At 63.9% G+C, this 56,151-nt stretch carries 51 protein-coding genes and 5 tRNA genes (1 of these 56 only partly in view); 26 read left to right on the top strand and 30 right to left on the bottom strand.

Annotation, left to right across the window (positions count from 1 at the left end; translation table 11 throughout):
• The 4 genes from LDZ23_RS03465 to LDZ23_RS03450 form a co-directional block, all read right to left on the bottom strand.
• Positions 1-711, bottom strand: the 5' portion of a protein-coding gene (locus LDZ23_RS03465; RefSeq protein WP_244807803.1) for a flippase-like domain-containing protein. 306 nt of this gene lie to the left of the window's left edge; 711 of the gene's 1,017 nt are visible here — the first part of the coding sequence; it begins with the start codon at positions 709-711; its stop codon lies off the left edge, out of view.
• Complete coding sequence (locus LDZ23_RS03460) at positions 708-1,520, bottom strand: HalD/BesD family halogenase (RefSeq protein ID WP_244807802.1); 813 nt, start codon at positions 1,518-1,520, stop codon at positions 708-710. The genes LDZ23_RS03465 and LDZ23_RS03460 overlap by 4 nt, the downstream gene beginning before the upstream one ends.
• The gene (locus LDZ23_RS03455; protein ID WP_175981768.1) at positions 1,517-2,215 is read right to left on the bottom strand and encodes a CDP-alcohol phosphatidyltransferase family protein; all 699 of its coding nucleotides are present in this window, start codon (positions 2,213-2,215) and stop codon (positions 1,517-1,519) included. The genes LDZ23_RS03460 and LDZ23_RS03455 overlap by 4 nt, the downstream gene beginning before the upstream one ends.
• A gap of 187 nt (positions 2,216-2,402) precedes the next feature.
• On the bottom strand, positions 2,403-3,122 hold the full coding sequence (locus tag LDZ23_RS03450) for a DUF4136 domain-containing protein (protein ID WP_244807801.1): 720 nt from the start codon (positions 3,120-3,122) through the stop codon (positions 2,403-2,405).
• 223 nt (positions 3,123-3,345) lie between these two features.
• Between LDZ23_RS03450 and pepN the strand changes: the two genes are divergently transcribed.
• The 3 genes from pepN to LDZ23_RS03435 all read left to right on the top strand — a co-directional run bounded on the left by pepN (position 3,346) and on the right by LDZ23_RS03435 (position 7,420).
• Complete coding sequence (gene pepN, locus LDZ23_RS03445; protein WP_244807800.1) at positions 3,346-6,063, top strand: aminopeptidase N; 2,718 nt, start codon at positions 3,346-3,348, stop codon at positions 6,061-6,063.
• 165 nt (positions 6,064-6,228) lie between these two features.
• The gene (locus tag LDZ23_RS03440) at positions 6,229-7,248 is read left to right on the top strand and encodes a class 1 fructose-bisphosphatase (protein ID WP_008350914.1); all 1,020 of its coding nucleotides are present in this window, start codon (positions 6,229-6,231) and stop codon (positions 7,246-7,248) included.
• Between the two features lie 96 nt (positions 7,249-7,344).
• Positions 7,345-7,420 (top strand) — tRNA-Thr (locus tag LDZ23_RS03435).
• A gap of 304 nt (positions 7,421-7,724) precedes the next feature.
• On the opposite strand, the gene LDZ23_RS03430 is transcribed toward LDZ23_RS03435, so the two are convergent.
• Positions 7,725-8,045 carry a hypothetical protein gene (locus LDZ23_RS03430; RefSeq protein WP_244807799.1) on the bottom strand — a complete coding sequence of 107 codons (321 nt, stop codon included), beginning with the start codon at positions 8,043-8,045 and terminating at the stop codon, positions 7,725-7,727.
• On the opposite strand from LDZ23_RS03430, the gene LDZ23_RS03425 reads away from it, so the two are divergent.
• The gene (locus tag LDZ23_RS03425; protein WP_008350916.1) at positions 8,044-8,193 is read left to right on the top strand and encodes a hypothetical protein; all 150 of its coding nucleotides are present in this window, start codon (positions 8,044-8,046) and stop codon (positions 8,191-8,193) included. The two genes, LDZ23_RS03430 and LDZ23_RS03425, sit on opposite strands and share 2 nt — an antisense overlap.
• A gap of 234 nt (positions 8,194-8,427) precedes the next feature.
• Positions 8,428-9,030, top strand: coding sequence for a chorismate mutase (locus tag LDZ23_RS03420; protein WP_008350918.1), 603 nt, complete (start codon positions 8,428-8,430; stop codon positions 9,028-9,030).
• A gap of 7 nt (positions 9,031-9,037) precedes the next feature.
• On the opposite strand, the gene LDZ23_RS03415 is transcribed toward LDZ23_RS03420, so the two are convergent.
• Positions 9,038-10,183 carry an exonuclease domain-containing protein gene (locus tag LDZ23_RS03415; RefSeq protein ID WP_244807798.1) on the bottom strand — a complete coding sequence of 382 codons (1,146 nt, stop codon included), beginning with the start codon at positions 10,181-10,183 and terminating at the stop codon, positions 9,038-9,040.
• A 1,241-nt stretch (positions 10,184-11,424) separates the two neighbouring features.
• Between LDZ23_RS03415 and LDZ23_RS03410 the strand changes: the two genes are divergently transcribed.
• Positions 11,425-12,567, top strand: coding sequence for a porin (locus LDZ23_RS03410; RefSeq protein ID WP_008350922.1), 1,143 nt, complete (start codon positions 11,425-11,427; stop codon positions 12,565-12,567).
• 71 nt (positions 12,568-12,638) lie between these two features.
• Here the strand turns inward: LDZ23_RS03410 and greB are convergent, their stop codons facing one another.
• A complete protein-coding gene (gene greB, locus LDZ23_RS03405; RefSeq protein ID WP_008350924.1) occupies positions 12,639-13,190 on the bottom strand; it encodes a transcription elongation factor GreB in 552 nt (183 codons plus the stop codon).
• A gap of 172 nt (positions 13,191-13,362) precedes the next feature.
• Here greB and LDZ23_RS03400 point away from each other — a divergent pair.
• Positions 13,363-13,439 (top strand) — tRNA-Arg (locus LDZ23_RS03400).
• Between the two features lie 87 nt (positions 13,440-13,526).
• A tRNA-Arg gene (locus LDZ23_RS03395) sits at positions 13,527-13,603 on the top strand.
• A gap of 61 nt (positions 13,604-13,664) precedes the next feature.
• Here the strand turns inward: LDZ23_RS03395 and LDZ23_RS03390 are convergent.
• From LDZ23_RS03390 to LDZ23_RS03370, 5 genes are all read right to left on the bottom strand, one after another.
• Complete coding sequence (locus LDZ23_RS03390; RefSeq protein WP_008350926.1) at positions 13,665-14,156, bottom strand: phage protein NinX family protein; 492 nt, start codon at positions 14,154-14,156, stop codon at positions 13,665-13,667.
• Between the two features lie 62 nt (positions 14,157-14,218).
• Positions 14,219-16,615: a RelA/SpoT family protein gene (locus LDZ23_RS03385; protein ID WP_008350928.1), complete on the bottom strand. Its 2,397-nt coding sequence runs from the start codon at positions 16,613-16,615 to the stop codon at positions 14,219-14,221.
• Between the two features lie 72 nt (positions 16,616-16,687).
• Positions 16,688-16,891 (bottom strand): DNA-directed RNA polymerase subunit omega, encoded by a 204-nt coding sequence (gene rpoZ / locus LDZ23_RS03380; RefSeq protein ID WP_006999799.1) that lies wholly within the window; start codon positions 16,889-16,891, stop codon positions 16,688-16,690.
• Between the two features lie 69 nt (positions 16,892-16,960).
• A complete protein-coding gene (gene gmk, locus LDZ23_RS03375) occupies positions 16,961-17,635 on the bottom strand; it encodes a guanylate kinase (RefSeq protein ID WP_008350937.1) in 675 nt (224 codons plus the stop codon).
• Positions 17,636-17,644: 9 nt separating this feature from the next.
• On the bottom strand, positions 17,645-18,592 hold the full coding sequence (locus tag LDZ23_RS03370; RefSeq protein ID WP_244807797.1) for a YicC/YloC family endoribonuclease: 948 nt from the start codon (positions 18,590-18,592) through the stop codon (positions 17,645-17,647).
• A gap of 244 nt (positions 18,593-18,836) precedes the next feature.
• On the opposite strand from LDZ23_RS03370, the gene rph reads away from it, so the two are divergent.
• From rph to LDZ23_RS03340, 6 genes are all read left to right on the top strand, one after another.
• Positions 18,837-19,595, top strand: coding sequence for a ribonuclease PH (gene rph, locus LDZ23_RS03365; RefSeq protein ID WP_008350941.1), 759 nt, complete (start codon positions 18,837-18,839; stop codon positions 19,593-19,595).
• Complete coding sequence (gene rdgB / locus LDZ23_RS03360; protein WP_008350944.1) at positions 19,588-20,205, top strand: RdgB/HAM1 family non-canonical purine NTP pyrophosphatase; 618 nt, start codon at positions 19,588-19,590, stop codon at positions 20,203-20,205. Before rph ends, rdgB begins: the two co-directional genes overlap by 8 nt.
• Positions 20,202-21,425 carry a radical SAM family heme chaperone HemW gene (gene hemW / locus LDZ23_RS03355; protein ID WP_244807796.1) on the top strand — a complete coding sequence of 408 codons (1,224 nt, stop codon included), beginning with the start codon at positions 20,202-20,204 and terminating at the stop codon, positions 21,423-21,425. The genes rdgB and hemW overlap by 4 nt, the downstream gene beginning before the upstream one ends.
• 11 nt (positions 21,426-21,436) lie before the next feature.
• Positions 21,437-22,645, top strand: a complete 1,209-nt coding sequence (locus LDZ23_RS03350) for an MFS transporter (protein WP_175981895.1) — start codon at positions 21,437-21,439, stop codon at positions 22,643-22,645.
• Positions 22,646-22,690: 45 nt separating this feature from the next.
• A tRNA-Ser gene (locus tag LDZ23_RS03345) sits at positions 22,691-22,780 on the top strand.
• A 357-nt stretch (positions 22,781-23,137) separates the two neighbouring features.
• Complete coding sequence (locus tag LDZ23_RS03340; RefSeq protein WP_244807795.1) at positions 23,138-23,455, top strand: hypothetical protein; 318 nt, start codon at positions 23,138-23,140, stop codon at positions 23,453-23,455.
• Between the two features lie 14 nt (positions 23,456-23,469).
• On the opposite strand, the gene LDZ23_RS03335 is transcribed toward LDZ23_RS03340, so the two are convergent.
• Together LDZ23_RS03335 and LDZ23_RS03330 are read right to left on the bottom strand one after the other, a co-directional pair.
• Positions 23,470-23,640, bottom strand: coding sequence for a hypothetical protein (locus LDZ23_RS03335; protein ID WP_160172884.1), 171 nt, complete (start codon positions 23,638-23,640; stop codon positions 23,470-23,472).
• Between the two features lie 78 nt (positions 23,641-23,718).
• Positions 23,719-23,877, bottom strand: a complete 159-nt coding sequence (locus LDZ23_RS03330; RefSeq protein ID WP_008350949.1) for a hypothetical protein — start codon at positions 23,875-23,877, stop codon at positions 23,719-23,721.
• Between the two features lie 140 nt (positions 23,878-24,017).
• On the opposite strand from LDZ23_RS03330, the gene LDZ23_RS03325 reads away from it, so the two are divergent.
• Together LDZ23_RS03325 and LDZ23_RS03320 are read left to right on the top strand one after the other, a co-directional pair.
• Positions 24,018-24,497: a TonB family protein gene (locus LDZ23_RS03325; RefSeq protein ID WP_008350950.1), complete on the top strand. Its 480-nt coding sequence runs from the start codon at positions 24,018-24,020 to the stop codon at positions 24,495-24,497.
• 302 nt (positions 24,498-24,799) lie between these two features.
• On the top strand, positions 24,800-26,104 hold the full coding sequence (locus LDZ23_RS03320) for an MFS transporter (RefSeq protein WP_034471371.1): 1,305 nt from the start codon (positions 24,800-24,802) through the stop codon (positions 26,102-26,104).
• A gap of 21 nt (positions 26,105-26,125) precedes the next feature.
• Here the strand turns inward: LDZ23_RS03320 and LDZ23_RS03315 are convergent, their stop codons facing one another.
• Positions 26,126-27,310: an OpgC domain-containing protein gene (locus LDZ23_RS03315; RefSeq protein ID WP_244807794.1), complete on the bottom strand. Its 1,185-nt coding sequence runs from the start codon at positions 27,308-27,310 to the stop codon at positions 26,126-26,128.
• A gap of 260 nt (positions 27,311-27,570) precedes the next feature.
• On the opposite strand from LDZ23_RS03315, the gene LDZ23_RS03310 reads away from it, so the two are divergent.
• On the top strand, positions 27,571-27,750 hold the full coding sequence (locus tag LDZ23_RS03310; protein ID WP_034471375.1) for a hypothetical protein: 180 nt from the start codon (positions 27,571-27,573) through the stop codon (positions 27,748-27,750).
• Positions 27,751-28,102: 352 nt separating this feature from the next.
• On the opposite strand, the gene minE is transcribed toward LDZ23_RS03310, so the two are convergent.
• The 5 genes from minE to map form a co-directional block, all read right to left on the bottom strand.
• Entirely contained in the window at positions 28,103-28,357 is a 255-nt protein-coding gene (minE, locus tag LDZ23_RS03305) for a cell division topological specificity factor MinE (protein ID WP_008350955.1), read from the bottom strand.
• Positions 28,358-28,366: 9 nt separating this feature from the next.
• Positions 28,367-29,182 carry a septum site-determining protein MinD gene (minD, locus tag LDZ23_RS03300; RefSeq protein ID WP_008350957.1) on the bottom strand — a complete coding sequence of 272 codons (816 nt, stop codon included), beginning with the start codon at positions 29,180-29,182 and terminating at the stop codon, positions 28,367-28,369.
• Between the two features lie 88 nt (positions 29,183-29,270).
• On the bottom strand, positions 29,271-30,038 hold the full coding sequence (gene minC / locus LDZ23_RS03295) for a septum site-determining protein MinC (RefSeq protein ID WP_244807793.1): 768 nt from the start codon (positions 30,036-30,038) through the stop codon (positions 29,271-29,273).
• Between the two features lie 154 nt (positions 30,039-30,192).
• Positions 30,193-30,717, bottom strand: coding sequence for a GNAT family N-acetyltransferase (locus LDZ23_RS03290; RefSeq protein WP_008350962.1), 525 nt, complete (start codon positions 30,715-30,717; stop codon positions 30,193-30,195).
• A gap of 173 nt (positions 30,718-30,890) precedes the next feature.
• Positions 30,891-31,673, bottom strand: coding sequence for a type I methionyl aminopeptidase (map, locus tag LDZ23_RS03285; RefSeq protein WP_244807792.1), 783 nt, complete (start codon positions 31,671-31,673; stop codon positions 30,891-30,893).
• A gap of 249 nt (positions 31,674-31,922) precedes the next feature.
• On the opposite strand from map, the gene LDZ23_RS03280 reads away from it, so the two are divergent.
• On the top strand, positions 31,923-32,273 hold the full coding sequence (locus LDZ23_RS03280; RefSeq protein ID WP_034471379.1) for a hypothetical protein: 351 nt from the start codon (positions 31,923-31,925) through the stop codon (positions 32,271-32,273).
• Between the two features lie 79 nt (positions 32,274-32,352).
• Here LDZ23_RS03280 and LDZ23_RS03275 read toward each other — a convergent pair.
• The 3 genes from LDZ23_RS03275 to LDZ23_RS03265 form a co-directional block, all read right to left on the bottom strand.
• A tRNA-Ser gene (locus LDZ23_RS03275) sits at positions 32,353-32,443 on the bottom strand.
• Between the two features lie 101 nt (positions 32,444-32,544).
• Complete coding sequence (gene serS, locus LDZ23_RS03270; protein ID WP_244807791.1) at positions 32,545-33,843, bottom strand: serine--tRNA ligase; 1,299 nt, start codon at positions 33,841-33,843, stop codon at positions 32,545-32,547.
• 115 nt (positions 33,844-33,958) lie between these two features.
• A complete protein-coding gene (locus LDZ23_RS03265; RefSeq protein ID WP_034471382.1) occupies positions 33,959-35,275 on the bottom strand; it encodes a replication-associated recombination protein A in 1,317 nt (438 codons plus the stop codon).
• A gap of 160 nt (positions 35,276-35,435) precedes the next feature.
• On the opposite strand from LDZ23_RS03265, the gene cytX reads away from it, so the two are divergent.
• A complete protein-coding gene (gene cytX, locus LDZ23_RS03260) occupies positions 35,436-36,764 on the top strand; it encodes a putative hydroxymethylpyrimidine transporter CytX (RefSeq protein WP_244807790.1) in 1,329 nt (442 codons plus the stop codon).
• Between the two features lie 3 nt (positions 36,765-36,767).
• Here the strand turns inward: cytX and speB are convergent, their stop codons facing one another.
• Complete coding sequence (speB, locus tag LDZ23_RS03255) at positions 36,768-37,793, bottom strand: agmatinase (protein ID WP_175981751.1); 1,026 nt, start codon at positions 37,791-37,793, stop codon at positions 36,768-36,770.
• Between the two features lie 115 nt (positions 37,794-37,908).
• Between speB and LDZ23_RS03250 the strand changes: the two genes are divergently transcribed.
• The gene (locus LDZ23_RS03250; RefSeq protein ID WP_244807789.1) at positions 37,909-38,811 is read left to right on the top strand and encodes a LysR family transcriptional regulator; all 903 of its coding nucleotides are present in this window, start codon (positions 37,909-37,911) and stop codon (positions 38,809-38,811) included.
• Between the two features lie 23 nt (positions 38,812-38,834).
• Here LDZ23_RS03250 and lolA read toward each other — a convergent pair whose 3' ends face one another.
• Both lolA and LDZ23_RS03240 read right to left on the bottom strand, forming a co-directional pair.
• Positions 38,835-39,515, bottom strand: a complete 681-nt coding sequence (lolA, locus tag LDZ23_RS03245) for an outer membrane lipoprotein chaperone LolA (RefSeq protein WP_081851844.1) — start codon at positions 39,513-39,515, stop codon at positions 38,835-38,837.
• A 26-nt stretch (positions 39,516-39,541) separates the two neighbouring features.
• Entirely contained in the window at positions 39,542-41,857 is a 2,316-nt protein-coding gene (locus LDZ23_RS03240; protein ID WP_008350980.1) for a DNA translocase FtsK, read from the bottom strand.
• A gap of 354 nt (positions 41,858-42,211) precedes the next feature.
• Here LDZ23_RS03240 and trxB point away from each other — a divergent pair, with 354 nt between their 5' ends.
• The 5 genes from trxB to LDZ23_RS03215 all read left to right on the top strand — a co-directional run bounded on the left by trxB (position 42,212) and on the right by LDZ23_RS03215 (position 45,984).
• Entirely contained in the window at positions 42,212-43,207 is a 996-nt protein-coding gene (gene trxB, locus LDZ23_RS03235; RefSeq protein ID WP_008350982.1) for a thioredoxin-disulfide reductase, read from the top strand.
• Positions 43,208-43,362: 155 nt separating this feature from the next.
• Positions 43,363-44,199 (top strand): Smr/MutS family protein, encoded by an 837-nt coding sequence (locus LDZ23_RS03230; RefSeq protein ID WP_008350985.1) that lies wholly within the window; start codon positions 43,363-43,365, stop codon positions 44,197-44,199.
• Positions 44,189-44,809: a trimeric intracellular cation channel family protein gene (locus LDZ23_RS03225; protein WP_008350988.1), complete on the top strand. Its 621-nt coding sequence runs from the start codon at positions 44,189-44,191 to the stop codon at positions 44,807-44,809. Before LDZ23_RS03230 ends, LDZ23_RS03225 begins: the two co-directional genes overlap by 11 nt.
• 143 nt (positions 44,810-44,952) lie before the next feature.
• Complete coding sequence (locus tag LDZ23_RS03220; protein ID WP_008350990.1) at positions 44,953-45,606, top strand: protein-L-isoaspartate O-methyltransferase family protein; 654 nt, start codon at positions 44,953-44,955, stop codon at positions 45,604-45,606.
• Between the two features lie 54 nt (positions 45,607-45,660).
• A complete protein-coding gene (locus LDZ23_RS03215) occupies positions 45,661-45,984 on the top strand; it encodes a rhodanese-like domain-containing protein (protein ID WP_008350991.1) in 324 nt (107 codons plus the stop codon).
• A gap of 19 nt (positions 45,985-46,003) precedes the next feature.
• Here LDZ23_RS03215 and LDZ23_RS03210 read toward each other — a convergent pair whose 3' ends face one another.
• The 4 genes from LDZ23_RS03210 to hemC all read right to left on the bottom strand — a co-directional run bounded on the left by LDZ23_RS03210 (position 46,004) and on the right by hemC (position 52,041).
• Positions 46,004-47,581 carry a GDSL-type esterase/lipase family protein gene (locus LDZ23_RS03210; RefSeq protein ID WP_244807788.1) on the bottom strand — a complete coding sequence of 526 codons (1,578 nt, stop codon included), beginning with the start codon at positions 47,579-47,581 and terminating at the stop codon, positions 46,004-46,006.
• Positions 47,582-47,771: 190 nt separating this feature from the next.
• The gene (locus LDZ23_RS03205; protein ID WP_008350996.1) at positions 47,772-48,965 is read right to left on the bottom strand and encodes a heme biosynthesis protein HemY; all 1,194 of its coding nucleotides are present in this window, start codon (positions 48,963-48,965) and stop codon (positions 47,772-47,774) included.
• Positions 48,965-51,034 carry a fused uroporphyrinogen-III synthase HemD/membrane protein HemX gene (hemDX, locus tag LDZ23_RS03200; protein ID WP_244807787.1) on the bottom strand — a complete coding sequence of 690 codons (2,070 nt, stop codon included), beginning with the start codon at positions 51,032-51,034 and terminating at the stop codon, positions 48,965-48,967. The genes LDZ23_RS03205 and hemDX overlap by 1 nt, the downstream gene beginning before the upstream one ends.
• Entirely contained in the window at positions 51,034-52,041 is a 1,008-nt protein-coding gene (gene hemC, locus LDZ23_RS03195) for a hydroxymethylbilane synthase (RefSeq protein WP_008351000.1), read from the bottom strand. Before hemC ends, hemDX begins: the two co-directional genes overlap by 1 nt.
• A gap of 335 nt (positions 52,042-52,376) precedes the next feature.
• Here hemC and ppc point away from each other — a divergent pair, with 335 nt between their 5' ends.
• The gene (gene ppc, locus LDZ23_RS03190) at positions 52,377-55,454 is read left to right on the top strand and encodes a phosphoenolpyruvate carboxylase (protein ID WP_244807786.1); all 3,078 of its coding nucleotides are present in this window, start codon (positions 52,377-52,379) and stop codon (positions 55,452-55,454) included.
• Positions 55,455-56,151 lie beyond the last annotated feature (697 nt).

Here is a 56,151-nt window from a genome sequence, read left to right as displayed (position 1 = left end):
GCCGGTGCCGACGATCCAGCCGACGAGACTCAGCCCGAAGCTCGCCGCGACCTTGCCGCGCTCGCGATACATCTCGTGGACGGCGGCGTCGACGGCTTCGGCGCGCGTGACGAGCGACGACCAGTCGCGCTTCGCCGAGAACTTCGCGGCGATGCCGGACGCAAAGCGCATCGCGCGGCCGAAGAGACCGCGCCGCTGCGCGAGATAGAAACCGAAGATCATCAGACCGATCACGCCGATCACCGCGAGCACGGCGATCGCGACCGTCGATGACGAGCCGCCCGCCGCGTAGCCTGTCAGCAGCACAACGCCGATCAGCGCGAAGATCAGTTGCGCGACGGTCTGCATCGTCGTGCTGACGGTGATGACGGCGGCCGCGTCGCGCGCGCGCATGCCGCGCTGCGCGAGATAGCGGACCATCAGCATCGGCCCGCCGATCTGGCCCGCGGGCATCAGGCTATTGACCGATTCGCCGGCCCAGCGCGCGAGCAAGGCGTCGCGCAGGGACACGTCGCGTTCCTTGCTGGAGAAGAGCACGCTGATCGCGCCGGCATCGACGACGAGCGGCACGAAGTGAAACGCCGCGACCGCGATCAATCCCCAGCCCGCCGCGGCCAGCGTCGATGCAACCGAACCGAAGCCTTGCCAGCCGAGCAGCGCGATGAACAGCACCACGCCGACCGACAGCAGGAATGTGCCCGCGCGGCTCATGCCTGTCCGTTCTTGCCGCCCTTGCGGCGAAAGACCTGCCTGAATCCGAAATACGCGATCGAGTCTTTCATGTTCGAGATGAAGCGCTGAAACGGACGCATATTCGGGTTCGTCACGTACTCGAACGTGAGCGACACGCGCATCTCGTTTTCGCCGAGCGGCGTGACGCGATGGCGCAGCTTGTCGCCGTCGAAAAACACGAACGCGCCGGGCGGATATTGCACGGAGCCCGGCTGATCGGGAACCGCCGGATTCTTCGTGTGCAGTTCGTAATCGAGCTTGCAGGACGAATCGTCGATCACGCCGAGCAGGAGCGTGTAGCGGCGGCCATCGTAATACGACGTGTCGTAATGCCAGCCGATGTGGTCGCCGGGCTTCGTGTAAAAGTAAAGCGCGTAGGCGTGAGGATCGTCCTCCGGCGAGAGTTGCAGCTTGTCGCCGGTGATCGATTCCAGCCACTTGATGAGCGCTTCCGATCGATACAGGTCGGCGATGAACGGCGCGAGCTTGTCGAGCGTGTGACGGCTCACGCTGCCGCCCGCCTTGTGCCCCGGCAGATAGTTGCGGTTCACGGACGGCATCAAGTCGTGCACGGCGGCGATCAGCCGCTCGGTGTAGTCGCGCGGCAGGAAGTCTTCGATATAGAGAAACGAGCCTTGCTGACCGTACTCGTCGCGCAGCTTCGGCGTCTGCAGCGCGGCGAGGCGCGCGTTCATCGTCGAATCGATATCGCGCTTCGACGGGCGCGCGGTCGTCGCCGTCTGCGCCGGTTGTGTCAGCGTGCTCTCCGGAGTTGCCGTATCGCTCATCTCACCGCCTGGAAATCTTTGTCGTCTTTTGCACGTGTGGCCTGCGCGCGGCGTTTCGTCTGCGCGACGACGCGCTGATAGTCCACCGCCACATAAATGGCGAAGAGCGGCGCGCCGATCGCTGCGGCGATCAGAAACGGCGTCATGCCGTTCAGAATGGTCACGAGCGGAAGCAGATACAGCACGTCTTCCGTTTCGAATCCGGCCAACGACGCCTGTTTCGTGCCCGACTTGCCGATCATCGATTCGATACGCATGCGCAGGAAAAAGATCAGCGCAACCGCCACGCCCGCCATGCCGCCGAGCCATTGCGCGGGCACGATCATCGACGGATGATGAACGGCCACGTAAAACCCGATGCCGAGGAACAGCAGCACGGTCACGAGCGCATCGCACGCGAGATCGTAGAAATGGCCGATCTTGCTCGACTGGCCGCTGATGCGCGCGAGTTCGCCGTCGGTGTGATCGACGAAATTCGACAGGGCGATGAGAAGCGCGCCGAGCGTGCACATCCAGAACTGGCCGAGCGACAGATACCACGCTCCGGCCAAGCCGATGGCGAGGCGCAGCGTGGTCAGATGGTTGGGCGTTACCGGCGTGCCGACGAGCGGCGTGACGAGACGGCGTGCGAGCCGCGCATCCCATGTGGTGGGCTCGGGAACGGCTTCAGGATTGGGCGGACACGATTTTGTCATCCCGGGAATATATCGCTAATTGACCGAAGCTGCATATATTGCGGCCCGGCGCCGCCGCGATATTTCCCTGTTTAGTCAAGGGCGGCGGGCGTGTTTGAAACATTTCCCGAAGCCGTAAAAGGCAATGCTCACTGCGCATGACGGCAAAAAATTCCGATGCCGTTTTCGCGTCGATGCGACGGCCCGATCAATCGACGGTTTTCGCTGAGGGCGCGGGTGCGACGCTGCGCTCGTTCGGTCCGGCCGACGCGGCCGTTTCGTTCGACATGCCGCCGCTCTTGTCCACCGGCAGCGTCACCGTTCTGACCGTGCCGTTACCGAGCGGAAAGTCCGCCAGCGCGCTGCGCACGAGATACGGCATCGCCTGATACAGCGACGGATCGCCCGTCGCGTTCACCGCCGTCACCTTGTACGTCTCGCGGCCGGTCTTGCGGTCGTTCATGCGGATCTGCAGCGCGTGCGTATAGACCGGATAGCTCTGATCGACGTAACCCGTCGCGCCCCACGAACCGTACGGCCCCCACCCGCCCCACGGTCCGCCCCAGTATGGGCCGGCGCCCCACGGACCGTACATCGGCCACGGATCGTAGTAGACCGGTTGACGCACGGTCACCATGTCGCCGCGAACCGAATAGGCGATCGCGATCTGATAGTTCGCGCTCGCCTCGGGCGCCTGACGGAAGTTGTACTTCGCGAGTTCGTTGGCGACGAGCGTCTCGTAGGTCGTCTGCTCGATGCTGTTCTGCTGCTCGCTCTTGCGCGTGAACGCGTAGGTGCGGGTCGCGTCGCTGCCGCTCCAGTCGGAGAATGCAGTGACCTGCGTCTGCACGTACGTCGTGCAGCCGGCGAGCCACATCGCCGCCAGCATCAGCGGCCATGTGACGAGCGTCCTGATCGGGAATTTCATGGTCGTCCTCACTTCGTTCAGCACCCTTCTCCGTTATAGACAGCACCGCCTTGCGTCGCATGGCGGCGTCCTTGTTTTGTGGGGTCCACGACGCGTGGCGCCGCCCGATTCACGATCGCCGGGCGGCTTGTACAATGATTCGACCAGGCGCGCACGCGTTGGTGCGCTAAAAGCGCACGCGCGAGACGCCGGCGCCGTTCAATCCAAACATGAAGATCTTGCCATGTCTACCACGACCGCATCCGCTGTGATTCGCCGCCAGGACTACACGCCGCCCGCGTTCCTGATCGATTCCGTCGCGCTCGAATTCGACCTCGTGCCATCGCGCACGGTCGTGAAGAACACGATGAAGCTGCGGCGCAACCCCGACGCCCAAGGCGACGCATCGCGCCTCGAACTGATGGGCGAGCAGCTCGAATTCGTGAGCGCGGCGATCGACGGCGTCGCGCACGAGGATGTCCGCGTCAATGAAAACGGACTGTCCATCGGCAGCATTCCCGCGGATGCTTTCGAGCTTAGCATCGAGAGCATCTGCAATCCGGCCGAGAACACGACGCTCTCCGGACTTTACGTCTCCAGTGGCAACTTCTTCACGCAGTGCGAAGCCGAGGGCTTTCGGCGCATCACCTACTTCCTCGATCGCCCGGATGTGATGGCTACCTACACCGTCACGCTGCGCGCCGACAAGACTGCGTGTCCGGTGCTGCTGTCGAACGGCAATCTGATCGAGGAAGGCGATCTGCCCGATGGCCGCCACTTCGCCAAATGGGAAGATCCGTTCAAGAAGCCGAGTTATCTGTTCGCGCTCGTCGCGGGCAAGCTCGTGTGCATCGAGGAACGCATCGAATCGGGCTCGGGCAAGGAAAAGCTGCTGCAAGTCTGGGTCGAGCCGCACGATCTCGACAAGACCCGTCACGCGATGGATTCGCTCATCAACTCGATCCGCTGGGACGAGAAGCGCTTCGGCCTCGAACTCGATCTGGACCGCTTCATGATCGTCGCGGTGAGCGACTTCAACATGGGCGCGATGGAGAACAAGGGCCTCAACATCTTCAATACGAAGTATGTGCTCGCAAACCCGGAGACCGCGACGGACACCGACTTCTCCAACATCGAGGCCGTGGTCGGCCACGAGTACTTCCATAACTGGACCGGCAATCGCGTAACCTGCCGCGACTGGTTCCAGTTGAGCCTGAAGGAAGGCCTGACCGTGTTTCGCGATCAGGAATTTTCCGCCGATATGGCCGCCGGCGATGTCGAGGGCGCGGCGAGCGCCGCCGCGCGCGCGACCAAGCGCATCGAGGACGTGCGCGTGCTGCGTCAAATGCAGTTCGCCGAGGACGCCGGCCCGATGGCGCATCCGGTGCGCCCGGAAAGCTACGTCGAGATCAACAACTTCTACACGATGACCGTCTACGAAAAAGGCTCGGAAGTCGTGCGGATGTATCAGACGCTTTTCGGTCGCGACGGCTTCCGCCGCGGCATGGACCTGTATTTCAAGCGGTTCGACGGCCAGGCCGTGACCTGCGACGACTTCCGCCAGGCGCTCGCCGACGCGAATCATCGCGATCTCGCGCAATTCGAGCGCTGGTACAGCCAGGCGGGCACGCCGCGCGTGTCGGTGCGCGCAAATTACGACGCCGCGACGAAGCGCTACACGCTGACGCTCACGCAGGGTTACGGCGACGGGTCGGAAGCTGCGCGCGAAACGCAGAAGGGGCCGCTGCTGATTCCGTTCTCGGTCGGCCTGATCGGCCAGAACGGCGCCGACTTGCCGCTGCGCCTCGAAGGCGAGAAGGAACCGAACGGCACGACGCGCGTGCTCGAATTCACGGAGCGCGAGCAGTCGTTCACTTTCGTCGACGTGAACGAGGCGCCGCTGCCGTCGCTGCTGCGCAATTTCTCCGCGCCGGTGATCGTCGAATACGACTATACGAACGATGAACTCGCGTTCCTGCTCGCGCACGACAGCGATCCGTTCAACCGCTGGGAAGCCGGCCAGCGGCTCGCCACGCGCGAGTTGCTGGCGCTCGCCGAGCGCGCGGCCAAGGGCGAGGCGCTCGCCATCGACGATCAGGTGATCGCCGCGTTCGCCCGCGTGCTCGACGACACCACGCTCACGCCCGCCTTCCGCGAGCTCGCGCTGATGCTGCCGTCGGAGAGCTATCTGGCCGAGCAGATGACCGTGTCCGATCCCGCCGCCGTCCACGCTGCGCGCGTGTTCATGAGCCGCCGTCTCGCGTCGCAAATGCGCGACAAATGGCTCGCGACGTACGAAGCGAACCGCACGCCGGGCGAATATCGTCCGACGCCGGAAGACGCGGGCAAGCGCGGCCTGAAGAACCTCGCGCTCGCCTATCTCAGCCAGCTCGACGATCCGCGCGGCGCCGTCAAGCTCGCGCGGGCGCAGTACGACGCCGCCAACAACATGACCGACCGCTCGGCGGCGCTTTCCGCGCTGCTGCTTGCGAGCGCGACCAAGGGCGCGGATGCGACCGTCGCGGACGCGGCGCTCGCGGACTTCTATCGCCGCTTCGAGAACGAGGCGCTCGTCATCGACAAGTGGTTCGCGCTTCAGGCGACGCAGCGCGGCGGTCCGGATCGCAAGGTAATCGAGATCGTGCGCAAGCTGATGCAGCATCCGGCGTTCAACATCAAGAATCCGAATCGCGCGCGCTCGCTGATCTTCAGCTTCTGCAGCGGCAATCCCGCGCAATTCCACGCCGCCGACGGCTCCGGCTACGCGTTCTGGGCCGAACAGGTGATCGCGCTCGACGCGCTCAATCCGCAGGTCGCGGCGCGGCTCGCACGCGGGCTCGAACTGTGGCGCCGCTTCACGCCGCAGTTGCGCGAGAAGATGCACGCGGCGTTGAGCGACGTCGCCGCGAAGGCGAAATCGCGCGACGTTCGCGAGGTCGTCGAAAAGGCGCTCGCTGCTTAAGCGCTGTTTCGTCGGGAGTTTCTGGTGTTTAGCGGCCGCCGCGCGAGAACCTCGCGCGGCGGCCGTTCTCGCTTATGGCGGATGCAGGCGGTCGCTGTCACATGGAGCGGCCGGGTCGAGCGGTTAGAATCGTGAATATTCGTCTAACGCTCACGGAGCCTAAGCATGTCCTCCATTTCCAGCCGCACCACGCTCTCGAAGTATCTGATCGAGCAGCAGCGTGAACATCAGAACCTGCCTGCCGACTTGCGTCTGTTGATCGAAGTCGTCGCGCGTGCCTGCAAGCAGATCAGCTATCACGTCAGCAAGGGCGCCCTAGGCGAGGCGCTCGGCTCGGCAGGCAGCGAGAACGTCCAGGGCGAAGTGCAGAAGAAGCTCGACGTGCTTTCGAACGAAATCCTGCTCGAAGCCAACGAATGGGGCGGCAATCTGGCCGCGATGGCATCGGAAGAAATGGAAAAGATCTTCCCGATTCCGAATCGCTACCCGAAGGGCAACTATCTGCTGACGTTCGATCCGCTCGACGGCTCGTCGAACATCGACGTGAACGTGTCGATCGGCACGATCTTTTCGGTGCTGCGTTGCCCGGACGGCGCCGATCCGAGCGAAGCGGCGTTCATGCAGCCGGGTTCGCAGCAGGTCGCGGCGGGCTATGCGGTGTACGGTCCGCAAACCGTCCTCGTGTTGACGACCGGCCACGGCGTGAACTGCTTCACGCTCGATCGCGAGCTCGGCTCTTGGGTGCTCACGCAGCGCGACATGAAAATCCCCGTCGAGACCCGCGAATACGCGATCAACGCGTCGAACAGCCGTCACTGGTATGAGCCGGTGCAGCGCTACATCGGCGAGCTGAACGACGGCAAGGACGGCCCGCGCAAGGAAGACTTCAACATGCGCTGGATCGCATCGATGGTCGCGGACGTGCATCGCATTCTGAATCGCGGCGGCATCTTCATGTATCCGGCCGACAAGCGCGATCCGTCGAAGCCCGGCAAGCTGCGTCTGATGTACGAGGCTAACCCGATGTCGTTCATCGTCGAGCAGGCGGGCGGCGCCGCGACCAACGGCGAACAGCGCATCCTCGATATCGTTCCGACGAGCCTGCATCAGCGCGTCGCCGTGTTCCTCGGCTCGAAGAGCGAGGTCGATCGCGTGACGCGCTACCACGTCGAAAAGAAAAATTGATCTAAGGTATTGCCAAAGCCAGAAAGGCTCTGCATAATCTCACTTCTTCGTTGCTGACGAACTAAACGAACGCAAAAAACGAAGAAAAAATTCGGAGCCGGAATAGCTCAGACGGTAGAGCAGCGCATTCGTAATGCGAAGGTCGGGGGTTCGATTCCTCTTTCCGGCACCACAAGAATTCAGGCAGTTCTAAAAACCCGCGATCACGCATGTGTCGCGGGTTTTTGCTTTTTGCGCCGCGTTTCTCGAAACGCCCGCAATCTTTAGCACTTTCGCAACGATCGCCATCGCGACACACAGGTTTGCGATTCGAACCGAAAATCGGCTTCAGCGATTTCACATTCGGCAGCACCCGCGCGCCTGATTCGTCTTATATGTGCGCTTTCGTACAACAACGAGCCATTTTCCGCTGCGCACCATGAAGCGTCAACGCTGGTTTCCCGGTATCGTTATATCCATAGAGGAAAAGCTACAGTTTAAGTACGCGCTGATGCCTTTCGGGGTAGAGCCCAAGCTGGATGCGGCTCGCGGGGCGGCAGTCGCGACGCGATAAAACGTAGTTTTTGCAGCAACGAATACAGCGGCCGGCAATCAATTACCGAAGCGATTCCGGTCCCGACACGAACGATCATGCGTTGTTGATGAAACGCGCCGATTCGGCTCAAGCAGAAGCGGTGGCGATCCGATAACGCATCTATGGAAGGAACCGTAATCGGCAATTCGGCTGCATGCGGCGGCGCAATAGCCGCATCGACCGTGTTAGCGCAATTGTTGTAGTCATTCAGGAGAGAAATCATGGACGCAAAACCGACGAAAATCCCGACGCCCGACAAGGTGCTTTGTCCGGATCCGGAACCGGTTGGCGTCGAGTTTCTCGCGACGGAGCTGCCCGAGCATGTGCGCGCGTTCTTCGACGAACAGCGCGACTCGGCGCAGTCGAAGTAGGCGGACCCGCTGGATCACGCCGTCGTCGTGAGAACGACGCCCGCCGCGCGCGGCGCACTCGGACCATCCGGTCCGCACATGGCTCACGCCAGGACGCGTCGCGCCTCTCGTTCATGACCGCATCGGGGCGGGTCGTGCGCTACGGCTCGCCTCGTGAAATCCCCTCCGCCAGTTGGCTGCCGTCGTTCCCGTTTGACCGCGGTGCGCTATTCTGGCGCTTTTGCCCGGATACCGATGCGCCGCCGATCGCCCCCTTCTCTCCTCGCCTCCGCCGCGTTCGCCTGTGCGCTTGCGTTCGCCGCGCCCTCTTCCGTGCATGCAGACGGCGACGACACTCCGTTCACCAACCTCATCGCCCTCGTCTCCCAACGGCTCGCACTCGCGGAGCCGGTCGCGCGCTGGAAGTGGGCGCATCACGAGCCGATCACCGATGCGCCGCGCGAAGAAGCGTTGCTCAAGCACGTCGAGGAAAAGGCCGGCGCCGCGCAGGTCGATCCCGAATTCGCGCGTCAGTTCTTTCGCGATCAGATCGAAGCCAGCAAGGATGTGCAGAACGCGCTCTTCGCGAACTGGCGCGCGCTGAAAGCTGCGCCGGAAGAAGCGCCGCCCGATCTCGCCAAGGACACGCGTCCGAAGCTCGATCGGCTGACGCAGTCGCTCGTCTCGGCGCTCGCGCATGTCGAGCCGATCCGCCATGCCGAAGACTGCCCCGTGCGGCTCGCGGAAAGCGTCGCGCGATGGAAGCATCTGACGCGCTACAACTCGTCGATGAACGCGCCGCTCATGCGCGCGCTGTCGCACGTCTGCGCGTCGGGCGGCGTGGGCGCGGTCGGGTGACGGCGCGTCAGATGGCGGACGCGAGCGTTGCGGCGACAAGCGGTGTCGCGACGAGACCGCGCGCGAGACGCTCGCTCAGAATTCGATAAGTGGACAGCTCGAACGCGGGAGAATCCGCGCTTGCGCGCAGCGCGCCGGCTTCCTCGAGCGTGCCGGCCGTGCCGAGATAGCGCCAGTTGTCGATGACATGCCACGCGCGTTGCCCCGATGCCGCATCGCACTCTTCGATCGCGATAGCACCCGCATACGGCCAAGGCGCGCCGCGAACGTCGCCGGAACGCGACTTCGGCGCGCGGTTGTGCGCTGGACGCGCGCTCGCGATCCATTGCGCCTCGGCCAGCAATGCCCCGATTTCGCCGCCCGTCGCCTTCCATTCGAGACGACGCACCAGCGCGGCGAGACGCAGATCCTTCGCCGAGCGCCGCGGGCCGACGAGATGCGAACGCACACGCTGACGCAAGCGCACGCTGCGGCCAGCGTAGAGCGGCGCGTCGTCGTCGCCATAAAACATGTAGACGCCGCAGCCCGAAACGATCTGCTCGATCGTGTCCTCGTCGATGTGCGCGGCGAGCTGGAACCGGCGCGTCACGCGTTCGAGATGCGTGCGCATCACATCCGGCGCATGCGCGCGATGCAGGTGCTGCCAGAATTGCCACAGCAAATCGGCATCGGCGAGCGCACGATGCCGCGCCGCCGGCACGAGCGCGTGGCGCGCGACGAGCGCATCGAGACCGTGACGGCTTTCCGCCGGATAAACGGCGCGGGAAAGCTGTACCGTGCACAGCACGTCGGGCGCGAAGCGAAGGTCCACGCGCCGGAATTCGTCCTTCAGAAAGCTGTGGTCGAAGTGTGCGTTGTGCGCGATGAAAAGGCGGCCCTTCATGCGTTCGAGCAAGCCGGACGCCAGTTGCTCGAACGTCGGAGCCTCGCGCACCATTGCATCGGTGATGCCCGTCAACTGTTGCACGAACGAAGGAATCGGCCGCTGCGGATTGACGAGCGATGTCCACTGCGACACGCCCGCCGGCCCGACTTCGACAACGCCGATCTCGGTGATTCGGTCCACGCCGAATGTGCCGCCGGTCGTTTCGAGATCGACGAAGACGATGGGTTCGGAGGGATAAGCGTAGCTTGCGGACGGATCGGGATGCATCGTGAACGGCGAGAGACGGCGGGATGCGCCTTGGATGGAGCGAATGCTGGATTGCCCATTCTAACGCAGCCGGAAGCGGCGGACTTTTACCGGAACAGTCGGTGGGCGGGACGAGTCGGCTTTTTTGGCTAGTTTTTGCTTCAGTTAAAACCACACCATTTTGATAGTTTCCCATTAAGCCGATGCTGAATTTAACGCATCGCAATGGCGGATAACCCTTAAAAGCATTTCCGGATTATCAAGGATACGAGTTTGCGGCCGTCGCGGCTCGCTGAGCCGCAGGAAGGCGAACCTTGCGAGGCTTGGGCGAGGGCCGTTGCGCCGCGCTCGCCCGTGGCTGCCGCCCGCCAGCGTCCATTTAGCGCGCTGACCGTTTTCTCGCTTAGTTAATCGGTCCGCATCAAATGAAAATAGCGCAAGCACGGTTTATCGGCGAAAAAGAACAGCGACGCAACGCGGCTTCTCCTATGCCGAACGATATTAAGACTTTAGTGCCTCCGGGCTGCGCAGAGCATTATATTAATCGTCAGCGCCTTTCGTCTTGCCCGATTCTCCGACATTAACCGACGTGCAAACTAAGTCGCAACTTAAATGTAATGAAAAAGATCGGCGATTATTCCACTCGACCGATTCGAGCAATGATGCGAAACGCTCGCCGCGGCTTCCTTACTGCGCGCAGCCGCCGCTCAAAAGCTTTCGCGACGCGGACGCGAACCCAAGTCCCACAAGGCTCCGGGCAAAAAAAAGCGCGACCGGGAAGTCGCGCTGACAAAGTTTGGAGATCTTTTTCCGTCAACGAAAAAGTCTGCTTCGGAAAGCAGAGACGACAGTATAACGATGCGGCCCGCATTCATTACCCGCAAAAGCAGCAAACTTCTGTTTCAAATATCTCAACAATCGAATTTCCAGAAGTTTCCCGTTGTTTTCTTGCGGCAATCGTGTCGCGCATGCGCAACGTCATTTGGTTGACACCGCATCTCTTACGACTTTATTCGCGGATAAACCCTTGTATATAAAGAAAAATACGCGTTCGGTCGATCATTGCCGCATCCACAATGATTTATTGTGGAAATTGGAACGCCTTGCGCTGTAACACCGTCTTTACACTTCGTCTGGTCCGGAAACAAATGTGTCGGTGACGCCGATCCATTGCTCCTCCGCCCGCGCCTCTCGCAGCGCGCCGGAGCGAGGTTTCCTCAAAGCCTGGGTCCCCGGCCCTATCTGCTCTCGGAGTTACAAAGATGAAAAAGACTCTCATGGTCGCCGCCCTGTCGGGCGTTTTTGCTACCGCCGCCCATGCGCAAAGCAGCGTCACGCTGTACGGCCTAATCGATGCGGGCATCACCTACACGAACAACCAGCAAGGCCACAGCAACTGGAAGGCGACGAGCGGTTCGGTCAACGGCAGCCGTTGGGGCCTGCGTGGTTCGGAAGACCTCGGTGGCGGCTTGAAGGCGATCTTCACGTTGGAAAACGGCTTCAACATCATGAACGGCACGAACGGCCAGGGCGGTCGTGAGTTCGGCCGTCAGGCGTTCGTCGGTCTGTCGAGCAACCAGTTCGGCTCGATCACGCTCGGCCGTCAATATGACTCCGTGGTCGACTTCCTCGGGCCTCTGGCTCTGACGGGCACGCAATACGGCGGCACGCAGTTCGCTCACCCGTTCGACAACGACAACCTCGACAACACGTTCCGCGTCAACAACTCGGTCAAGTACACGAGCGCGAACTACGCTGGCTTCAAGATGGGCGCGATGTACGGCTTCTCGAACGAAGCCGGCGGTTTCGCGGATAACCGTGCGTACAGCGTCGGCGCGTCGTACAACTACGGCCCGTTGAACGTTGCTGCAGCGTACATGCAACTGAACAACGTCGGCTCGCCGACGAACAACACGGCCGGTGCGGTCACGACCGACAACACGCCTTTCGTCGCTTCGCGTCAGCGCATCTTCGGCGGCGGCATCAACTACGCGTTCGGCCCGGCAACCGTCGGCTTCGTGTTCACGCAGACGATGCTCGACAACGCGACGCAGCTGACGAACGTCGGCTCGCAAGGCGCTGGCAACATCGCGCTGAACGGCGACAGCATGCGCTTCACGAACTACGAAGTGAACGGCCGCTACAACCTGACGCCGGCTCTGTCGATCGCAGGTGCGTACACGTACACGGATAGCCGTATCGAAGGCGAAAAGCCGAAGTTCCACCAGTTCAGCCTGCAAACGGCGTATGCGCTGTCGAAGCGCACCGACGTCTACCTGCAAGGCGAATACCAGCACATGACCGACCAGGACGGCCTGCCGGTCGGCGCGGTGATCAACGGCGTTGGTATGTCGTCGAACGGCAACCAGGTTTCGGCGACGGTCGGCATGCGTCACCGCTTCTAAGCTTCACAAGCAGTCCCGCTGTAGAAAAGCCGCTCTTCGGAGCGGCTTTTTTTTCGTCGTTGCGCGTCGCTTCAGCGTGGATATCGGACGTCCAGGATGTCGATCTGCTGAATGCCTGCAGGCGTGTGCAACGGCACCGTATCGCCGATCTTCGCCTTTAGCAGCGCGCGCGCGACCGGCGAGATCCAGCTCACGTAGCCGCGATCCAGATCGACTTCGTCGACGCCGACGATCGTCACCGTCTTCACGTCGCCGTCGTCGCCCGCGTAGTCCACCGTCGCGCCGAAGAACACCTGATCGACATTCTCCTGCTTGCTGCTGTCCACCACTTCCGCGAGATCCAGGCGCTTGCCCAGGAAGCGGATGCGCCGGTCGATCTCGCGCAGCCGCCGCTTGCCGTAGATGTAGTCGCCGTTTTCCGAGCGATCGCCGTTCGAAGCGGCCCACGAAACGAGCCTGACGACTTCCGGGCGCTCCGTATCGAGAAGCTGCAGCAACTCGTCACGCAGCCGCTGATGGCCTTGAGGCGTGATGTAGTTCTTCGTGCCCGCCGGGACGTCGGGCTGGCCGAGTTCGAGGTCGTCGTCGGTGTCGTCCGACTCTTTGACAAATGCCTTGTTCATGATGCCGCTCGTTGCCGATTGATGTCGAATTCCGGAATGTACTTGCTTTCGAAACATCAACTTACCACGTCGAGGCCATCTTTCGTCGGAGGCGCATCGACCGAAAATTCGAAATTCTGGCCAAAACCCCTTCCTTTTCAGAATAGGCTTGGCTATAATTCCGCTTCTGCGTGCGGCTGTAGCTCAGTTGGATAGAGTACTTGGCTACGAACCAAGGGGTCGTGGGTTCGAATCCTGCCAGCCGCGCCACCTTTTCGGATGTTCTCGCTCTAACGAGGTCATCAAGCGCTTAACCATTAGCGCGTTGAAGTAACATAGTGTTGTACCGTTTTGCGTGCGGCTGTAGCTCAGTTGGATAGAGTACTTGGCTACGAACCAAGGGGTCGTGGGTTCGAATCCTGCCAGCCGCGCCATCTTTCGAAGGGCCTTCCAGACGGAAGGCCCTTTTTGTTTGTCCCGACCGTAGCGCGCAATCTACTGTCGCGGCACCGAGCCGATATCGCCGATACCCAGGTCCGGCCTCGGCACATCCTCCACCGAAGCCACCGCGCTCGACTCCCCGATCGCCTCAGCCCGCGCGCCGAGCAGCGTCTGAGAACGGCGCGGGAATTCGTCGTCGACGGCATCGCCGAAAGCATGCCGCACGAACGCCCGCAGCAAGGCGATGCGTAGCGACGCGCCGCGCCCTTCCACGGGTTTGCCGTCCTTGCCGAACGTGACGGTGCAGACCACTTCCCCGCGCCCGTGATCGTGCATCTCGAGCTTGCAGGCGCGCTCCAGAACCACGGCCGCTGCATCCCATGACGTCGACGGCAGGAAACGCCCGTCCCAGGGTTTGCCGCGATCGTTGCCGCGAATGGACAGCGTCTCGCCGCTATCGGTGAAGTGAATTTCCCGGATGAATTCGTGCAGCCCGCGCGCGACCCAATAGTCGAGCGTGGCGCCTTCGAGATCGGATGTGTTCATTACGGCGCTCTCTCCTGTTCGTCGAACGACGACAGGCATGCACGCCGCATACCCGCGCCGCGTCAGTAGTCGGCGCGCTCGCGGTCGATGCGCATGCCGCCGTCCTGATTGCGGTGATGCGGTTCGTCGCTCGGACGCTCGCGCGCGATGCGCATCACGTCCGGATTGGTGCGCACGCGGCGCATGACGTTCGCCAGATGCACGCGGTCGCTCACCTGGATCACGAAGCGCAGCAGCTTCGCTTCCTGCGACACGTCTTCGTCCATCGCGATATGCACGATGTTCGCGTCCGCCGACGTGATGTCCGCCGCGACGCGCGCGAACACGCCCTTCGTGTTCTTCACGAGCACCTTGACGGCGACGTCGAACAGACGGCCCGGCTGCGGCGCCCACGCGACGTCGATCCAGCGGCCCGGATCGCGCCGATGGATGCGCTGCGCCACGCGGCATTCGGTCGTATGGATGGCCATGCCGAGTCCGATGCCGATATAGCCCATGATGTCGTCGCCCGGAATCGGCCGGCAGCACGGTGACAGTTGCACCGACATGCCTTCCGTACCCGTGATGACGACCGGCGGCGCGGTATTCGTGTTGTGATGCTCGCGATGCGGGTGATCTTCGTCATCGGCGATGCCGTTCATCAGCACCTCGATGCGCTTGGCCATGACCGCCGCCACGCGCCGGCCGAGACCGATATCGGCGAAGATTTCCTGACGCGTCTTGTTGCCGGTCCAAAGCACGAGCTTTTCCCATACTTCCGGCGTGACGTCGGATAGCGCGAGACCGTAACCCTTGAGACTTTGATCGACGAGCCGCTCGCCCAACTGGACCGACTCGTTCAGTCGCATCGTCTTCAGATAGTGACGGATGGCCGAGCGCGCCTTGCCGGTGCGCACGAAGCCGAGCCACGCGGGATTCGGCTTCGAGTACGGTGCGGTGATCACCTCGACGATGTCACCGCTCTTCAACTCCGTGCGCAGCGGCAGAAGTTCGTTGTTGATCTTCACCGCGACGCACTGGTTGCCCAGGTCGCTGTGGATCGAATACGCGAAGTCGAGCGCCGTCGCGCCGCGCGGCAGCGGCATGATCTTCGACTTCGGCGTGAACACGTAGACGGCGTCCGGGAACAGGTCGATCTTGACGTGTTCGAGGAACTCGCTCGAGTCGCCCGCCTCGCTCTGAATGTCCAGCAGCGACTTGAGCCATTGATGCGCGCGCTTCTGCACGTCGTTCAGATCGGCGCCGCCGTTCTTGTAGAGCCAATGCGCCGCGACGCCCGCCTCGGCGATCTCGTGCATCTTGCGCGTGCGGATCTGGAACTCGATCGGCGCGCCGAACGGGCCGACCAGCGTCGTGTGCAAGGATTGATAGCCGTTCACCTTCGGAATGGCGATGTAGTCCTTGAATTTGCCCGGCACGGGCTTGTAGAGCGCATGCAGCGCGCCGATGCACGTATAGCATTCGAGCGCGCCCTCGACGACGACCCGAAAGCCGTACACATCGAGCACCTGCGAGAACGACAACTGCTTGTCGCGCATCTTCTTGTAGATGCTGTAGATCGTTTTTTCGCGGCCGGTGACTTCCGCGTTGATCTTCGCATCCGCGATGGTGCGCTGCACCGCTTCGAGAATCTTGCCGACCACTTCGCGCCGGTTGCCGCGCGCCGCTTTCACCGCTTTTTCGAGCGTCGCGTAACGATTCGGATTGAAGTTCGCGAACGACAAATCCTGCAACTCGCGATACGTATTGTTCAGACCGAGCCGATGCGCGATCGGCGCATAGATATCCAGCGTCTCGCGCGCGACGCGCCTGCGCTTTTCCGGCGGCACCGCGCCGAGCGTGCGCATGTTGTGCAGCCGGTCCGCGAGCTTGACGAGAATGACGCGCACGTCGCGCGCCATCGCGAGCAGCATCTTGCGGAAGTTTTCCGCCTGCGCTTCCTCGCGATTGCGGAATTCCATCTTGTCCAGCTTGGACAAGCCGTCGACCAGTTCCGCGACCTTGGCGCCGAAGCGCTCCGCGATTTCGGTCTTGGTCACGCCCTGGTCTTCGATCACGTCATGCAGCAGCGCCGCCATGATCGATTGCGCATCGAGCTTCCAGCCCGCGCAAATTTCCGCGACCGCGACCGGATGCGTGATGTACGGCTCGCCGCTCTGCCGATACTGGCCGAGGTGCGCTTCGTCGCTGAAGTGGAAAGCCGCCTTGACTTCCTTGATCTCTTCCGGAGTGATGTAGCTCGCGAGCGCGTTCGTGAGTTTCGCGATGGAAACGACGTCGTGCTTGCGCGGCTGCTCCGGCGTGGCGGTCGGCCCGAACAGATGGCGGAAGGATTGTTCGAGAACCGCGTCGATGTACTTGCGCGCCGCGTGCGGCTTTTCGGCATCGAGCATCGAGTCGGCGTCGACTTCGATATCGGGATCCACGGCGGTGGAGATGGGCAACGGTGTCTGACTCATCTTCCCCTCCGTGGTGATGTGACGCGCTGGGTTGTCGGTTGCAAGAAATGAAACCGTGTGGAACTGCGGCCCTTAGACGGGCACCTTCTTCAACATTTCGATGCCAACCTGGCCCGCGGCGATCTCGCGCAGCGCGACGACGGTCGGCTTGTCGCGGCTTTCGATCTTCGGCGTGTGGCCTTGTGCGAGCTGGCGCGCGCGATACGTTGCCGCAAGCGCGAGCTCGAAGCGATTCGGGATTTGTTTCAGGCAGTCTTCGACAGTGATGCGGGCCATGTTTGTTTCCTTCGGAATATGGGTTTTATTCTACCTTATGTGACCGATCGACCCGGCCACTGCAATGCGTCACGCTTGCGGCGTGGAGTGGATGCCGAGGTCCACGAAAAGCTGCGTGTTGCGTGCGTATTGCGACGTGAAGCGCAGGCGCGTCGCGGCGACGAGACAGCGCAGTTCGTTAAGCGCGCGATCGAAGTTCTCGTTGATGACGACATACTCCGCTTCCGATGCATGCGCCATCTCGCTGCCGGCCGCGAGCAGACGCCGCACGATCACTTTTTCGGAATCCTGGCCACGTTTCTTGAGGCGGTCTTCGAGCGCATCGAGCGACGGCGGCAGAATGAAAATCTCCACCGCATTGCGGAACTGCTTCTTAACCTGCTGCGCGCCCTGCCAGTCGATTTCCAGCAGCACGTCATGGCCCTGCTTCATCTGCTCCGCGATCCACAGCTTCGATGTCGCGTAGTAGTTGCCGTGCACTTCGGCGCTTTCGAGAAACTCGCCCTTGTCGCGCCGCTCCATGAATTCATCGACGGACACGAAGTGATACTGCACGCCATTGGTTTCCTTCGAGCGCGCCTCGCGCGTCGTATACGAAACCGACAGCAGAATGTCCTTGTCCTCGGCGAGCAGCGCGTTCACGAGCGTGGACTTGCCCGCGCCCGAGGGCGCTACGACCATGAACAGGTTGCCCGGATAGATGCCCGTGTAATGGCTGTGCGAGCGATGCGTGGTATTCGGCATGATGTTGCGTTACTCCAGATTCTGTACTTGCTCGCGCATCTGCTCGATGAGCAGTTTCAGCGTCATCGATGCGTCGGCGAGTTCTTTCGCGGCGGCCTTCGAGCCGAGCGTGTTCGCTTCGCGGTTGAGCTCCTGCATCATGAAGTCGAGACGCTTGCCGACCTTGCCGCCCTTTTGCAGCACATGGCGCGTTTCGTTCAGATGCGCGGTGAGACGCTGCAATTCTTCCGCGATGTCGATGCGAATGCCGTACATCGTCACTTCCTGGCGGATACGCTCGGCGATTTCCTCGCGCGGCACGCTCGTCGTGACCGCGCCGCCTTCGGTCGTCGCGATGCCGAGCGCGTCCTGCAGCCGCTCGACAATTTTCTGCTGATGCTTCGCGATGAGTTCCGGCACGAGCGGCGTGATGCGCGCGACGATCGTTTCCATCTCCGTCACGTTGTCGATCAGCACTTTGCCGAGCGCCGCGCCTTCGCGCGCCCGCACTTCGATGAGATCGGCGATCGCCTGCTTGCCGCACGCGAGCACGGCCTCACGCAACGTTTCCTGCGACACCGAGCTTTCCGCGAGCACGCCGGGCCAGCGCAGGATTTCGCCGGTACGCATGCGCTCGGCGTCGGGGAAGATATCGAGCACGGCGCGTTCGAGCGCGGCGAGCTGCGTGAGCGCGTCGCGATTGAGCGCGCCCGCGTTTGCCGTCTGCTCGACGCGATTCAGGTTGATGCGGATATCGACCTTGCCGCGCGAGAGCTTGGTCATCAGCATTTCGCGCAATTGCGGCTCGGTCGCGCGCACGTCTTCGGGCATGCGGAAGTTCAGGTCGAGAAAGCGCGAATTCACCGTGCGCAATTCCACCGATACACCGACGCCCGAACCCCCCGCGCCATTGGGTCCCGCGCCATCCGCGACGACTTCGCGCGTCGCGCTGGCATAGCCTGTCATGCTGTAGATCATGGTACGTCTCGCGATAGAGAGCCTTCGTTGCGAAGACCCATTCGATACGAAACGCCCGGCGCTGTCGAAAGTGCCTGTGAGTGGCCTGCGTTGGGCCGCCGGGCGAGGAACCCGCATTATCCCATTTTTACCGCGAAAGCCGCCCGGACGGCGGACCGGCGCGCATGGCGCACGCGCAACGCCTGAAAGTGAATGACGATAAAATCGCTGGGTTTGCTGGTTCCACACTCTTCTTCCGACATCCATGACCGACTCTCCCCTGCTCAAGCCTTCTCCCCCGCGTCCGAGCGGCCGCCGCGCGAATCAGCTGCGCGACGTACGCATCACGCGGCATTACACGAAGCACGCGGAAGGCTCGGTGCTCGTCGAATTCGGCGATACCAAGGTGATCTGCACGGCGAGCATCGCCGAGCGCGTGCCCGAGTTTCTGCGCGGCCGGGAGCAAGGCTGGCTCACCGCGGAATACGGCATGCTGCCGCGCGCGACGCACACGCGCAGCGACCGCGAAGCCGCGCGCGGCAAGCAGACGGGCCGCACGCAGGAGATTCAGCGGCTGATCGGCCGCGCATTGCGCTCGGTGTTCGATCTCGACGCGCTCGGCGCGCGCACGCTGCATATCGATTGCGACGTCATTCAGGCCGATGGCGGCACGCGCACGGCGAGCATCACGGGCGCGTTCGTCGCCGCGCACGATGCGGTCGGCAAACTGCTCGCGTCGGGCAGGATCGCGAAGTCGCCGGTGAAGGATTTCGTCGCGGCGATTTCGGTCGGCATCTTCGCAGGCTCGCCCGTGCTCGATCTCGACTACGACGAAGACTCGCAATGCGATACCGACATGAACGTCGTGATGACGGGCGCGGGCGGCTTCGTCGAAGTGCAGGGCACGGCGGAAGGCGCGCCCTTCACGCGCGACGAGATGAACGAGCTGATCGCGCTCGCCGACAGCGGCATCAAGGCGCTGATCCTGAAGCAGAAGGAAGCACTGGGGATTCGCGGTGTCTGACGTCAATGGTCTTGGGCGCGTCGTGCTCGCATCGAACAATGCGGGCAAGCTGCGCGAATTCGCATCGCTGCTGGATGCGGCGGGCATCGAACTGATCGCGCAGGGCGAACTCGGCGTGCCCGAAGCGCCCGAACCGCACCCGACCTTCGTCGAGAACGCGCTGGCGAAGGCGCGGCACGCCGCGACGTTCACCGGCCTGCCCGCGCTCGCCGACGATTCCGGCCTTTGCGTGCGCGCGCTCAACGGCGCGCCGGGCGTGTATTCGGCGCGCTATGCGTCGATGAGCGGCGGCGCCAAAAGCGATGCCGCGAACAACGCGAAGCTCGTCGCCGACCTCGCTCAGCACACGGATCGCCGCGCTTACTACTTCTGCGTGCTCGTGCTCGTGCGTCACGCGGACGATCCCGAGCCGCTCATCGCGGAAGGCCGCTGGCATGGCGAAGTGATCGATGCGCCGCGCGGCGCAAATGGCTTCGGCTACGATCCGCACTTCTTCCTGCCGACGCTCGATGCGACCGCCGCCGAACTCGATCCCGCGCGCAAGAACGCGCTCAGCCATCGCGCGCTCGCGTTGCGCGAATTACTGCAACGACTGAAGGAACTTGCGTGAGCGCCGGACCGAAGACGATCAACATCGTGCAGGCGTTCACGTCGCCGGGAAGCATCCGGCTGACGTCGCTGCCGCCGCTTTCGCTGTACGTGCATTTCCCGTGGTGCGTGCGCAAGTGTCCGTACTGCGACTTCAACTCGCACGAGTGGAAGGACGACACGTTTCCCGAAGAACGTTATCTCGATGCCCTGCGCGCCGATCTCGAAAGCGCGCTGCCGCTCGTGTGGGGACGGCAGGTGCATACGATTTTCATCGGCGGCGGCACGCCATCGCTGTTATCGGCGAAAGGGCTGGACCGCCTTCTCTCCGATGCGCGCGCGCTGCTGCCCATCGATGCCGACGCCGAAATCACGCTCGAAGCCAATCCCGGCACGTTCGAGGCGGCCAAGTTCGCGTCGTTTCGCGCGAGCGGCGTGAATCGTTTGTCGATCGGCATTCAGAGTTTCAACGAGGCGCATTTGAAGGCGCTCGGCCGCATTCACGATGCGATGCAGGCGAAAAATGCCGTCGAGATCGCCGCGAAGCACTTCGACAACTTCAATCTCGATCTGATGTTCGCGCTGCCGCAGCAATCGCTCGACGAGTGCAAGCACGATATCGAGACGGCCATCTCGTTCGCGCCGCCGCATCTGTCGCTGTATCACCTGACGATGGAGCCGAACACGGTCTTCGCCAAATACCCGCCCGCGCTCCCCGACGACGACGCTTCCGCCGACATGCAGGACTGGATCCACGAGCGCACGCGCGAGGCCGGTTACGCGCGCTACGAAGTGTCGGCGTATGCGAAGCCGCATCGTCAGAGCAGGCATAACCTGAACTACTGGCGCTTCGGCGATTACCTCGGCATCGGCGCGGGCGCGCATACGAAGCTGTCGTTTCCGTCCAAAATTCTGCGTCAGGCGCGCTTCAAGCATCCTTCGAGCTATATGGAACACGCGCTTTCGCCGGCCGAAACCGCGATCCAGGAAGAACGCGAAGTCGGTCCGCGCGATCTGCCGTTCGAGTTCATGCTGAACACGCTTAGGCTCGTCGAAGGCTTTCCGGTGCATTCGTTCGTCGAGCGCACGGGACTGGCGCTGTCCGCGATCGAGCCGGCGCTCGCCGAAGCGGAAAAACGCGGGCTCATCACGCGCGACATCGAACGCATTGCGCCGACCGAACTCGGCCAACGCTTTCTCAACGATCTCCAGGAACTGTTCTTGAAGGATCCGCACAATTGAGCGCGCCGACGATGGCGCCGAACTCGGTGATGCGGCATCGCCCGTTCGCGCTTTTCTGGAGCGCTCGGGTGATGTCGTCGGTGGCGTTTCAGATGATGTCGGTCGCGATCGGATGGCAGGTTTATTCGATCACGCATAGCGCCTACGCGCTCGGTCTCGTCGGCCTCGCGCAATTCCTGCCGATGTTCGTGCTGACGCTCGTCGTCGGGCACGTTGCGGACCGTTACGACAGACGCGTGATCGCGTACGTGTGCCAGTCGATCGAGGGCATCGCCGCGCTCGTGCTGTGTCTCGGCGCGTGGCACGGCTGGCACGATGTCGCGCCGATCTACGCGATCGCCGCCGTGACGGGTGCGGCGCGCGCGTTCGAATCGCCGTCGATGGCCGCGCTCTTGCCCAATCTCGTCGCCCGCAATCAGTTGCAGCATGCGAGCGCGTGGTCGACGTCGGCGAATCAGACGGCGCAGATCCTGGGTCCCGCGATGGGCGGCGTGCTCTACGGGTTCGGCGCGCTGACCGTGTACGGCGCGGTGAGCGTCGCGTTTCTCGTCGCGGCGTGCGCCGTGGCCGCGATCAGAATCGACGAAGCCGTGCGTATGCGCGCGCCGCTCTCGTTCGAAGCGCTCTTTTCGGGTATCGGTTTCATTCGCAGCAAGCCGGTGATTCTGGGCGCGCTGTCGCTCGATCTTTTCGCCGTGTTGCTCGGCGGCGCGACCGCGCTCCTGCCGGTCTACGCGCGCGACATCCTGCATACCGGACCGTGGGGACTCGGCGTTCTGCGCGCGGCGCCCGCGGCCGGCGCGCTGGCCGGATCGATCTGGCTCGCGCATTTTCCGCTGCGGCAGCGCGCGGGCAATGCGCTGTTCGGCGGGGTGATCGCGTTCGGAATCGCGACGATCGTCTTCGGACTGTCGCGCAATATCTACGTGTCGCTGATTGCGCTGGCGGCGCTGGGCGCGTCGGATGTGATCAGCGTCGTCGTGCGGATGTCGCTCGTGCAGTTGCAGACGCCCGACGAAATGCGCGGACGCGTCGGCGCGATCAATTCGCTGTTCATCGGCACGTCGAATCAGCTCGGCGAGTTCGAATCGGGGATGACGGCGGGACTGCTCGGCGCGGTGCCGGCGGTGCTGATCGGCGGAATCGGCACGATTGTCGTCGCGCTGTTGTGGATGCGCCTTTTTCCCGCGCTCAAGGCGACGAAATCGCTCGAAGGATGAGCGTTCCTGCGCGGCTGCGAGTTGCGCTACAATACGCGCCTTGCTGGAGGTGTGGCCGAGCGGTTTAAGGCACCGGTCTTGAAAACCGGCGAAGGAGCGATCCTTCCGTGAGTTCGAATCTCACCGCCTCCGCCAGATCAAATCAAGCCTCGTAAGTTCAAACGCTTACGGGGCTTTGTCTTTTGCCGCTGCGTTTTCGCGACGCGCTCGAACGCGCCAAGGCTGGCCCGTTGCTTCGCTATCCTGAACCATCAATTTCAGACAAAACGCCTATCCGACGTCTCCGGAGCCACGTATCTTCCCTTCTGCCTCCTTCCGAGTTCCCCCCATGCTCGATTCGAAGGAGGTCTTCAATGGGAAAGGTTGGACTTGGGCCTCGCACTCGCGAGGCTTTTTTTCGTCCGATGCCACGCCCCGACAGACAATCGACGTGAACACTACGGCCATAACGCCATCTAACCGCCTCATCGATCACAACGCGGAGAGTCGCCCATGAAGTCAGGCCGCATCATGCCCATCCTCGTCGGCTGCATCGCCGCCGTGAGCCTGTCGGCGCATGCCCAGCCTCAGCCAAACGCGCAATGGCGCGCGACCGAAACAACGCTCTTCGACCTGATTCAAAACGGATATGGGATCGTCGCGGTGACGAGCGTGGCCGCGCGCAACTCCGGCCTTCCCGAAGACACCTACGTGCTTCAGAAAAACAATAGTCTCTACCGCTGCGGGGAAACGCGCGCGGCCGAAACCGGCGCGGTCAGATCTGCCGCGCCGATGCGCTGCGCCGAACTCGTCAAGCCCTACACCGAATAATCGAAACCGAACGCTCAATTGTCATCGGATCTGACGGGCGGCCGGACGTGCGGAACCGGCTCCGCCTTCGCAGCGTCCTGTTTGGGCGCGGCGCGTTGCGATTCGCTCTTCGAATGCGCCGCGGAAGCCGGTTGCTGCTTCCTTGCGGGCGCGCCCGACGGTGCAGGATCGTTCTTGCGTGTCATGGCATTCTCCCGAAATCCGGGGACATCCCCTTTCCACATTAGCACCGCGCCGCCGATACCGCACACGCCATGCACGACTCAGCCGACCGGCGCCTCGCCCTCACCCGACTGCTTGCCCGGCCTGTCGTTCGGACCTTGCTTGCGGTTGTCGTCATCGCGCTCGGGCAGCTTGCTTTTCTCGTTGTCGCTGTGCTCGGCCGTCTTTCCGTCTTCCGGACGGTTGGTCTCGCTGTTCATGGCGCCCTCCTTAAAGTGCTTTCGAATGAAAGCATCGGCAGCAAACTGCGCGCCTGAATGCGTCCGGGCGCACGAATTCGGTTCGCTGACGGCCTTTGCAGCGACTACCATTTAAGTAACGCCATCCCGCCATTGTTGCGATGTCCGCGTCACGTTTTCGCCGTACCGCCGCCGCGCTCGTCCTTGCGTCGGCGATGAGCGCCTGCACGATCACCCCGCCCCCCAGCGTCGTGGCTGCGCGCGCGCCCGCGCCGGCCGTCTCCGGTCAAACGCTCGACGAGTACAAGGCGCGCATCGCGCAGCGCATCTTCGAGCGCAATCCGTCGCTCGTGCTGAAGGGCACGCCGCAAGCGATGCTGCGCTCGTTCGTGCTCGTGTCGTTTACGGTGGATCGCGGCGGGCGGCTCGTCGAATCGTCGGTGTATCGCACCAACGGCGATGATGAAGCCGAAGCCACCGCGCTCGCCTCGCTGCGCCGCGCATCGCCGCTGCCCGCGCCGCCCGCGCGCCTTTTGAACGGCAACGGCCAACTGGAGCTTTTCGAAGGCTGGATGTTCAACGACAACGGCCAGTTCCAGCTACAGACGTCGCATTCGCCGCAAGCCACGACCATTGATTGATTGGCGCTCGGCCGGCACGCTCGTTATATTTTTTTGCACCCCGGCCGGACCCGCTTCCGGCGTGGCCTGCGCCTCGCGCTCACCCCGCGCGTCCGGCGCAGCGCCCGAGCGCCGCCGAACTGCGCCGCGACACCGCGCGCCACTCACGCGCCGTCCAACCCTGGCTTTCCCGCCATTCATCGCAATCCCTACAAAAAGCTGACGCGCGCCGGACGACGACATCGTTCGTCATTCCGATCGCTCTTGCCCGGCGATGCGCGCGACAATGCTTCGCACCAAGGCAACACGACAACGGAGACAACATGGCCTCACCCTCGCTTTCCGCCGCAAAGCCCGGCGACGGATCCCAAAGCGCTTCCCGCGTAATTTTCGCGAGCTTCATCGGCACCGCGATCGAGTTCTACGACTTCTATGTCTACGCGACCGCCGCCGCGCTCGTCATCGGACCGGTGTTCTTTCCGCACGACTCGCCCGCCGCGCAGGCGCTCTCGGCGTTCGTCACCTTCGGCATCGCGTTCTTCGCGCGGCCTATCGGCTCGTTCATCTTCGGACACTTCGGCGATCGCATCGGCCGCAAATCGACGCTCGTCGCCTCGCTGCTCGTGATGGGCCTCTCGACGACGCTCATCGGCTTCGTGCCCGGCTACGATTCGATCGGCAGCGCGGCCCCGATCCTCCTGTGCATCCTGCGGTTCGGCCAAGGCATTGGGCTGGGCGGCGAATGGGGCGGCGCGGCGCTGCTCGCGACCGAATACGCACCGAAGGGCAAACGCGGTCTCTTCGGCATGTTTCCGCAGCTCGGGCCGTCGATCGGCTTTCTCGCGTCGAACGGTCTGTTCTTCGGTCTCGCGCTCTCGCTCTCCGATGAGCAATTCCGCAGCTGGGGCTGGCGCGTGCCGTTCATCGTGAGCGCGGTGCTGGTCGCGCTCGGCCTGTACGTGCGCCTGAAGATCGCGGAAACGCCGGCGTTCCGCGCGGCCGTCGAGCGCGAAGAACGCGTCAAGGTGCCGGTCGCGACGCTGCTCGGGCGGCATCTCGTGCCGACGCTGCTCGGCGCGTTCGCGATGGTCGTCTGTTACACGCTCTTCTATATCTCGACGGTGTTTTCGCTGTCGTACGGCGTGGCCAAACTGCATTTCGCGCGCGAGACCTTCCTCGGCCTTCTGTGCCTCGCCGTGGTGTTCATGGCGCTCGCCACGCCGATCTCCGCGATCGCGAGCGACCGTTTCGGACGCAAGCCGGTGCTGATCGTCGGCTGTCTGCTGGCGATCCTCTCCGGCTTCGCGATGGCTCCGCTCCTCGGCAGCGGCGACACAATCCAGGTCGCGCTCTTCCTGACGATCGAGCTCTTCCTGATGGGCGTCACGTTCGCACCGATGGGCGCGCTCCTGCCCGAGCTCTTCCCGACCAACGTGCGTTACACGGGCGCGGGCGTCGCGTACAACCTCGGCGGGATTCTGGGCGCATCGGTGGCGCCGTACATCGCGCAATTGCTCGCCAATCGCGGCGGGCTCGCGTGGGTCGGCGGATATGTGTCGGCGGCTGCGGCGGTGAGTTTGATCGCCGTGCTGTGTATGCGCGAGACGCGCCACATCACGCTGGAGTAAGCACGAGAGAAACCGGCGCGCTCAGCGATCGCGCCGGTTCGTGGCGTGCGCCGGGACCGGCCTGCCCTCGATGACGGGCATACGCGGCGCCGGCCGCTCGACGCTCTTCGCACGCGCCGCTTTCGCCGCCTTCCGATCCGCCCAGAAGCGCGCGAGCGCAAGCAGGCCGACGATGGCGATGCCATCGGCGATCAGCCCCAGAATCCAGTGCGACGGATACCGCCCGAGCCCGAGCACGCCCATCGCGCGCAGCGCCGAATCGAGCACGAGCGACACGCATGTGCCCGCGATGAAGCACACGAGCCCCTGCTGGCCGATCGTGACGACGCCCGGCAGCCTGCGTGCGAGCTTGCCGACCCAGCCCGCATACACGCCGCGCGCGACGATCCACGCGATGGCGGCGAAGCTCACGATGCGCAGCGTCGCGAGATTCTGCTTCATGTATCCCGGCGGCGCCTGCGTTTCGAGGAAGAGCTTGGCGAACGCGAAGGTCAGCGCCAGCGCGATCGCCCCGGCGGTCAGCCAGCGCGCGAATCGGCCGGCGTGGAATTCGTCGCTGATCGGCTGCACGCGCGCGAGCACGCCGGTCATGAACATCAACTGCCACGCGAACGGATTGAACGACCACGCTTCGCCGTATGTGCCCGGCAGGAAGCGCAGCAGCGGCATGGCCGCGAGCCACACAAGCAGGCTGCCGAAAATCGCGATGACGGGTTTCTTCTGCGCGAGCGGCACGATCGCCGGGACTGCGAGCGCGAACACCGAATACATCGGCAAAACCGCCGACAGATACGGCTGCTGACGCAACAGCACGATATCGACCGCAAGGCCGAACGGCCGCATGAGAAAGTTCGGCCACTCGGTGTACTGGACCATCGGCGTGTCGACTTGAAGCGCCATCAGGATCGCGCCGCCGACCAGCATCAGAAACGCCGTGAACAGATACGCGCGATAAATTTCCCAACTGCGTTTGAAAAAGCGTCGGCGGGCGGCTGAATCGCTACGGCGAGTCGCAAGCGCCGTATAAGCCGCCGCCGACGCATAACCTCCGAGAAACACGAAAACTTCGGCGGAATCGCAAAACGCATACTGGTGCAGCGTAAAGCGCGATAGCACGCTTCCCGTTATATGGTCGACCGCGATAATGAGCAGCACGATTCCTCGAAAGAAATCGACTTCGAGAGAACGTGTCGTCGGGGAAGTCATCTGGCGAATGCTCCACGGACCTGCGGTTTCGGCGCGCCGCCGGACGGGCTGGCGCACATACGCGGTTTGTACCTGCTCCGAAAGGAAAATTCCCTTAATCAACGAGTATTTAAATTAACACTCGGTGCCAGTCGGCAAGCTGGCGGCAAAATGACTTTTTTGTCCGCTTTCCAGTAAATATGCCGCTGCCTATACTCGAAAGAAGTTCGACAAAAACGATGCGCGGAAAACTTGTGCCGCGAACCAGAAGGAGGCCGGGCATGCGTATTCATGTTGAGAGCGCTCATCTCGTCGCGATGATCGCCATCGCGCTTTCGACCGCGTTGCTGCTCGCGATCAAGTTCCGACCGGCGACATGGCGAGGCGTGCTCGTCGAAGCCGTCATCGCGAATGTCGGCGCGATCCTGGCCGTGCTCGCCTTCGAAGTGCTGACCGCCTGAGCCGCGCGCGCCGGCATCAGACGCCGGACCTACAGAAAAATTTCAAATCGGTTGAACTTTCCCCCGCGCGGGCACTCTGAGCAGGTAATGCCGTTCGTCGGATCGCTCGTCGAACCTAACGCACGGCTCTCATCTCCTCTCCGCTCCTGCTTATGGCGGGAGCGTTTCTTGGGCGCCCGGCGAAAGCCTCGCGCCTGTTCTTTTTTCTGGCCCCGGAAAACGCTGATCGACCGCGCATCGGCGGCGTCGAAATGACACGCGCAAACGATAACGCGCCAAGCAAAAGAGCCAGAATCCCGAGACTCTGGCTCTTTCGATAAACGCGGCGCGCAAGCACGCGCCGCACGCGGCATCACGCCTGCGGAATTTCGATCTTCACTTCCAGCACTTCGAGATCGTCCTGACGTTCGAGGCTGACTCGAATATCATCATCGGAAATCTTCACGTACTTCGAAATCACGGCAACCAGTTCCCGTTGCAACGCCGGCAGATAATCGGCGGCGGCTTTGCCACCCGCGCGCTCGTGCGCAATGATCAACTGCAAGCGTTCCTTCGCGACCGTAGCGGACTTCTTCTTCTCGCCCAGCAAAAACGAAAGAATCGACATTGCGTCCCCTTACTTGGTGCCGAAGATGCGTTGCAGCAAACCGGGCTTCTGATAATCGGTGAAGCGCAGCGCCTTTTCCTCGCCGAGGAATCGCGACACCACGTCCTTGTACGATTCCGCGACATCCGTGCCATCGAGATGCACGGCCGGCAAACCCTGGTTCGATGCGTGCAGCACCGCTTCCGATTCCGGAATCACGCCGATCAGATCGATGCGCAGGATTTCCTGGATGTCGGAGAGCGACAGCATTTCGCCCTCGCTTACGCGCTTCGGGTTGTAGCGCGTGATGAGCAGATGTTCCTTGACCGGTTCCTTGCCTTCGATCGCGCGCTTGGTCTTCGACGACAGAATGCCCAGAATGCGGTCCGAATCGCGCACTGACGACACTTCCGGATTCGTCACGATGAGCGCTTCGTCGGCGAAGTGCATTGCCATCAGCGCGCCGGATTCGATGCCCGCCGGCGAATCGCAGACGATGTACTCGAAGTCCATCTTGATCAGCTCGTTGATGACCTTCTCGACGCCTTCGAGAGTCAGCGCGTCTTTATCGCGCGTTTGCGATGCCGGCAGGATGTAGAGGTTCTCGCACTTCTTGTCCTTGATGAGCGCCTGATGCAGATTCGCTTCGCCCTGGATGACGTTGATCAGGTCGTACACGACGCGGCGTTCGCAACCCATGATGAGGTCGAGATTGCGCAGACCGACGTCGAAGTCGATCACGGCCGTCTTGTGGCCGCGCAATGCGAGCGCCGATGCGAAGCTCGCGCTGGTGGTCGTCTTGCCGACGCCGCCCTTTCCCGAGGTCACCACAATGATTTTTGCCATACAAGTACCTTGTGTTCGTCAATAAGTCCGCTTGCGTTGCCTGCGAGCGCGCGCCAAGGGCATCGGGCGCGCGGATCGATGCAACCCGTCAGGTCAGACGCAGCGGTTCGATCATCAGTTTTTCTTCGTTCAGCCAGATCTGCACCGGCTTGCTGAGCACGTCGGCCGGCAGCGGGTTCTCGGTCGTTCGATAGATGCCCGCGATGGAGATGAGTTCCGGCTCGAGACAGGTGCAGAAGATGCGCGCGTCGAGATTGCCGTGCACGCCCGCGAGCGCGCGGCCTCGCAACGGCGCATAGATATGGATATTGCCTTCGGCGATCACTTCGGCCCCGTACGACACGAGCCCGAGGACGATGAGATCGCCCTTCGCATAGACCTGCTGCCCCGAGCGCAGCGGACGATCGATGATGGTCACCGGCGCCGGCAGCGCGGGCGGCGGCGGCGTGTTCGCGACCGCGGCTTCGATCACCGCGGCAGCTTCGGTGTTGGGCTTCGCTTCGTCGACGGAGGGCTTGGGCGCGCCGCGCCGGTCACGTGCTTCGAGAACAGGCAGGCCGCCCGCGTTCGCCCATTGAATCGCCCACGTCTGCTCGGGCAGCGCGACGATGCCGATCGGACGCATGCGGACGTCTCTCAGCACCTTTTCCAGATCGGCAAGCGCGACACGTTCGCCTTCGGCGAGACGGCGCACGTCGATGGCGACGACATCGCCTGCGAAAAATTCGGGAGTCGCTTCGAAGCGCCGCGTGAGTTCAGTGCGCAGGGCATCGAGGTCGGGAGTCTTGACGACGAAGAGAAGCGTGTCGACGGAGCCGCTGCGCAGTTCGAAGAAGGGCGTTTTGTTGAGCGACATAAGAACGGCCAAAAATTTTGCGTATTTTACAGGCGTTGTCGCACACGGCCATAATTTTTAGGACCGATTTCAGCTATCGGAAACGAGAAGTGCGTGCGACGAACGCGCACGACGAACATGCGTGAAGCGAAGACGAAGCCGAAGCGGAGGCGCCTCAGTCGTCCTCTTCGGGATGCATGTGGCGCACGAAGAGCGACTCGGCTTCTTGCTCGTGAGACGGCATCGCGCGACGATCGCCGGTGGGACCAAAGCCGAGGCGCTCGTAGAAGCGCACCGCGGTGCGGTTCTCCTCGGATATCCACGCATGCACCTCTGCGACGCCTTGCTGCGCGAGCCATCGCGACGCGACGTTCACGAGCAGTTCGCCGCCACGCAGATGCCGCACGGCCGGCGCGACCCACAGCGCGCTCACGAATGCGCGCTCGTTCGGCGCCTCTTCGATGTACGCGTGCACGAGACCGCAAGGATGGCCTTCGGTGTAGAGCAGAAACGTCGCGAGCCGGGGCGAACTCGCATGCAGCGACGCGGTGTCATCGAACGACGACGGATCGACGAGCAGCGCATCTTCCAGCGTTTCGCCGAATGCGTATGGCGCTTCGCGCAGCGATGCCGTGCGAAGCTCGCGCAAGACCGAACCTTGTTGCGCGGCGATGCGGCTGACGGTCAGTGAGGGACTCATGCGGGCGCTCATGCGGACAATTTCTCTGTGGCTTTCAGGCGGGATACGCGTGCGGCTCTGTCGGCCGGTCCGGCGCTCGGGCCATCGGCATAGCTTCAACCGAACGGGCGAACCCGTCAATTCCTAAATCCGGGAAAGTGCTTTACAACGCACACGGCATGGCGAACGCGCGCTCATGGCGCTGCATAGCTGCCCGTGCCATCCGGCCACGGCGTGAGCACTTCGAAGCCGTCGTCGGTCACGGCGACCATGTGCTCCCACTGCGCGGACAACGAGCGGTCCTTCGTCGTCACGGTCCAGCCGTCGCGCGACTGCTGCGTGGCGGCGCGGCCCGCGTTGATCATCGGCTCGATCGTGAAGACGAGGCCCGGCTTCAGACGCAGGCCCGCGCCACGCTGACCGTAATGCAACACTTGCGGATCTTCGTGATACACGCGGCCGATGCCGTGTCCGCAATACTCGCGCACCACCGAGAAGCCTTCCCGATGCGCGACGCTTTGAATCGCCGCGCCGACGTCGCCGAGCGTCGCGCCGGGACGCACTTCGCGCATGCCGGCGACCATCGCTTCGTAGGTGGTTTCGGTGAGACGGCGCGCCTGCTCGCTCGGTGTGCCGGCGTAGTACATGCGGCTCGTGTCGCCGTAGTAGCCGTCCTTGATGATCGCGACATCGATGTTGATGATGTCGCCTTCCTTCAGTTCCTTCGCCCCCGGAATGCCGTGGCATACGACGTGATTCACCGACGTGCAGATCGTTTTCGGAAAGCCCATGTAGCCGACGTTCGCGGGCACGGCCTTCAGTTCGTTGACGATGAAGCGATTGCAGATGGCGTCGAGTTCGTCGGTGGTGACGCCCGGGCGGACGTATTCGCCGATCATCGCGAGGACTTCGGCGGCCATGCGGCCGGAGATGCGCAACTTTTCGATGTCGGCGGGTGTCTTGAGCGTGATGGCCATTGAGCAATGCGAATGGGTTCGTGCCGCCTCGCGCGCGCCTTTTCGCCGATGTTCGACGCAGGCGGCGCGCGAGGACAATGGGCCCGATGATAGCACTCCCGCGCAGCCTCTCCGCTCGCGGAGGCGCATCGGCGCTGCATTTCGAGCCTTCGGGCGCGTTGTTTGTGCGTGCGTCGCCGTCGTCGTTCGATCTTGTGATGAGCGACCGTTTGTGTTTTAGTGGCGCGACTTCTGACCTGCCGGAGTGTTATGAACCTGCATCGATCTGCTTCTCTTTGCGCCGTGCTGTCGGGCGTCGCCACCCTCGCCGCCTGCAGTTCGACGAGCGATCCCGAACTGCGTGCGTCGAAACCCGTGATTCATGTTTCGTCGGCGCGGCCTGCGTCGGATATATCGAGTTGTCTGCAACGCATGATTCCGTCCGCGCAGACGCGACGCGATCAGGGCTCGACGGAGTTGCTGGTCGGCTCGAATGCGTGGCTCGTGACGCTCACGCCTTCGGCTTATGGATCGATCGTGAAGGTGCAGCAGTCATCGAGCGACGATGGCGGCGTGCCCGAACCCGAATTGCGCTTCGATATCGCGAGGTGCACGACCTGAAGACGCGCTCCGCCTCGACGAAGCGGAGCCGCAAAAGCAAAACCCCGCAAGCCTTTCGACTTGCGGGGTTTTTGTGTCTTGGCGGAGAGGGTGGGATTCGAACCCACGGTACGGGAAAACCGTACGCCTGATTTCGAGTCAGGTACATTCGACCACTCTGCCACCTCTCCGTCTACCCTTGCGGGTCTTCGTGAACTGGTCGTTGCTCAACGAAGAACGAAAGTATATCGAACCCTTTCGCGGTTTCCAAGCCCCTTTTTGAAAATAAACATCAGGCCGACGCGGAAACTTCGATTCTTTCCGCGCCGCGCATGTACGGACGCAGCACTGTGGGAATCGTCACCGAGCCGTCCGCATTCTGGAAGTTCTCCAGCACCGCGACGAGCGTGCGGCCGACCGCCAGGCCCGAGCCGTTCAACGTATGCACGAACTCCGGCTTGCCCTGCGCATTGCGGAAGCGCGCCTGCATGCGACGCGCCTGGAACGCCTCGGTATTCGAGCAGCTCGAAATCTCGCGATGCGTGTTTTGCGCCGGCAGCCACACTTCCAGATCGAACGTCTTCGCCGCCGAAAAGCCCATGTCGCCGGTGCACAGCGTAATCACGCGATACGGCAGTTCGAGCTTCTGCAAGATCGTCTCCGCCTGGCCGACCATCTCGTCGAGCGCCGCGTACGAATGCTCGGGCGCCACGATCTGCACCATCTCGACCTTGTCGAACTGATGCTGGCGGATCAGGCCGCGCGTATCGCGCCCGTACGAGCCCGCTTCGGAGCGGAAGCACGGCGAATGCGCGGTCAGCTTCACCGGCAGCGCGTCGGCTTCGAGGATGCTGTCGCGCACCGTGTTGGTGAGCGAGATCTCCGACGTCGAGATGAGGTACTGCGTGACCGTGTTCTCGTCGCCGCCTTTCTCGACGCGGAACATGTCGTCGGCGAACTTGGGCAGCTGGCCCGTGCCGTAGAGAATCTCCGGATTCACGATGTACGGCGTGTATGCCTCGGTGTAGCCGTGCTGCTCCGTATGCGTGTCGATCATGAATTGCGCGAGCGCGCGATGCAGCCGGGCGATCGGCCCGCGCAACAGCGTGAAGCGCGCGCCGGAGAGCTTCGCGCCCGTTTCGAAATCGAGACCGAGCGGCGCGCCGACATCGACGTGATCCTTGACTTCGAAGTCGAACGAACGCGGCGCGCCCCAGCGCCGCACTTCGACGTTCTGCGTCTCGTCGTTGCCGACCGGCACGCTTTCGTGCGGCAGGTTCGGCACGGTCAGCATCAGGTCCGACAGACGCTTCTGGATCTCATCCAGCTTCGCCGCCGATTCCTTCATCGTGTCGCCGATGCCGCTCACTTCCGCCATCACCGCCGACGTGTCCTCGCCGCGGCCTTTCATCGCGCCGATCTGCTTCGACAGGCTGTTGCGGCGTGCCTGGAGTTCTTCGGTGCGGGTCTGGATCTCGCGACGCTCGGCTTCGAGCGCGGCGAACGCGGCGACGTCGAGCGTGTAGCCTCGAGTGGCGAGACGCTTCGCGACGCCGTCCAGGTCTTTGCGGAGGGTTTGGATGTCGAGCATGGCGGGGCTGCTTTGTTAAGTAATCGGAAACGCCGATTTTAGCGCACGGTCATCGCGCGCCGGGCGGGATCGGCGAAACGCGGCGAGCGCGCGCGCGAAACGAACCGCGCCGGTTTCAGCGCTTCTTCTCGTCGCGATGCTCGCGCCGCCACGCATCGTCGAGTTCGGCGAGACGCGAGAGCTTTTCGCCGATCTTCCCTTCGAGTCCGCGCGGCGTCGGCTTGTACCAGTACGGATCGCGCATGCCGTCGGGCAGATAAGTCTCGCCGGCCGCGTAGGCGTCGGGCTCGTCGTGCGCGTAGCGATATTCGTGGCCGTAGCCGAGTTCCTTCATCAGCTTGGTCGGCGCGTTGCGCAGATGCACCGGCACGCCGCGCGACTGATCCTTGCCGACGAAGCGCCGCGCTTCGTTGTACGCGTTGTAGCCGGCGTTCGATTTCGGCGCGACGGCGAGATAGATGAGCGCCTGCGCGAGCGCCAGTTCGCCTTCGGGCGAGCCGAGCCGCTCGTAGGTTTCGGCGGCGTCGAGCGCGATGCGCGCGCCGCGTGGATCGGCGAGGCCGATGTCCTCCCACGCCATCCGGACAATGCGCCGCGCCATGTAGCGCGGGTCCGCGCCGCCGTCGAGCATGCGGCAGAACCAGTAGAGCGCCGCGTCCGGATTGCTGCCGCGAACCGATTTGTGCAGCGCGCTGATCTGGTCATAGAACGCGTCGCCGCCCTTGTCGAAGCGGCGCAGGTTTTCGGCGAGCGCGCTGCCGAGCAGTGCGCCGTCGACCTCCGTCTGCTTTTGCTGCGCCGCCGCGCGCGCGACGATTTCCAGATTGTTCAGGAGCTTGCGGCCGTCGCCATCGGCGGAACCGATCAGCGCGTCGCGGGCTTCGTCGGTGAACGTGAGGCCGCCGAGTTCCTTCGTTGCGCGTTCCAGCAGTTCCTTGAGTTCATCGGCGTCCAGACTCTTCAGCACGTACACCGCCGCGCGCGACAACAATGCGCTGTTCACCTCGAACGACGGATTCTCCGTCGTCGCGCCGACGAACACGAACAATCCCGATTCGACGTGCGGCAAGAACGCATCCTGCTGGCTCTTGTTGAAGCGATGCACCTCGTCGACGAACACGAGCGTCTGATGCCCGTTCGCGCGATGAATCTGCGCCGTTTCCACCGCCTCGCGAATGTCCTTGACACCGGACAGCACCGCCGACAGCGAGATGAACTGCGCGTGAAACGCATCGGCCATGAGACGCGCGAGCGTGGTCTTGCCGACGCCGGGCGGGCCCCAGAGAATCATCGAATGCGCCTCGCCCGATTCGAAGGCGACGCGCAGCGGTTTGCTCGGCCCGAGCAGATGCTTCTGGCCGATCACGTCGTCGATGGTGCGGGGGCGCAGGCGCTCCGCGAGCGGAACGGTGCCACGGTTTTCTTCGAACATGTGCTGTGCGATGCAGATTGACGCAGTTGGGTGGATCGCGGCGATAATCTCGCGCTTCGGCAAAGGCGCGGCGCGGCCGCAGAATCGGGTCATTATGACAGCCTGAGGGCCGCGACCAACGCGGGCCACGCCTGAACAATCCATATAAGGACGCAATCCGATGGGGCAAGAGCACACCACGAACGCCGCAGCGCACGGCGAAACTTCGACTTACGCGCCGCTCACGCCGGTGCCGCCGGAGCGGCGCGCATTCGGCACGGGCGACGCCTTCGCGCTCTGGTTCTCGCTCGGCATCGGCCTGCTGGTCGCGCAGGCGGGCGCGCTGCTGGTGCCGGGATTGTCGCTGCCGCACGCCCTCGCGGCGATCGTCATCGGCACGGTGATCGGCGTCGTGCTGCTCGCGCTCGCGGGCGTCGTCGGCACGGATACGGGGCTTGCGGCGATGTCCTCGCTGCGCCCGACGCTCGGCGTGCGCGGCGCATCGGTGCCGGCGGTGCTCAACGCAATCCAGCTCGTCGGCTGGGGTTCGTTCGAGATCATCGTGATGCGCGATTCCGCCGACGCGCTCGCGAAGCAATCCTTCAATCTCTCGATGCCGCTCGTCTGGACGCTCGTCTTCGGCGCGCTCGCTACCTTGCTCGCGGTGAGCGGCCCGCTCTCCTTCGTGCGCCGCTTTCTGAGAACGTGGGGAATCTGGCTCCTGCTCGGCGGCGCGGGCTGGCTCACCTGGAATCTGCTCGCGAAGCACGATCTCGCCACGCTGATGGCGCGTCCCGGCACCGGCGAAATGGCGTTCGGCGCGGGCATCGATCTGGTCGTCGCGATGCCGCTGTCGTGGCTGCCGCTGATCGCCGATTACACGCGTTTCGGCAAGAGCGCGGGCGGCGCGTTCCGCGGCACGCTTCTCGGCTACGGCATCGCGAATCTGTGGTTCTATGCGCTCGGCGCGATCTACGGGCTCGCGGCGGGCGGCGGCGATGCGCTTCTCACGACCGCGTTCGCGCAGGCGGGCGGCGGGCTCGCGCTCTTCCTGATCCTGATCGACGAAACCGACAACGCCTTCGCCGATATCCACTCCGCCGCCGTATCGACGGGCACGTTCTGGGCGCGCGCGAGCGTGCCGCTGCTCTCGTGCGCGTTCGGCGCGCTGTGCACGCTCGTCGCGCTCGTCGTCGAGATGGGCAAGTATCAGAACTTCCTGCTGCTGATCGGCTCGGTGTTCGCGCCGCTCTTCGGCGTCGTGCTGGCGGATCACTTCATCGTGCGCAAGCGCCGCATCGAAGCGGCCGTGCTCGCCGATGTCAACGGCCGCTATGGCTTCTCCGGCGGATGGCACGTCAGCGCGTTCATCGCATGGGGCATCGGGATCGCGGCGTATCACGCGATCAATCAATGGCTGCCGAATCTCGGCGCGACGCTGCCCGCGCTCGCACTCGGCGCGGTGTGCTATCTGCTGCTCGTGTCGGGCAGACGTCGCGCCTACGCGTAAGCGTTATTTCGCCGCGCGATACTCCACGCCCGGCAGCACGCACAGCAACTCGAACGCGAGGTTCGCGCCGAGCAGCGCGGTCGTGCCGAACGGATCGTAAGGCGGCGCGACCTCGACGAGATCCGCGCCGACGATGTTCAGCCCGCGCGCGCCGCGCACGATCTCCAGCGCTTGCGGCACCGTCAGCCCGGCGATTTCCGGCGTGCCGGTGCCGGGCGCGAACGCGGGATCGATGCCGTCGATATCGAAGGTGATGTACACCGGCCCATCGCCCATCTGCGCGCGCACTTCGTCCATCAACGGAACGAGCGACTTGTTCCAGCATTCCTCCGTCTGCACGACGCGAAAGCCCTGCTCGCGGCACCAGTCGAAATCGCCCGCTTCGTAGCCCGTGCCGCGCAGCCCGATCTGCACGACGCGCGAGCAATCGAGCAAGCCCTCTTCCACCGCGCGGCGAAACGGCGTGCCGTGCGCGATCTTCTCGCCGAACATCGTGTCGTTGACGTCCGCGTGCGCGTCGATATGAATCAGCCCGACCTTGCCGTGCTTCGCGTGAATCGCGCGCAGGATCGGCAGCGCGATGGTGTGATCGCCGCCGAGCGTCAGCGGCTTGCAGCCGTGCTTCAGGATTTCGCGATACGCGCGCTCGATGCGGTCGATCGAATCGAGCAGGTTGTACGGATTGATCGCGACATCGCCGATATCAGCCACGCGCAGCGAATCGAACGGCGCGGCGCGCGTCGCCATGTTGTACGGACGCAGCAGCACCGACTCGCTGCGCACCTGACGCGGGCCAAAGCGCGCGCCGGTGCGATTCGACGTGCCGAGATCGAACGGCACGCCGACGAAACAGGCATCCAGCCCTTCCGCCGATTGAACGTGCGGCAGACGCATCATCGTCGTGATGCCGCCGCAGCGCGGCATCTGATTGCCGGAAAGCGGCTGCGGACGCTCGGCGCGCTGTTCGAGGAAATGCGAATCGAAGTGTTCGGCTGGAGCGAAAAGCGACGAAGGCGAGGAAGGATTCATGGCGTCGAATGGCGGCGGGTGGTCGATCCGACAATTAATAGCCGCTTTCCCGCGGAGATAAAATGGCGAAGAAATCAACTTAACATCGATATTTATCGATGTATCGACGGCGGCCATGTTCACTCACCTTTCCGATCTGGATCTGCGCCTGATCCGCGTGTTTCTCGCCATCGTCGATGCGGGCGGCGTCTCGTCCGCGCAAGCGACGCTCAACGTCGGGCAGTCGACCATCAGCACGCAGCTCGCGACGCTGGAAACGCGGCTCGGCTACCGGCTTTGCGAGCGCGGACGCGGCGGCTTCGCGCTGACCTCGCGCGGCGAGCCGTTCGTCGAGGCGTGCCGGACGCTGCTCGCGGCCATCGACACCTTCGATTCGACCGCGCGAAATGTCGGCAAGAAGCTCGTCGGCACGCTGACGCTCGGGATGATCGGCAACACGCCTGTCAGCGCGAACGCGCGCGTCAGCGAGGCGATCGCGCGTTTCCGGCAGCGCGACGAATCCGTGCGCTTCGCGGTGCTCGTGCGCTCGCCCGGTGAACTCGAAGAGATGCTGCTCGCCGAACGCATCCAGATGGCGATCGGATACTTCTGGCATCGCGTGCCGTCGCTCGAATACACCGAAATTTTCGCGGAGGATCAACTCGCGTATTGCGGACGCGAGCATCCGCTGTTCGCGCGCGCGGGACGCGTCGCCGTACCAGAAGCGTTCGAGCACGACTGGGCGTGGCGCAGCTATCCGCTGCCGGAAGCGGGCGAGCTGACGCCGCGCAATATCGGGGCGGTCGCGGACAACATGGAGGCCGTCGCGATGCTCGTGCTGTCGGGCCGGCATCTCGGCTATCTGCCCGAGCATTTCGCCGCGCTCTACGTGAAGGAAGGGTTGCTCGCGCCGTTGAACCCGAAAGCGATGCGCTATCGCGTCGCGTTTCAGATGGTCACGCGCGCTGAACGCTCGGGCAGCGCGAAACGGGAAATCGTGGAAGCGTTCGTCGAGGACATGCAAGCCGCGCACGCCTGACGCGCGCGGCCGGACCTGAAACGTCAACCGTTGATGACATCCGCGCCCTTCGGCACGGTGAATTTGAACGTATCGCTCTTGATGGGCGGGTTCTTCTGGATGTTCGAGAACGTCAGCAGCGTCACGTTGCCGAAAACGTCGTGCAGTTCCATCGCCTGCAGGTTGCCGTCCTTGAAGCCGATGCCGACCGTCTCGAATTGCGTGTCCTTCGCCTTGGGCGTGAGTTCGAGCCAGTCGATGCCGCCCTTCTCCCCCGCGTCGCGCAGGTTGAAGTTCTTTTCCAGATCGTTACTGCCGAAGAGAATCGCCGCCGGGCTCGCACCGAGCGCGCCGCCGAGCGTGCGTACCGTGACCTGGTTCAGATCCTTGTCGTAGACGTAGAGCTTGTCGCCGTCGGCCTGGAGAATTTGCGAATACGGCTTCTGATACGACCAGATGAACTTGCCCGGCCGCGCGAACATGAACGTGCCGCTGGAGGCTGCGCCCTTGGTCGGCACTTGCGTGGACGTCGCGCCGTTGTTGGTCTTGCCGGGCGCCTTGATTTCCTGCTGCGTGAAGTCGCCGCGCGCCGCGTGGACTTGCGACACGAACGCCTTCAATTGCTCCGTGCCGCTCGCGAATGCGTGCGATGCGACCAGCATCGACGCCGAAACCAGCGCCGTGCCGAATGCCTTGACGAAACTGCGCCCCGTAAACTGCTTCATGCTTATGTTCTCCATATAACGCGCGGTCATTCCGCGTCGCGCGCCGGCGTGAGGATTTCGCGGTTGCCGTTCGACGACATCGCCGACACGAGCCCCGAGTTCTCCATCTGTTCGAGCAAACGCGCCGCCCGGTTGTATCCGATGCGCAAATGCCGCTGCACGAGCGATATCGACGCGCGACGGTTCTTGATGACGACCTCGACCGCCTGATCGTACAAAGGGTCCGACTCGCCATCGGCGCCGCCGGTTCCGCTTGCGCCCGCCGAGCCTTCGTCGCCATCGCCCGCGAGGCCGCCTTCCAGAATGCCCTCGATATAGTTCGGCTCGCCCTGCTCCTTCAGCTTGTCGACGACGCGATGCACTTCTTCATCCGACACGAACGCGCCGTGCACGCGTACAGGCAGGCCCGAACCGGGCGGCAGATAGAGCATGTCGCCCATGCCGAGCAGCGACTCCGCGCCCTGCTGATCGAGAATCGTGCGCGAATCGATCTTCGACGACACCTGGAACGCCATGCGCGTCGGCACGTTCGCCTTGATGAGGCCGGTGATCACATCGACCGAAGGACGCTGCGTCGCGAGAATCAGATGGATGCCCGCCGCGCGCGCCTTCTGCGCAATGCGCGCGATCAGCTCTTCGACCTTCTTGCCGACGACCATCATCAGATCGGCGAGTTCGTCGATCACGACGACGATGTTCGGCAGACGCGTGAGCGGCTCCGGCTCGTCGGGCGTGAGGCTGAACGGATTCGGAATGTTTTCGCCGCGCTTCTTCGCTTCGTCGATCTTCGTGTTGAAGCTCGCGAGATTGCGCACGCCCATCTTGCTCATCAGCTTGTAGCGGCGTTCCATTTCGGCGACCGCCCAGTTGAGCGCGTGGCCGGCCTGCCGCATGTCGGTGACGACCGGACACAGCAAATGCGGAATGCCTTCGTAGACGCTCATTTCGAGCATCTTCGGATCGATGAGGATGAGACGGACCTGATCCGCGCTCGCCTTGTACAAGAGCGAGAGAATCATCGCGTTGATGCCGACGGACTTGCCCGAGCCCGTCGTGCCCGCGACGAGCAAGTGCGGCATCTTCGCGAGATCGGCGCAGACCGGATTGCCGCCGATGTCCTTGCCGAGGCCCATCGTCAGCGGCGATGCGCCGTTCGCATAGACTTCGGAGCCGAGAATTTCGGAGAGCTTGACCGTTTGACGGCGCTGATTCGGCAATTCGAGCGCCATGAAGTTCTTGCCCGGAATCGTCTCGACGACGCGAATCGACACGAGCGACAGCGAGCGCGCGAGATCCTTCGCAAGACCGACGATCTGGCTGCCCTTCACGCCCGTCGCCGGCTCGATTTCATAGCGCGTGACGACCGGCCCCGGATACGCCGCGACCACGCTCACTTCGACGCCGAAGTCCTTCAGCTTCTTCTCGATGAGACGCGACGTGTATTCGAGCGTATCGGCGGCGATGGTTTCCTGCGTCTTCGGCGGCGGATCGAGCAGCGCGAGCGGCGGCAAGGTGGAATCGCCCGGCAGGTCCTTGAAGAGCGGCACCTGCTTTTCCTTTTCGGCGCGTTCGGAACGCGCGGGCGCGGGCGCGGCGGGCACGATCATCACCGGCTCGTGATCCTCGCTCTTCTCGCGCGAACGCACGACCTTGCCTTCGCGCTTGACCGCGGCCGCTTCGCCCAGCTTGCGATCGCGTCCGGCTTCGCGGCGCAGTTGCGCGCCGGTGATCGCATCGAGAATGCCGTCGCCGACCTTCTCGCACACGGACAGCCACGAGAAGCGGAAATACAGCGAGAGGCCGATCGCGAGCGCGATCAGCAGAAACAGCGTCGCGCCCGTGAAGCCGAGCGCGTGCGATACATGGCGCGCGACCACATCGCCGACGACGCCGCCCGGCGCGCGCGGCAACTGCACCTTGAGCGACCACATGCGCAGTGCCTCGATGCCGTCGGAGGCAAGCAGCACGAGCACGAACGCGAACGCTTCGGCGAGCCAGGTGCGGTCTTTCGGCGCGTCTTCGTCGACGACCGGCGGATGCGTGATCTTTCGATAATTCGCGATGATGCGCCGCGCGAGCAGCACGATCAGCCAGTAGGACGATAGCCCGAAGACGAGCAGGAGGATGTCCGACGTGTACGCGCCGACGCGCCCCGCCCAGTTCGCGATGTGATCGACGCTCACCGCGTGGGTCCAGCTCGGATCCTTGCGGCTGTACGAGAGGAGCGCCATGACGAGAAACAGTCCGAGTGCGACCTGGAGAATCCAGCGAATCTCGGTGAAGAGCCGCGACATGCGGTGCGGCAATGCCTGCGGGCTCGCGGAATAGGTAGCTTTGGCCATTGATTCGGTGTCGCTTTGTATCGCTTTTTTGCGGCTCGCGCCTGTTGCGCAAGAGCGGCATGGAACGGTGAACTATTGTAAACGCTGCATTGCGGTGAAAGGCGCAAAAACCGGCGCGTTCTTGCAACCTGTAACACTCGTCACGCGCGCGTCATGTCGCGGTTTCGGCCCGGCGCGGCTATCAATCCGATTGAAAGGTTCATTCGGAAGGCTTTTTCCGACGCCTTTATAATCGTCGTTTTGCACTCAAATACGGTTCATCGGATGTACCGGGCGTCGAGATTGCTGCGTCGCAGGCAATCGCTCGCGCGCCTCGAGGCGCGCATCCGAAACCATCAATAACGGACCATCATCATGTCTTCGCCCAAACACGCCAAAGTGCTGATTCTCGGTTCCGGCCCCGCCGGCTACTCCGCCGCCGTCTACGCCGCGCGCGCGAACCTGTCGCCGCTGCTCATCACCGGCCTCGCGCAAGGCGGCCAGCTGATGACCACCACGGACGTCGAGAACTGGCCGGCGGATCCGTCGGGCGTGCAAGGCCCCGAACTGATGCAGCGTTTCGAGGAACACGCGCGCCGCTTCAACACCGAGATCGTCTTCGATCACATCCACACCGCGAAGCTCAACGAGCGCCCTTTCCGTCTGATCGGCGATTCCGGCGAGTACACCTGCGATTCGCTCATCATCGCGACGGGCGCATCGGCGCAATATCTCGGCGTGCCGTCGGAAGAAGCGTTCATGGGCAAAGGCGTGTCGGCCTGCGCAACGTGCGACGGCTTCTTCTATCGCAACGGTGAAGTGGCGGTGATCGGCGGCGGCAATACGGCCGTCGAGGAAGCGATCTATCTCGCGGGCATCGCGAAGAAGGTCACGGTCGTGCATCGCCGCGACAAGTTCCGCGCCGAGCCGATTCTCATCGACCGCCTGCTCGCGAAGGAGAAGGAAGGCATCGTCGACATCAAGTGGAATCACGTGCTCGACGAAGTCACCGGCGATCAGTCCGGCGTCACCGGCCTGCGCATCAAGGACACGCAATCGGGCAAGACGACCGACATCGCGCTGCAAGGCGTGTTCGTCGCGATCGGCCACAAGCCGAACACCGATCTCTTCGTCAACCAGCTCGAGATGAAGAACGGCTACATCATCACGAAGGGCGGCACGAGCGGCGACGCGACCGCGACGAGCATCCCCGGCGTGTTCGCGGCGGGCGACGTGCAGGATCACGTCTATCGCCAGGCGATCACGAGCGCGGGCACGGGCTGCATGGCCGCGCTCGATGCGCAGCGTTATCTCGAAACCATCGACGAAACGCCGACGCCGCATTCGATGAGCCACGAAGCCGACCGCTGATCGGGCGGCGCGAGCCGCTAGAATGCAGCAACGACGGGCCACGGTTCACTCCGCCGGCCCGTTTTCGTTTCGGCGCGCGCGTGCCGTCGTTTCAGCGGCGACGCCGGCGCGCGGCGCGCCGAGTCCGATCCCCGACCCATTCCGCTGGCCGAACGATGCCGAAGAATCTCCCTCATCCGAACGAACCGAAAGTCCGTCGCAAGGAAGCGCCGCGCCCGGCCGCGCCCGCGCAAAAACCGGTGGATGCGCGCGATGTCGCCGCCGCCGTGAAACGCGAAGGCCTGTCGGGTCTGTCGTCGCTGAAGGGCGCGCTGAAGGCCGACGCCGAAAAGCGCGAAGTCCAGCGCGTCGCGGCGGCGCGCGCCGAGCGGGAAGCCGTCGCGGATGCCGACGAGTTTCGTCGCGCGATCGGCGAAATCGAGCCGCTCAAGACGCCGCCGCGCACGACCGTCACGCGCGTACCGCCGCCGCCCGTGCCGCTGCAGAGCCGCCGCGACGAAGAAGCGGTGCTGCAGGAAGCGCTCTCCGACGAATACGATCCCGAAAGCCTGCTCGACATCGACGAAACGCTGTCGTTCTATCGTCCGGGCGTCAGCCAGGAAGTCGTCAGAAAGCTGCGGCGCGGGGCGTGGATCGTGCAGGCGCAGCTCGATCTGCACGGCATGCGCCGCGAGGAAGCGCGCGAGGCGCTCGCGGAGTTCATCCGCGAATCGGTGAAGCGCGGGCTGCGCTGCCTGCGCGTCATTCACGGGAAAGGGCTCGGGTCCATCGGCAAGGAGCCGGTGCTGAAGGGCAAGGTGCGCGCGTGGCTCGTGCAGAAGTCGGAGGTGATCGCGTTCTGTCAGGCGCGGCCGCACGACGGCGGCGCGGGCGCGGTGCTCGTGCTGCTGCAGCCGGGCGGCACGCCGCGTCATCACAATCATCCGCAGGACAAGTCGCAGGACCGGAGCCTCGGCAAGAACAGCAATCCGGGGCCGGACAGTGCATCCTAGACTCACCCTCGCCATCACCATCATGGAGGCGCTCGCGATTTTCGCGTACGCCTTCTCCGGACTCATCGAGGCGCGCAAGCGCCGGCTCGACGCGGTAGGCGCGTTTCTCGTCGCGCTCGTGACCGCGTTCGGCGGCGGCACGGTGCGCGACGTGCTGCTCTCGCGCCGGCCCTTCTACTGGGTCGAGCATCAGGACTACGTGCTGTTCATCTTCGCGATGGCGATCTTCGCGCCGCTTTTTTTGCGCGTCACGTCACGCCTCTTCGACCAGCGCGCGCTGCTCGTCACCGATGCGATCGGGCTCGGGCTCTTCAGCGTGTCGGGCACGTCGATCGCACTCGACGCCCAGATGCCCGCCTTCACCGCGACGATGATGGGCGTCATCACCGGCGTGTTCGGCGGCGTGCTGCGCGACGTGCTCTGCAACGAGATTCCGCTGATCCTGCGCGACTCGCGCCCGTACGCGGTCTGCGCGTTCGCCGGATGCTGGATGTATCTCGGGCTCGAACGGCTCGACGTCGACACGATCTACAACGTGCTATTTTCGACGGCGTTCATCCTGATCGCGCGGCTCATCACCTTCAAGTTCGATATCCGCCTGCCGCATTAGCCGCACGGGAGGCCAGCGCGTCGGGCGCAGGTCGGGCGCAAAGCAGGCGGGAAAACCCTTCGATTTGCTACAATCGCGTAGTTTTCTAGCCCCGCATCCGGCCGCGATGCAAGCCGCTCCGGTCGCCATCACGCACACAGAACATGAACATCGAGCAAGCGCGTTTCAACATGATCGAGCAACAGATTCGTCCGTGGGAAGTGCTGGACCAGGACGTCCTGAACCTGCTCGCGATCGTCAAGCGCGAGAACTTCGTTCCCGCCGCGTACCGCAACATCGCTTTCGCCGATCTCGAAATTCCGCTGCCTGGCGGCGAGCGCATGTTGTCGCCCAAGGTCGAAGCGCGCGTCCTGCAGGAACTCGCGATCCACAAGGGCGAAACCGTGCTGGAAATCGGCACCGGCTCGGGCTACATGGCGGCGCTGCTCGCGCACCGCGGCCGCAGCGTGACGACGGTCGAAATCTCGCCGGAGCTCGCCGCTTTCGCGCAGCAGAACCTCGCGGCGAACGGCGTGACGAACGTCGACGTGATCACCGGCGACGGCGCGCTCGGCTGGAATCAGGGCGCGCCTTACGACGTGATCTGCGTGTCGGGCGGGCTGCCGGTCATGCCGCAGGAATTTCTGGAACAGCTGAAGATCGGCGGGCGCATCGCGGCGTTCGTCGGCTCGGCGCCGGTCATGAAGGCGCAGATCATCACGCGCGTGGACGAAAAGCAGTTCCGCGTGTCGGATGTCTTCGAAACGCTCGTCGCGCCGCTGAAGAACGCGGTGCATCCGTCGCAGTTCAAGTTCTAAGCCGAAAGCGCGCTGCCGGCCTTATCCGGTAGCGCGCATCTTGCCGGAATCTCCATGCAAAACCTGACCGCACCCGAACTCGCCGCGTGGCTCGCCGATTCGTCGCGCCCCGCTCCCGTTCTGCTCGACGTGCGCGAGCCCTGGGAAATCCAGACGGCGAAGATGGACAACATCGTGTCGATTCCGATGCGCGACATCCCAGCACGCAGCGAAGAACTCGACGACGAAGCGCAGATCGTCTGCATCTGCCATCACGGCGCGCGCAGCGCACAGGTCGCGATGTTCCTCGAATCGCGCGGCTTCACGAAGACGTTCAATCTCTACGGCGGCATCGACGCATGGTCGCGTCAGGTCGATCCGTCGGTTCCGACGTACTGAAAGCGCTCGGCGCGGCGCTTCATCCCTCGCTCGACCAGAGTGCGGTGCCGCGCGCCGAAAAGATGACGAGATAGCCGTTCGGCAAGATAGTCGCGTAGGCGCCCGGATGCCCCGACGTGTGCGTCTGCCAGACCGTCGCGCCATTGTTGTCGTACATCGCCAGATTGCCGTCCTCCTGCATGCGCAGTTCGACGCCCGGCGTGCCGCTCACCTGCGATGACCAGATCGTCGCGCCATCCTTCACCGCGACGAGATAGCCGTCGCCGCGCAAGTTCACCTGCACGTTTCCACTGCACGCCGCGATCGATTGCCCTTCCGCAAGGCCTTCGCCCATCGCGATGCGCCCGCACGCTGTCGGCGCGTTGATCGGCGGCAGCGCGGCTAACCAGCCCAGATCGACCGCATTGGCGATCGCCAGCATGCCGGCATCGTCCGGATGAAGGTCGTCGCCGCTGTTGTAGGCGCGCGCGAACGCCGTCGAGTCGTGCGCGCCGGCCGGGTGGCCCAGCGCCGCGGCCTGATCCAGCACGGCATCGCAACCGCTGCTCTTGCTGCGCAGATAAGCGTTCACCGTCTGGCGCGTGTTCTCGATCTCGGGCGTCCATTCGTCGAGGCCTTCGAAGGGCGTAAGCGTCGAGCAGATCAGGCCCACTTTCGCCGCGGCCGCCTGGTGAACGAGTTGCTGATACGCGCCGATGAGCTGCTGCGCGCTCGGCGGATTGCCGCTGATTAGATTGTTCACCGCGTCGTCGGAGACGATCACCCATTTGACGTTGGACTGCGCGAGCACGTCGCGGGCGAAGCGCGTCAGCCCGGCTTGGCCCGAACCGTTCGTGAAGAAATCGTTGCCGCTGATGCCCTGATTCAGCACGCCGACCGTCATGCCTGAGCGGATCAGCCGCTCCGCGAGGCGGTTCGGCCAGCGCCGGTTCGTATTGGGCGTCGACGCGATTCCGTCCGTGATCGACGCGCCGAAGGTGACCACCGCGCCCGTCGCCGCGGCGTTCATCACATCGACATTGGTGAGGAAATAGTACGACTGCTCGCCCGCCGCGTTCACGACGCCGCCCGTGAACGCCGGGTCCGCGCTGACGTCGCCCGGTGCGATCCAGTTGTCCTGCAAGCCCTCGACGTGCCCGGTCGATCCCGGCGGCGTCTGCGACGGAATATGGAAGCTCACGGAGATGTCCGCGAGCGCCGGCACCTGAAACGGAACGGGGTCGGTCTGGACGGTGCCGCCGACGGGAATCGTCACATAAGTCTGCCCGTTGAAGGTCGCGGCCTTGTCGCTGCCGGCGATCGTCCGCGCGCCGCTCGCGCGACGGGCGACATGCACGTCGCCGAGCGTAACGGGCTGCGTGCCGAACAGATTGGAGAACGTCAGGCGCGCCGCCGTCCCGCCGATGCTCGTCCGCACGACGTGGCGAATCGTCTGATTGTTGAAGCCCCGGTCGGCGGTGACATCGGGCGCGGCGGCCCAGGTTCCGGTCCACGGCGCGGACGTGATAACGCCCTGCGCGAAGTAATGCGACGTATCGGGCCAGGACAGAAAAACGACGAGCGCAAGCCCGATCAACGTGTGTAGCGCCCGTTTCACGCCGCCTCCTTTTCTTTCGATCCTCGTATCGGTGGAAGGAAACTAGACCATCTTGCCCGCGCATCGGCCGTGCGGTGGCGTACAGACAACGCGAAAACGCCGGTCCGGAAAGCGCGTGCGAAAAAAAATAATGGGCTGCATGAGCATCGCGCCCGTGCAGCCCGTTCCTGAACGCGTCAGGCGAGCGCAATCAGACGACGTTCATCGCCAGCGCGCTTGCGCGGTAATGTTCCGCGGCCTTGTCCGCGTCGCCGAGCTGTTCGTGCAGACGGGCGAGCGCGCGATGCGTGCGAATCTTCAGCGGTTCGTTGTCGGCGAGCTTCAGCGCCGATTCGAGGAACGCCTGCGCCTTGCCCCACAACTGCTGATGCAGGCAGAGACGTCCGAGCGTGAAAAGCAGGTCGGCGTCTTCGGTGCGTTCCTTCTGCCACGCTTCGGCGCGCTGGATCAGCGGGAAAGCGTCGCCGCCGACGATGCAGTCCGGATAACGCCGCAACAGCCGCGCGTCCCAGTTGTGCGCGAGCGCGTCTTCGACGATCTTCTTCGCCTCCGCGCGACGATCGAGCGCGATCAGCAGTTCCGCGGCGAGATCGGCGAGACGCGGCGACTGGCGCTCGGTCGCCGACAGCGATTGCCACAGTTCGAGCAGCGCGTCCGGGTTATGCCGGCGATCGCGCAGCAGATTTTCCGCCGCGACCTGGCGCAGCCGCACCGCGACCGCCGGATGCAGCGCCTCGCGCTTCTCCAGCATCCGCACGAGCTTCAGCACTTCGCCCCAGTTCTTCAATTGCTGCTGCGCGCGCAGCGCGATTTGCTGCGCGTGGATGCGCCGGCCGCCCTGCGCCTGCATTTCGGTGAGCGCGACGAGCGCGCCGTCGGCGTCGCGGCCATCGGCGCGCATGTCGGCGGTGGCCATCAGGCGCGCGTCCTGCCAGTCGGCGCCGGAAACCTGCGCGAGCCACTCGTCGCGGCGCGCATATTCGTGCAGACGATGCGCCGCGTTCGCGCCGATCAGCCCGGCCGCACCCTTGTTGTCTTCGACGGACAACGCATCGCGCGCGGCCTTCTCGGCTTTCGAGAAACGTCCGGCGTACAGATGCCCGACCGCATCGCGCAGCGACGCATTCGCCTTCGCGATCTTGCTGCGCGTGCGGTACGCGGCGACGCGCGACGGCATCTTCCAGACGCCACGCACCGCGCGGATGATCGCGTACAGCACGATGAACAGCACGACGAGCGCGACCGCGAACAGATTGAGCGACATGTCCACGCGATACGGCGGTATCACGAGCAGGATTTGTCCGTTGTTGAAGCCGCCGACGGTCGCGACGATCACCGCGACGGCGAACAGCAGCGCGAGCCAGATGAGTCCACGAATCGTCATCATCCGCCTCGCTTGAACTGATGGACGGCGGCGAGGCTCGCGTTCAGGTTCGGTACGGCGACGGCGAGCGACGCCTGATCGACCTGCTTCACGAGCTCGCGCACGGCCTGCACTTGCTTCGACGAGGCATCGAAGTAGCGGCCGAGCGCGGCGTCGGCGGCGCGCAGGTCCGACTTGAGCGTCGGCTCGCTGCGCGACAGCAGCGAAAGACGCGCGGACAGCAGCCGCAGCTTCACGTTTTCGCGCACGAAATAACCTTGATCGGGCGATGTGAGCATCGCATCGGCGTTATCGATGCGGCGCACCGAGACGAGGCTCGACAACTGCTGGCCGATGCCGTTCGTGATCTGATGCCACAGCACCTTCCAGCGCGGCTCGCCGGTCGCCGCCGCGATCGACGCGCTGTTGGCCGGCTCGGCGGCCTGCGCGCGGGCGCGGGCGATCGGCGCCTCGCCCGAAAGCGGCAACTGGTCGATCTGGTCGATGGCCGTGTCGAGCTTGATCGCGAGACCGGTGAGATCGGTCGTCGGCGTGGCTTTCAGCTTGTCGATGTCCTGCGCGATCGCCTTGCGGATCGCGACGACCTGCGGACCGGTGGTCGCGGCAAGACGCGTGTCGGCGCTTTGCAGCGCGAAAAGCGCGAGTTGAACGTTGCCGGTGAGTTGCAACTGCTGGCTCGCGCTCGACAGAATCTGCTCGACTTCGGCGACGGTCCAGTCGTCGCGATTGCTCGCGAGATCCTGATATTGCTGCTGCAGCGCCTGACTGTGCGCTTCGGCATCGGCGAGCTTGCCCTGCAACTGGATGATCTGCGTGTTCAACGCGGTGGTCGCGCTCGCGGCCTGATCGGCTTTCGCGCGCAGATCGGCGTTCTGCTCGTCGGACTGGGCGAGGCGCTGCGACAGTTGCGCGTCGGTGCGCTCGAACTTGCGGTTCAGGACGAAGGCGCCCGCGCCCGCCGCCACCGCCAGAATGACGACGACGAACCACAACACCACGATGCCCGCGCCGCCGTTCTTCTTCTGCTGCTCATAAGGCGTGAAAGGCGTGTTCGGCGGCAAGGGCGGTGTCACGTTCGGCTGAGGTGAAGCTTTCTTGGAATCGTTCGAATCAGTCATGCGTGATTGAGCCGTTTGTTGGGCCGGCGCGGTGGCCGGATTGGCGTCCGTCGGCGCGGATGAGGAATTTATCGAAGCCGATGCGCTCGCGTGCGCGTGAGCCTCCGGATCCCGTTGGAGCGGGAACAGCGCTTCCAGCGCGTGCGCGATGCGCTCATCGCCCGCGCCGGACACCGTAATCCTATCAAAACCCGCTCCCCGCGCGGCCTCGGCGATGCGCGGGTGCGGGCAGACGAGCGGCGCGCGCTTGAGCAGCACGATTTCGTCGGCGGTGAGATGTTCGTGGGCGAGCTCGTCGAGATTGCGCACGCCTTCCGAGCTTGTCAGCAGCCACGCGTGCGGTTCTCCGGCCAGCAATTCGTGGATGCGCTCCCACTCTTGCATCGACGGTTCCGGCAACACGCGGCGATAGGCGGCGGCCTTTTCGACCCGCGCGCCTGCTTGCGCGAGCCGCTCGGCGAGCCATTCGCGGCCGCCGTCGCCGCGCACGATCAGCACGCGCTTGCCTTCGAGACCGTTCGTGCCGAAATGCGCTTCGATCGCGGTGAAGAGCGCCTCGGAATCGAAGCGCGGATCGAGCGCTTGCGCCGACGGACTGATCACGCGATGCGACGGCGCGTGCACGCCCTGACGCGCGAGCGCCGCGACCGAGCCCGGACCGACGACCGCGACGGGCAAATCGACGGGCCACGGCGCGGCGAGCCGCGAGAACGCATGATCGATCGCATTCGGCGACACGAACACGACGAGCGCATAGCGCCCCGGCGCTTCCGGCGGCAGAAAAAGCTCGTCGAGCGCGGCGCGCAGCGGCGCATCGTCGGCGACGGGCGCGATATCGATGAGCGGAAATTCCAGCGCGTCGAAGCCGGCGCTCGCAAGGAGCGCGAGCAGCGCGGACGACTGTCCGGCGGGACGCGTGACGACGACGGTGGCGCGGCGCTCGCTCGCCATCAGGACTTCGGCCCCGAGGGCGCGGTGTTCGGGCCGTCGGCGCGCGACATGGTGCTGAGCGCGGCGACGATATCCATCGCGCCTTGCGCTTCGAGATCCGACGACACGCGCTGGCCGAGCGCGAGCGCGGCGGCGAGATCGGGCGCCTGCACGCTTTCCTCCGCGCGCAGCACGCGCTTGCCGTCGGGCATCGACACCGCGCCGCGCAGATGCAGCGCGCCGTCGCGCCATACGGCGTACGCGGCGAGCGGCACTTCGCAACTGCCGCCGAGCGCGCGCGACACCGCGCGTTCCGCCTCGACCGCGAGCGCGGTGTTTTCATCGTGCAAAGGTGCGAGCCACGCGGCGAGATCGGCGCGGTCCGCGCGAATCTCGATACCGAGCGCGCCCTGCCCCGCTGCCGGCAAGCTCTCGGACGGATCGAGCAGCGCACGGATGCGCGCTTCCAGACCGAGACGCTTCAAACCCGCCGCCGCGAGGATGATCGCCGCGTACTCGCCGCGGTCGAGCTTGGCGAGACGCGTATCGAGATTGCCGCGCAACGGCCGCACTTCGAGATGAGGAAAGCGCGCGCGAATCATCGACTCGCGACGCAGGCTCGACGTGCCGACGATGCTCCCCGCAGGCAGCGCATCGAGCGACGCGTAATGCGGCGACACGAAAGCGTCGCGCGGATCTTCGCGCTCCATGATGGCGCCGAGCGTGAAGCCTTCGGGCAGTTCCATCGGCACGTCCTTGAGCGAATGCACGGCGAGATCGGCGCGGCCCTCGGCGAGCGCGGCTTCGAGCTCCTTCACGAACAAACCCTTGCCGCCGACCTTCGACAACGTGCGATCCAGAATCTGATCGCCGCGCGTCGTCATTCCGAGGATTTTCACGTCGCAAGATGGATATAATTTGTGCAGCGCACACCGCACGTGCTCGGCTTGCCACATCGCAAGCCGGCTTTCCCGCGAAGCGATGATGATGCTCGCGGGCGGTGTCGTTGAATGCGTCTCGGAATTCATTGATGCTCGATCGAATGACGGGATGGATGAATAGACATTAGCGAACAATGGTAGCACGCACGCCAAGGTCCACCGACACCCGGGCAGCGCGCGAGAGCCTTGTCCGATGCGCCTTTCGGGGCGTCCGTGGTGTGTTCGTAGCGGCGTGAACGACGGCCCCGGCCGCGTCGCGCGCGATGAACGCTTCGGGGCGCGAAGAATGCCGCGGCATGCTGTCGCCGGTTTGACGCACGGCCGTTCGCGCGGCCCGCGATTTTCTGCCGATGCGGCGCCCGTCGAGGTCGCCGGATCATGTCGATGTACCCTGGCTTCGCAGCTTTCGAGAGGAACCCAACGTGACGTCATCCGGATCGGCTCGCCCGGCGCGCCGCAACGCCGCATTGCCCAAGTCTTCCTCCTCCGACGCGCCGCGCGCGGCGTCGTCGCCCATCGTCACGACGAAGGCCGCGACGGCCGCGAAGGCTTCGAAAGCCGCCATCGCGCCGAAGCTCGCGAAGAAAGCCATCGCGACCAAGACCGCGCCGACGAAGCTCAAAACGCCGCGCCCCAACGGCGTGGCCGTCGCGAAAGCCGCGAAGCCCCCGAAGCCCGCGAGCCGCACGCGCGACGACAAGGACCGCCCGCTCTTCGAAGACATCCGCTTTCTCGGGCGTGTGCTCGGCGAAGTGCTGCGCGAGCAGGAAGGCGACGCCGTGTTCGAGGTCGTCGAGGCCATTCGTCAGACGGCCGTGAAGTTCCGCCGCGAGGACGACGTCGAAGCCTCGCAGACGCTCGAAAAGAAGCTGCGCGCGCTGTCGCCGGAACAGACGGTGTCGGTCGTGCGTGCGTTCAGCTACTTCTCGCATCTCGCGAACATCGCCGAAGACCGCCATCACAATCGCCGGCGGCGCATTCACGCGCTCGCGGGCTCGGGTTCGCAGCCGGGCACCATCGCGTATGCGATCGAGCGCATGCGCGAGCACAAGAACATCAGCGCGACGCGCAAACTGCTCGAGAGATTTTTCGGCGATGCGCTGATCGTACCCGTCCTCACGGCGCATCCGACCGAAGTCTCGCGCAAGAGCATTCTCGACGCGCAACACGATATCGCGCGTCTGCTCGCCGAGCGCGATCAGGAACTGACCGCGCGCGAACGCGCACAGAACGAAGCGGTGCTGCGCGCACGCGTGACGTCGCTGTGGCAGACGCGCATGTTGCGCGACGCGCGCCTTTCCGTCGCCGATGAAATCGACAACGCGCTGTCTTACTATCGCGCGACCTTTCTCGCCGAAATTCCCGCGCTCTACGCCGATATCGAAGCCGCGCTCGCGGAACACGGCCTGCCCGTGCGCCTGCCGCCGTTCTTTCAGATGGGAAGCTGGATCGGCGGCGACCGCGACGGCAATCCGTTCGTCACCGGCGAAACGCTCGAAAACGCGATCACGCGTCAGGCGATCGTCATCTTCGAACACTATCTGGAAGAGACGCACAAGCTCGGCGCGGAATTGTCCGTGTCGGACCTGCTCGCCGGTTCGAGCGATGCCCTGAAAGCACTCGCCGATGCCTCGCCCGACCAGTCGCCGCATCGCAAGGACGAGCCGTATCGGCGCGCGCTCATCGGCATCTACACGCGGCTTGCGGCGAGCGCGCGCGTGCGGCTCGGCGAAGGCGTCGTGACCGTGCGTAGCGCGGGTCCGGGCGCACCGCAGATTCGCGCGACGCCCTACGCCGATGCCTCCGAATTCGTGCGCGACCTGCACGTGCTGATCGATTCGCTCGCGGAGCATCACGGCGCGTCGATGTCGAGCCTGCGTCTGTCGCCGCTCGCGCGCGCCGCCGAAGTGTTCGGCTTCCATCTCGCGAGCATCGACTTGCGGCAAAGCTCGGACATTCACGAGGCCGTCGTGAGCGAGCTGCTCGCGCGTGCGGGCGTCGTCGAGGATTACGCGTCACTCACCGAAGAGCAGAAGCGCGAAGTGCTGCTGAAGGAGCTCGCGCAGCCGCGCCCGCTGCGCCTTCCATACGCGCACTATTCCGATCTCGCGAAAAGCGAGCTCGGCGTGCTCGAAGCGGCCCGCGAGACGCGCGCGAAGTTCGGTGCGCGCGCGGTGCGCAACTACATCATTTCGCATACGGAGACCGTCAGCGACTTGCTGGAAGTGATGTTGCTGCAGAAGGAAACGGGCGTGCTGCAAGGCTATCTCGGCGCGAAGGACGATTCCCCGCGCGACGGCCTGATGGTCATTCCGCTCTTCGAGACCATCGCCGACTTGCGCAACGCGCCGGTCATCATGGGCGAATTCTTCGCGCTGCCGGGCATCGACAAGCTCATCGAAAATCAGGGCAACGAGCAGGAAGTGATGCTCGGCTATTCGGACAGCAACAAGGACGGCGGTTTCCTCACGTCGAACTGGGAGCTGTATCGCGCGGAACTGGCGCTCGTCACGCTGTTCAAGGAGCGTGGCACGACGCTGCGCCTCTTCCACGGACGCGGCGGCACGGTCGGACGCGGCGGCGGCCCGACGTATCAGGCGATTCTGTCGCAGCCGCCCGGCACCGTCGACGGGCAAATCCGCCTGACCGAGCAAGGCGAAGTGATTGCGAGCAAGTTCGCGAACGCGGAAATCGGGCGGCGCAATCTGGAGACGGTCGTCGCCGCGACGCTGGAAGCATCGCTGTTGCCGCACGAGAACGCGCCCGCGCAGTTGCCGCAATTCGAAGCGGCGATGCAGACGCTCTCCGATTCCGCGATGGCCGCGTATCGCGCGCTCGTCTACGAGACGCCGGGCTTCACCGACTACTTCTTCCTGTCGACGCCGATTTCGGAGATCGCGGAGCTGAACATCGGCAGCCGGCCGGCGTCGCGCAAGCTGCAGGATCCGAAGCAGCGCAAGATCGAGGATCTGCGCGCGATTCCGTGGGGCTTCTCGTGGGGCCAGTGCCGTCTCTTGCTGACGGGCTGGTACGGCTTCGGCAGCGCGGTGACGGCGTATCTCGACCGCGCCGGTTCCGACGATGAACGCGCGAAACGTCTCGCGACGCTGCGCAAGATGCACAAGACGTGGCCGTTCTTCAAGAACCTGCTGTCGAACATGGACATGGTGCTCGCGAAGACCGATCTCGCCGTCGCGTCGCGCTATGCGCAGCTCGTCACCGACAAGAAGCTGCGCAAGACCGTGTTCGACAAGATCGTCGCGGAGCATCAGCGCACGTGCGACGTGCTCGGCGAAATTACCGGCAAGATCGATCGTCTTTCGGATAACCCGCTGCTCGCGCGTTCGATCAAGAACCGCTTCCCTTATCTCGATCCGCTCAATCACTTGCAAGTGGAGCTGTTGAAGCGTCACCGCGCGGGCGATCAGAACGTGCGGCTGCGGCGCGGGATTCATTTGACGATCAACGGGATTGCCGCGGGGTTGCGTAATACCGGCTGATGCCTTCCCTTGGCGGGGCGTTTTGGTTCGGGATGCAACGTTGCCTCGATGTATGCGTGGGTTTCGGCGGATCCCGATTTCGTGTCGGTCTATTGGCGTTGCCCCTGTGCGGGGCGGCACCTACTTTCTTTGCTGCTGCAAAGAAAGTAGGCAAAGAAAGCAGCTTTTCAGGCCCACGGTCACACGCACGTTGGGTAGTTCTCTCGTCCCGGGCGGCACTCGCCTAAAGAGTGCCCTCAAAGGACCAATCGGGCTTGGCTCGCGCACGGTCTGCCGCCCGAAGGTGTTCAGAACATTGGTTCAGCACGAAATAGCTTCGGCACAGCGCTTCGCGCTGCCGTAGGGCATGCAAGGGAAACCATCGGTTTGCGTGCGCAGTGCGATAGCGATGTTAATAGCGAAGCACTGGCAGTCCCGCTTAACCGGTCGGCCGCGAAGCGGGCTGGAGCTGTTTGGTGCTGAACCAGTTCGTTGTGTGGTGCGATGTGGCAGACCGTGCGCGAGCCAAGCCGGGTGATTGTGATGAGGGCACTCCTTAGGCGAGTGCCACCTGGGACGAGAGAACTACCCAAATTGCGTGTGACCGCGGGCCTGAAAAGCTGCTTTCTTTGGTCACTTTCTTTGCAGCAGCAAAGAAAGTGACTGCCGCCCCGCACAGGGGCAACGCTAATAGACCGACGCGAATAAGGGATCCGGC

It is taken from the genome of Caballeronia zhejiangensis (genome assembly GCF_022879815.1).
In the GTDB taxonomy this organism is placed as follows: domain Bacteria; phylum Pseudomonadota; class Gammaproteobacteria; order Burkholderiales; family Burkholderiaceae; genus Caballeronia; species Caballeronia zhejiangensis.
This window is presented reverse-complemented; position numbering and strand designations above follow the sequence as displayed.

Bases quoted from the DNA above. Each gene is read 5' to 3' on its own strand.
- LDZ23_RS03460 (WP_244807802.1), bottom strand. From the start codon at position 1,520: ATGAGCGATACGGCAACTCCGGAGAGCACGCTGACACAACCGGCGCAG.
- LDZ23_RS03455 (WP_175981768.1), bottom strand. From the start codon at position 2,215: ATGACAAAATCGTGTCCGCCCAATCCTGAAGCCGTTCCCGAGCCCACC.
- LDZ23_RS03450 (WP_244807801.1), bottom strand. From the start codon at position 3,122: ATGAAATTCCCGATCAGGACGCTCGTCACATGGCCGCTGATGCTGGCG.
- pepN (WP_244807800.1), top strand. From the start codon at position 3,346: ATGTCTACCACGACCGCATCCGCTGTGATTCGCCGCCAGGACTACACG.
- LDZ23_RS03440 (WP_008350914.1), top strand. From the start codon at position 6,229: ATGTCCTCCATTTCCAGCCGCACCACGCTCTCGAAGTATCTGATCGAG.
- LDZ23_RS03425 (WP_008350916.1), top strand. From the start codon at position 8,044: ATGGACGCAAAACCGACGAAAATCCCGACGCCCGACAAGGTGCTTTGT.
- LDZ23_RS03430 (WP_244807799.1), bottom strand. From the start codon at position 8,045: ATGATTTCTCTCCTGAATGACTACAACAATTGCGCTAACACGGTCGAT.
- LDZ23_RS03420 (WP_008350918.1), top strand. From the start codon at position 8,428: ATGCGCCGCCGATCGCCCCCTTCTCTCCTCGCCTCCGCCGCGTTCGCC.
- LDZ23_RS03415 (WP_244807798.1), bottom strand. From the start codon at position 10,183: ATGCATCCCGATCCGTCCGCAAGCTACGCTTATCCCTCCGAACCCATC.
- LDZ23_RS03410 (WP_008350922.1), top strand. From the start codon at position 11,425: ATGAAAAAGACTCTCATGGTCGCCGCCCTGTCGGGCGTTTTTGCTACC.
- greB (WP_008350924.1), bottom strand. From the start codon at position 13,190: ATGAACAAGGCATTTGTCAAAGAGTCGGACGACACCGACGACGACCTC.
- LDZ23_RS03390 (WP_008350926.1), bottom strand. From the start codon at position 14,156: ATGAACACATCCGATCTCGAAGGCGCCACGCTCGACTATTGGGTCGCG.
- LDZ23_RS03385 (WP_008350928.1), bottom strand. From the start codon at position 16,615: ATGAGTCAGACACCGTTGCCCATCTCCACCGCCGTGGATCCCGATATC.
- rpoZ (WP_006999799.1), bottom strand. From the start codon at position 16,891: ATGGCCCGCATCACTGTCGAAGACTGCCTGAAACAAATCCCGAATCGC.
- gmk (WP_008350937.1), bottom strand. From the start codon at position 17,635: ATGCCGAATACCACGCATCGCTCGCACAGCCATTACACGGGCATCTAT.
- LDZ23_RS03370 (WP_244807797.1), bottom strand. From the start codon at position 18,592: ATGATCTACAGCATGACAGGCTATGCCAGCGCGACGCGCGAAGTCGTC.
- rph (WP_008350941.1), top strand. From the start codon at position 18,837: ATGACCGACTCTCCCCTGCTCAAGCCTTCTCCCCCGCGTCCGAGCGGC.
- LDZ23_RS03350 (WP_175981895.1), top strand. From the start codon at position 21,437: ATGGCGCCGAACTCGGTGATGCGGCATCGCCCGTTCGCGCTTTTCTGG.
- LDZ23_RS03340 (WP_244807795.1), top strand. From the start codon at position 23,138: ATGAAGTCAGGCCGCATCATGCCCATCCTCGTCGGCTGCATCGCCGCC.
- LDZ23_RS03335 (WP_160172884.1), bottom strand. From the start codon at position 23,640: ATGACACGCAAGAACGATCCTGCACCGTCGGGCGCGCCCGCAAGGAAG.
- LDZ23_RS03330 (WP_008350949.1), bottom strand. From the start codon at position 23,877: ATGAACAGCGAGACCAACCGTCCGGAAGACGGAAAGACGGCCGAGCAC.
- LDZ23_RS03325 (WP_008350950.1), top strand. From the start codon at position 24,018: ATGTCCGCGTCACGTTTTCGCCGTACCGCCGCCGCGCTCGTCCTTGCG.
- LDZ23_RS03320 (WP_034471371.1), top strand. From the start codon at position 24,800: ATGGCCTCACCCTCGCTTTCCGCCGCAAAGCCCGGCGACGGATCCCAA.
- LDZ23_RS03315 (WP_244807794.1), bottom strand. From the start codon at position 27,310: ATGACTTCCCCGACGACACGTTCTCTCGAAGTCGATTTCTTTCGAGGA.
- LDZ23_RS03310 (WP_034471375.1), top strand. From the start codon at position 27,571: ATGCGTATTCATGTTGAGAGCGCTCATCTCGTCGCGATGATCGCCATC.
- minE (WP_008350955.1), bottom strand. From the start codon at position 28,357: ATGTCGATTCTTTCGTTTTTGCTGGGCGAGAAGAAGAAGTCCGCTACG.
- minD (WP_008350957.1), bottom strand. From the start codon at position 29,182: ATGGCAAAAATCATTGTGGTGACCTCGGGAAAGGGCGGCGTCGGCAAG.
- minC (WP_244807793.1), bottom strand. From the start codon at position 30,038: ATGTCGCTCAACAAAACGCCCTTCTTCGAACTGCGCAGCGGCTCCGTC.
- LDZ23_RS03290 (WP_008350962.1), bottom strand. From the start codon at position 30,717: ATGAGTCCCTCACTGACCGTCAGCCGCATCGCCGCGCAACAAGGTTCG.
- map (WP_244807792.1), bottom strand. From the start codon at position 31,673: ATGGCCATCACGCTCAAGACACCCGCCGACATCGAAAAGTTGCGCATC.
- LDZ23_RS03280 (WP_034471379.1), top strand. From the start codon at position 31,923: ATGAACCTGCATCGATCTGCTTCTCTTTGCGCCGTGCTGTCGGGCGTC.
- serS (WP_244807791.1), bottom strand. From the start codon at position 33,843: ATGCTCGACATCCAAACCCTCCGCAAAGACCTGGACGGCGTCGCGAAG.
- LDZ23_RS03265 (WP_034471382.1), bottom strand. From the start codon at position 35,275: ATGTTCGAAGAAAACCGTGGCACCGTTCCGCTCGCGGAGCGCCTGCGC.
- cytX (WP_244807790.1), top strand. From the start codon at position 35,436: ATGGGGCAAGAGCACACCACGAACGCCGCAGCGCACGGCGAAACTTCG.
- speB (WP_175981751.1), bottom strand. From the start codon at position 37,793: ATGAATCCTTCCTCGCCTTCGTCGCTTTTCGCTCCAGCCGAACACTTC.
- LDZ23_RS03250 (WP_244807789.1), top strand. From the start codon at position 37,909: ATGTTCACTCACCTTTCCGATCTGGATCTGCGCCTGATCCGCGTGTTT.
- lolA (WP_081851844.1), bottom strand. From the start codon at position 39,515: ATGAAGCAGTTTACGGGGCGCAGTTTCGTCAAGGCATTCGGCACGGCG.
- LDZ23_RS03240 (WP_008350980.1), bottom strand. From the start codon at position 41,857: ATGGCCAAAGCTACCTATTCCGCGAGCCCGCAGGCATTGCCGCACCGC.
- trxB (WP_008350982.1), top strand. From the start codon at position 42,212: ATGTCTTCGCCCAAACACGCCAAAGTGCTGATTCTCGGTTCCGGCCCC.
- LDZ23_RS03230 (WP_008350985.1), top strand. From the start codon at position 43,363: ATGCCGAAGAATCTCCCTCATCCGAACGAACCGAAAGTCCGTCGCAAG.
- LDZ23_RS03220 (WP_008350990.1), top strand. From the start codon at position 44,953: ATGAACATCGAGCAAGCGCGTTTCAACATGATCGAGCAACAGATTCGT.
- LDZ23_RS03215 (WP_008350991.1), top strand. From the start codon at position 45,661: ATGCAAAACCTGACCGCACCCGAACTCGCCGCGTGGCTCGCCGATTCG.
- LDZ23_RS03205 (WP_008350996.1), bottom strand. From the start codon at position 48,965: ATGACGATTCGTGGACTCATCTGGCTCGCGCTGCTGTTCGCCGTCGCG.
- hemDX (WP_244807787.1), bottom strand. From the start codon at position 51,034: ATGGCGAGCGAGCGCCGCGCCACCGTCGTCGTCACGCGTCCCGCCGGA.
- hemC (WP_008351000.1), bottom strand. From the start codon at position 52,041: ATGAATTCCGAGACGCATTCAACGACACCGCCCGCGAGCATCATCATC.